47 protein-coding genes and 1 pseudogene (2 of these 48 running past the window's edge) are annotated in these 57,671 nt (G+C 74.8%); 23 read left to right on the forward strand and 25 right to left on the reverse strand.

Annotated elements, in window-relative coordinates:
* The 5 genes from MNY60_RS05230 to gloA form a co-directional block, all read left to right on the forward strand.
* Positions 1-696, forward strand: partial view of a radical SAM/SPASM domain-containing protein gene (locus MNY60_RS05230; protein WP_242360126.1) — the 3' portion only. It extends 657 nt beyond the left edge of the window; only the last 696 of its 1,353 coding nucleotides appear in the window; the start codon falls outside the window, past its left edge; its stop codon occupies positions 694-696.
* 141 nt (positions 697-837) lie between these two features.
* A complete protein-coding gene (locus tag MNY60_RS05235; RefSeq protein ID WP_242338085.1) occupies positions 838-1,023 on the forward strand; it encodes a hypothetical protein in 186 nt (61 codons plus the stop codon).
* Positions 1,024-1,230: 207 nt separating this feature from the next.
* A complete protein-coding gene (locus tag MNY60_RS05240; RefSeq protein WP_242338087.1) occupies positions 1,231-1,566 on the forward strand; it encodes a co-chaperone YbbN in 336 nt (111 codons plus the stop codon).
* Between the two features lie 16 nt (positions 1,567-1,582).
* Positions 1,583-2,503, forward strand: a complete 921-nt coding sequence (trxB, locus tag MNY60_RS05245; RefSeq protein ID WP_242338089.1) for a thioredoxin-disulfide reductase — start codon at positions 1,583-1,585, stop codon at positions 2,501-2,503.
* A gap of 121 nt (positions 2,504-2,624) precedes the next feature.
* On the forward strand, positions 2,625-3,011 hold the full coding sequence (gene gloA / locus MNY60_RS05250) for a lactoylglutathione lyase (RefSeq protein WP_242338091.1): 387 nt from the start codon (positions 2,625-2,627) through the stop codon (positions 3,009-3,011).
* Positions 3,012-3,062: 51 nt separating this feature from the next.
* Here the strand turns inward: gloA and MNY60_RS05255 are convergent, their stop codons facing one another.
* From MNY60_RS05255 to MNY60_RS05285, 7 genes are read right to left on the reverse strand one after another with little or no spacing between them, the layout of a single operon-like run.
* Entirely contained in the window at positions 3,063-5,255 is a 2,193-nt protein-coding gene (locus MNY60_RS05255; protein ID WP_242338093.1) for a response regulator, read from the reverse strand.
* Positions 5,252-6,319 (reverse strand): chemotaxis-specific protein-glutamate methyltransferase CheB, encoded by a 1,068-nt coding sequence (gene cheB, locus MNY60_RS05260; RefSeq protein ID WP_242338095.1) that lies wholly within the window; start codon positions 6,317-6,319, stop codon positions 5,252-5,254. The genes MNY60_RS05255 and cheB overlap by 4 nt, the downstream gene beginning before the upstream one ends.
* A complete protein-coding gene (locus MNY60_RS05265) occupies positions 6,316-8,373 on the reverse strand; it encodes a response regulator (RefSeq protein WP_242338126.1) in 2,058 nt (685 codons plus the stop codon). Before MNY60_RS05265 ends, cheB begins: the two co-directional genes overlap by 4 nt.
* A 5-nt stretch (positions 8,374-8,378) precedes the next feature.
* Entirely contained in the window at positions 8,379-9,848 is a 1,470-nt protein-coding gene (locus MNY60_RS05270; protein WP_242338098.1) for a methyl-accepting chemotaxis protein, read from the reverse strand.
* A gap of 1 nt (position 9,849) precedes the next feature.
* On the reverse strand, positions 9,850-10,368 hold the full coding sequence (locus MNY60_RS05275; RefSeq protein ID WP_242338100.1) for a chemotaxis protein CheW: 519 nt from the start codon (positions 10,366-10,368) through the stop codon (positions 9,850-9,852).
* Positions 10,365-11,912, reverse strand: coding sequence for a CheR family methyltransferase (locus MNY60_RS05280; RefSeq protein WP_242360127.1), 1,548 nt, complete (start codon positions 11,910-11,912; stop codon positions 10,365-10,367). Before MNY60_RS05280 ends, MNY60_RS05275 begins: the two co-directional genes overlap by 4 nt.
* Positions 11,909-12,370, reverse strand: coding sequence for a chemotaxis protein CheW (locus tag MNY60_RS05285; RefSeq protein ID WP_242337392.1), 462 nt, complete (start codon positions 12,368-12,370; stop codon positions 11,909-11,911). The genes MNY60_RS05280 and MNY60_RS05285 overlap by 4 nt, the downstream gene beginning before the upstream one ends.
* Positions 12,371-12,732: 362 nt before the next feature.
* Here MNY60_RS05285 and MNY60_RS05290 point away from each other — a divergent pair, with 362 nt between their 5' ends.
* On the forward strand, positions 12,733-14,259 hold the full coding sequence (locus MNY60_RS05290) for a hypothetical protein (RefSeq protein ID WP_242360128.1): 1,527 nt from the start codon (positions 12,733-12,735) through the stop codon (positions 14,257-14,259).
* A gap of 38 nt (positions 14,260-14,297) precedes the next feature.
* On the opposite strand, the gene MNY60_RS05295 is transcribed toward MNY60_RS05290, so the two are convergent.
* Positions 14,298-16,085 (reverse strand): glycoside hydrolase family 15 protein, encoded by a 1,788-nt coding sequence (locus tag MNY60_RS05295; RefSeq protein WP_242337388.1) that lies wholly within the window; start codon positions 16,083-16,085, stop codon positions 14,298-14,300.
* A 121-nt stretch (positions 16,086-16,206) separates the two neighbouring features.
* Between MNY60_RS05295 and MNY60_RS05300 the strand changes: the two genes are divergently transcribed.
* Positions 16,207-17,019, forward strand: a complete 813-nt coding sequence (locus tag MNY60_RS05300; RefSeq protein ID WP_242337386.1) for a cation transporter — start codon at positions 16,207-16,209, stop codon at positions 17,017-17,019.
* Between the two features lie 45 nt (positions 17,020-17,064).
* On the opposite strand, the gene MNY60_RS05305 is transcribed toward MNY60_RS05300, so the two are convergent.
* Positions 17,065-17,694, reverse strand: coding sequence for a hypothetical protein (locus tag MNY60_RS05305; RefSeq protein ID WP_242337385.1), 630 nt, complete (start codon positions 17,692-17,694; stop codon positions 17,065-17,067).
* A 316-nt stretch (positions 17,695-18,010) separates the two neighbouring features.
* Here MNY60_RS05305 and MNY60_RS05310 point away from each other — a divergent pair, with 316 nt between their 5' ends.
* The 6 genes from MNY60_RS05310 (at position 18,011) to MNY60_RS05335 (ending at position 24,065) form a co-directional block, all read left to right on the forward strand.
* Positions 18,011-18,460 carry a hypothetical protein gene (locus MNY60_RS05310; RefSeq protein WP_242337383.1) on the forward strand — a complete coding sequence of 150 codons (450 nt, stop codon included), beginning with the start codon at positions 18,011-18,013 and terminating at the stop codon, positions 18,458-18,460.
* Positions 18,457-19,053 (forward strand): hypothetical protein, encoded by a 597-nt coding sequence (locus MNY60_RS05315; protein WP_242337381.1) that lies wholly within the window; start codon positions 18,457-18,459, stop codon positions 19,051-19,053. The genes MNY60_RS05310 and MNY60_RS05315 overlap by 4 nt, the downstream gene beginning before the upstream one ends.
* 1 nt (position 19,054) lies before the next feature.
* Complete coding sequence (locus tag MNY60_RS05320; RefSeq protein WP_242337379.1) at positions 19,055-20,449, forward strand: hypothetical protein; 1,395 nt, start codon at positions 19,055-19,057, stop codon at positions 20,447-20,449.
* On the forward strand, positions 20,449-21,690 hold the full coding sequence (locus MNY60_RS24165) for a PAS domain-containing sensor histidine kinase (protein ID WP_242337376.1): 1,242 nt from the start codon (positions 20,449-20,451) through the stop codon (positions 21,688-21,690). The genes MNY60_RS05320 and MNY60_RS24165 overlap by 1 nt, the downstream gene beginning before the upstream one ends.
* A gap of 9 nt (positions 21,691-21,699) precedes the next feature.
* Positions 21,700-23,040, forward strand: coding sequence for a sigma-54 dependent transcriptional regulator (locus MNY60_RS05330; protein WP_242360129.1), 1,341 nt, complete (start codon positions 21,700-21,702; stop codon positions 23,038-23,040).
* Between the two features lie 71 nt (positions 23,041-23,111).
* Positions 23,112-24,065 carry a ketopantoate reductase family protein gene (locus MNY60_RS05335; RefSeq protein WP_242337372.1) on the forward strand — a complete coding sequence of 318 codons (954 nt, stop codon included), beginning with the start codon at positions 23,112-23,114 and terminating at the stop codon, positions 24,063-24,065.
* A gap of 20 nt (positions 24,066-24,085) precedes the next feature.
* Here the strand turns inward: MNY60_RS05335 and MNY60_RS05340 are convergent, their stop codons facing one another.
* The gene (locus MNY60_RS05340; RefSeq protein ID WP_242337371.1) at positions 24,086-25,087 is read right to left on the reverse strand and encodes a DUF3187 family protein; all 1,002 of its coding nucleotides are present in this window, start codon (positions 25,085-25,087) and stop codon (positions 24,086-24,088) included.
* A gap of 190 nt (positions 25,088-25,277) precedes the next feature.
* Between MNY60_RS05340 and MNY60_RS05345 the strand changes: the two genes are divergently transcribed.
* Complete coding sequence (locus MNY60_RS05345; protein ID WP_242360130.1) at positions 25,278-26,720, forward strand: carboxypeptidase-like regulatory domain-containing protein; 1,443 nt, start codon at positions 25,278-25,280, stop codon at positions 26,718-26,720.
* A 44-nt stretch (positions 26,721-26,764) separates the two neighbouring features.
* On the opposite strand, the gene MNY60_RS05350 is transcribed toward MNY60_RS05345, so the two are convergent.
* Together MNY60_RS05350 and nhaA are read right to left on the reverse strand one after the other, a co-directional pair.
* A complete protein-coding gene (locus MNY60_RS05350; protein ID WP_242337367.1) occupies positions 26,765-28,168 on the reverse strand; it encodes a HAMP domain-containing sensor histidine kinase in 1,404 nt (467 codons plus the stop codon).
* A 184-nt stretch (positions 28,169-28,352) separates the two neighbouring features.
* Positions 28,353-29,684: a Na+/H+ antiporter NhaA gene (nhaA, locus tag MNY60_RS05355; RefSeq protein ID WP_242360131.1), complete on the reverse strand. Its 1,332-nt coding sequence runs from the start codon at positions 29,682-29,684 to the stop codon at positions 28,353-28,355.
* A gap of 210 nt (positions 29,685-29,894) precedes the next feature.
* Between nhaA and MNY60_RS05360 the strand changes: the two genes are divergently transcribed.
* On the forward strand, positions 29,895-31,841 hold the full coding sequence (locus tag MNY60_RS05360; RefSeq protein ID WP_242360132.1) for a chloride channel protein: 1,947 nt from the start codon (positions 29,895-29,897) through the stop codon (positions 31,839-31,841).
* A gap of 7 nt (positions 31,842-31,848) precedes the next feature.
* Here the strand turns inward: MNY60_RS05360 and otsB are convergent, their stop codons facing one another.
* From otsB to MNY60_RS05375, 3 genes are all read right to left on the reverse strand, one after another.
* Positions 31,849-32,649 carry a trehalose-phosphatase gene (otsB, locus tag MNY60_RS05365; protein WP_242360133.1) on the reverse strand — a complete coding sequence of 267 codons (801 nt, stop codon included), beginning with the start codon at positions 32,647-32,649 and terminating at the stop codon, positions 31,849-31,851.
* Entirely contained in the window at positions 32,646-34,916 is a 2,271-nt protein-coding gene (locus MNY60_RS05370; RefSeq protein ID WP_242360134.1) for a trehalose-6-phosphate synthase, read from the reverse strand. Before MNY60_RS05370 ends, otsB begins: the two co-directional genes overlap by 4 nt.
* Positions 34,917-35,057: 141 nt before the next feature.
* Positions 35,058-35,480, reverse strand: coding sequence for a response regulator (locus MNY60_RS05375; RefSeq protein ID WP_242337358.1), 423 nt, complete (start codon positions 35,478-35,480; stop codon positions 35,058-35,060).
* Between the two features lie 142 nt (positions 35,481-35,622).
* On the opposite strand from MNY60_RS05375, the gene MNY60_RS05380 reads away from it, so the two are divergent.
* The 3 genes from MNY60_RS05380 to MNY60_RS05390 all read left to right on the forward strand — a co-directional run bounded on the left by MNY60_RS05380 (position 35,623) and on the right by MNY60_RS05390 (position 42,422).
* Positions 35,623-40,275 (forward strand): GNAT family N-acetyltransferase, encoded by a 4,653-nt coding sequence (locus MNY60_RS05380; RefSeq protein WP_242337356.1) that lies wholly within the window; start codon positions 35,623-35,625, stop codon positions 40,273-40,275.
* Positions 40,276-40,285: 10 nt separating this feature from the next.
* Complete coding sequence (gene lysS / locus MNY60_RS05385; RefSeq protein WP_242337354.1) at positions 40,286-41,416, forward strand: homocitrate synthase; 1,131 nt, start codon at positions 40,286-40,288, stop codon at positions 41,414-41,416.
* A 160-nt stretch (positions 41,417-41,576) separates the two neighbouring features.
* Positions 41,577-42,422, forward strand: a complete 846-nt coding sequence (locus MNY60_RS05390) for a DMT family transporter (RefSeq protein ID WP_242337353.1) — start codon at positions 41,577-41,579, stop codon at positions 42,420-42,422.
* A gap of 40 nt (positions 42,423-42,462) precedes the next feature.
* Here the strand turns inward: MNY60_RS05390 and MNY60_RS05395 are convergent, their stop codons facing one another.
* The 3 genes from MNY60_RS05395 to MNY60_RS05405 all read right to left on the reverse strand — a co-directional run bounded on the left by MNY60_RS05395 (position 42,463) and on the right by MNY60_RS05405 (position 45,272).
* Positions 42,463-43,632, reverse strand: coding sequence for a patatin-like phospholipase family protein (locus MNY60_RS05395; protein ID WP_242337351.1), 1,170 nt, complete (start codon positions 43,630-43,632; stop codon positions 42,463-42,465).
* Positions 43,633-43,731: 99 nt separating this feature from the next.
* On the reverse strand, positions 43,732-44,121 hold the full coding sequence (locus MNY60_RS05400) for an amino acid-binding protein (RefSeq protein WP_242337349.1): 390 nt from the start codon (positions 44,119-44,121) through the stop codon (positions 43,732-43,734).
* 125 nt (positions 44,122-44,246) lie between these two features.
* Positions 44,247-45,272 (reverse strand): D-cysteine desulfhydrase family protein, encoded by a 1,026-nt coding sequence (locus MNY60_RS05405; protein ID WP_242337348.1) that lies wholly within the window; start codon positions 45,270-45,272, stop codon positions 44,247-44,249.
* A gap of 307 nt (positions 45,273-45,579) precedes the next feature.
* Here MNY60_RS05405 and MNY60_RS05410 point away from each other — a divergent pair, with 307 nt between their 5' ends.
* Positions 45,580-47,166 carry a WD40 repeat domain-containing protein gene (locus tag MNY60_RS05410; protein ID WP_242337346.1) on the forward strand — a complete coding sequence of 529 codons (1,587 nt, stop codon included), beginning with the start codon at positions 45,580-45,582 and terminating at the stop codon, positions 47,164-47,166.
* 115 nt (positions 47,167-47,281) lie between these two features.
* Positions 47,282-48,460: a methyl-accepting chemotaxis protein gene (locus MNY60_RS05415; RefSeq protein ID WP_242337344.1), complete on the forward strand. Its 1,179-nt coding sequence runs from the start codon at positions 47,282-47,284 to the stop codon at positions 48,458-48,460.
* A 24-nt stretch (positions 48,461-48,484) separates the two neighbouring features.
* On the opposite strand, the pseudogene MNY60_RS05420 reads toward MNY60_RS05415, so the two are convergent.
* Positions 48,485-49,069: pseudogene (locus tag MNY60_RS05420) on the reverse strand (DsbA family protein); the annotation flags it as partial.
* Positions 49,070-49,219: 150 nt separating this feature from the next.
* Here MNY60_RS05420 and MNY60_RS05425 point away from each other — a divergent pair.
* Genes MNY60_RS05425 through MNY60_RS05435 form a run of 3 tightly spaced genes read left to right on the forward strand, consistent with a single transcriptional unit; the run spans position 49,220 to position 52,888 of the window.
* Positions 49,220-49,837 (forward strand): DTW domain-containing protein, encoded by a 618-nt coding sequence (locus MNY60_RS05425; RefSeq protein ID WP_242337339.1) that lies wholly within the window; start codon positions 49,220-49,222, stop codon positions 49,835-49,837.
* A gap of 9 nt (positions 49,838-49,846) precedes the next feature.
* Positions 49,847-51,877: a tRNA guanosine(34) transglycosylase Tgt gene (tgt, locus tag MNY60_RS05430; RefSeq protein WP_242337337.1), complete on the forward strand. Its 2,031-nt coding sequence runs from the start codon at positions 49,847-49,849 to the stop codon at positions 51,875-51,877.
* 18 nt (positions 51,878-51,895) lie between these two features.
* Positions 51,896-52,888, forward strand: a complete 993-nt coding sequence (locus tag MNY60_RS05435; protein ID WP_242337335.1) for a YheT family hydrolase — start codon at positions 51,896-51,898, stop codon at positions 52,886-52,888.
* 7 nt (positions 52,889-52,895) lie between these two features.
* Here MNY60_RS05435 and MNY60_RS05440 read toward each other — a convergent pair whose 3' ends face one another.
* The 6 genes from MNY60_RS05440 to MNY60_RS05465 form a co-directional block, all read right to left on the reverse strand.
* Positions 52,896-54,086 (reverse strand): acyltransferase, encoded by a 1,191-nt coding sequence (locus MNY60_RS05440; protein WP_255821180.1) that lies wholly within the window; start codon positions 54,084-54,086, stop codon positions 52,896-52,898.
* A 138-nt stretch (positions 54,087-54,224) separates the two neighbouring features.
* Complete coding sequence (locus tag MNY60_RS05445) at positions 54,225-54,527, reverse strand: c-type cytochrome (protein WP_242353162.1); 303 nt, start codon at positions 54,525-54,527, stop codon at positions 54,225-54,227.
* A 23-nt stretch (positions 54,528-54,550) separates the two neighbouring features.
* Positions 54,551-55,804, reverse strand: coding sequence for a sulfate reduction electron transfer complex DsrMKJOP subunit DsrP (gene dsrP / locus MNY60_RS05450; protein ID WP_242337329.1), 1,254 nt, complete (start codon positions 55,802-55,804; stop codon positions 54,551-54,553).
* 11 nt (positions 55,805-55,815) lie between these two features.
* Positions 55,816-56,739 carry a 4Fe-4S dicluster domain-containing protein gene (locus MNY60_RS05455; protein WP_242337327.1) on the reverse strand — a complete coding sequence of 308 codons (924 nt, stop codon included), beginning with the start codon at positions 56,737-56,739 and terminating at the stop codon, positions 55,816-55,818.
* A gap of 2 nt (positions 56,740-56,741) precedes the next feature.
* Positions 56,742-57,458 (reverse strand): hypothetical protein, encoded by a 717-nt coding sequence (locus tag MNY60_RS05460; protein ID WP_242337325.1) that lies wholly within the window; start codon positions 57,456-57,458, stop codon positions 56,742-56,744.
* A gap of 108 nt (positions 57,459-57,566) precedes the next feature.
* A protein-coding gene (locus MNY60_RS05465; protein WP_242337323.1) for a TIGR04013 family B12-binding domain/radical SAM domain-containing protein crosses the window boundary here: on the reverse strand, positions 57,567-57,671 show its final stretch. The gene runs 1,152 nt beyond the window's last position; 105 of the gene's 1,257 nt are visible here — the last part of the coding sequence; its start codon lies off the right edge, out of view; the stop codon is at positions 57,567-57,569.

Here is a 57,671-nt window from a genome sequence, read left to right on the forward strand (position 1 = left end):
AGCGGGCGAGGCACCTTCGACCGGATCGTGGCGGGCATCGACGCGCTCGTCCGCGCCCGGATCCCCGTGAACCTGCGCGTGGTCGCAGATCGCCAGAACCTGCCCGCGCTTCCGGAGCTCGCCGAGCTCGCGGACGCGAAGGGCTGGCTCGAGCTGCCGGCCTCGCGCTTCAAGACGCAGGTGGGCCGGAACTACGAGCTGTTCGGCTGCGCCTCGCGCCAGCGCCGCGAGGACCTCTTCGATCGCGTCGAGCTCTGGGCCCACTACCTCGAGCTCGCCGAGGCGCACCCGGTGCTCCGCCGCTTCCACCGTCCGCGGTTCCACGGCATCGGCCACCTCGCCGACACGGGCGAGCTGCCGGCGCCGAACTTCGACGCCTGCCCGGCGGCGAAGAAGGAGTGGGCCTTCGGCCCCGACGGGAGCCTGTACGGCTGCACGGCGACCGTCGGCCACCCGGCCCACATGCTCGGCCGCTACTACCCGGTCGTCTCGCGGGACGAGGCCGCGATCGCGCGCTGGCGGTCGCGCAGCACGCTCACGATCCCGGGCTGCGCGGGGTGCGCCTCCGCGCCGGTCTGCGGCGGTGGCTGCGGCGCCATCGCGTGGGATCGGGAGGGGACGCCGCTCGCGCCCGACTGCCGCCCCGTCGTCGAGCTCTACGGGCTGGGCGCGCGGTACTACGGCCTCGATACCTGACCGGGCGGGATGCGGACCGTCCCGGGTCACATCCCGGGGGGCGCCACCCCGCCTGCGACCGCATGTCGCGAACCCCGCGTGCCCTCAGCGGCTCGTACTCAACGGCGTGAGGATCCGACGCACCCGTTCCTGGAGGCGCACATGGTCCCCGCGGCAACGCAGACGGTCCTGCAGCTCTCCCCTAAGGAGCTGCGGATCATGGTCCAGTCGCTCGTGAACTGCCTCGCGACTTGCCAGACACACAAGGTGAAGCCGGACGCACCGTGTGAGGACTGCGACGCCGCTCGCGCCCTGAAGGAGAAGATCGAGTCCCACCTCGCACCCTGAAGGAGAGCGCGATGAAGCTGCTCACCACGCTCAAGAAGCCCACCTGCTGCGCGCCGGAGAAGGTCGCGCAGTGCTGCGCCAAGGCATCCCCGCTCGTCTCGGGCTGCCACGACTGAAGCACCGCGGGGTCCGCCCCGCTCCTTTTCCCACCCTCACCTCCCCCGGCCTCCGGATCCTCCGGACGGGAGAGGTCTGCCTGGAGGTCCGATGGCCGCATCCGTCGAGGAGATCAACGCCGCGCAGTACGAGGAGCGCGTGCTCGGGGCAGAGACCCCGGTCGTGCTCGACTTCTTCTCCACCGAGTGCCCGCCCTGCGAGGCGCTCGCGCCCAAGTTCGAGGCGGTCGCCGAGCAGTTCGCGGGCAGGGCGCGGTTCCTCAAGGTCTTCCGGCAGGGCAACCGCGAGCTCGCGACGCAGCTCGGGGTCACCGGCAGCCCGACCCTCGTCTTCTTCAAGGGCGGGCGCGAGGTGGGGGCGCGCATGACCGGCGAGGACATCAAGCGGTCCGCGCTGAAGTCCGCCGTCGAGGCGCTGCTCACCTGAGCGGGAGCTCCTGGCCATGAACGAGCGCTACGACGTCGTCGTCATCGGGGCTGGACCCGCCGGACTCACCGCCGCCATCTACGCGGCGCGCGCGAGGCTCAGGACGCTCGTGATCGACGAGAGCATCCCGGGCGGGCAGGTGAAGACGACCCACAAGGTGTCGAACTACCCCGGCTTCCCGGAGGACATCCACGGCTCCGAGCTCTCGCTGGCGTTCGCGAGGCAAGCCGAGCGCTTCGGCGCGAAGATCCGCCGCTCGGTCGAGATCACGGCGCACGACCTCGCGCCCTTCGTGAAGACGCTCGAGCTGGACGAGTCGGAGACGGTCGAGGCGCGCGCGGTGATCGTGACGACCGGCGCGAAGCCGCGCCCGCTCGGGGTCCCGGGAGAGGACACGTTCAAGGGCCGCGGCATCTCCTACTGCGCGACCTGCGACGGCGCCTACTTCGAGGGCAAGGACATCCACGTCATCGGCGGCGGGAACTCCGCCGTGGAGGAGGCGCTCTTCCTCACGCAGTTCGCGCGGAGCGTCACCATCGTCCACCAGTTCGAGCAGTTCCAGGCGGAGCCGGCCTCGGTGAGCGAGGCGCTCACGAACCCGAAGATCCAGGTCCTGTTCGGACACGAGCCGCGGGCGTTCCACGGCGAGACGGCGCTCGAGGCGCTCGAGGTCGAGGCGCTGCGGACCCAGGAGCGAAAGCGGCTCCCGACCGACGGCGTGTTCGTGTTCATCGGGATGGTACCGCGCACCGACCTCCTCGCGCGCTACGTCAAGCTCGCCCCGAGCGGCTACGTGAAGACGACCGACGACATGGAGACCGAGATCCCCGGCGTGTACGCCGCGGGCGACATCCGCGTGAAGCGGTTCCGGCAGATCACCACCGCGGTGGCCGACGGCACCATCGCCGCCCTGGCGGCGCAGAAGTATCTCCGCTGAGCGCCGCGGCGGGCGAGCGTGCGGCCCCTGCGAGGGCCGTACGCCGCCGTGGTCGCGTCTCCCCGGGTCCCGTGCTAATCCACGACCGCCGCGACCTCGAACCGGCGGCGAGGAGACGATCGTGCGCATCCTCCACACCATGCTCCGCGTCGGCGATCTCGAGCGCTCCATCGCGTTCTACACCGAGATCCTGGGGATGAAGCTCCTGCGCCGGCAGGACTACCCGGACGGCCGCTTCACGCTCGCGTTCGTGGGCTACGGTCCCGAGTCCGAGCACGCGGCGCTCGAGCTCACGCACAACTGGGACACGAGCTCCTACGATCTCGGCAGCGGCTACGGCCACGTCGCCCTCGAGGTGCCGGACGCCTACGCCGCGTGCGCGGAGATCAAGCGGCGCGGGGGCGTGGTCACCCGCGAGGCCGGGCCGATGAAGCACGGCACGACCGTCATCGCCTTCGTGCAGGACCCCGACGGCTACAAGGTCGAGCTCATCCAGCGCGGGACCTGAACGCCCCAGGAGACGGGTGACGAGCGTCGAGGTGGGGACGGCGCCGGTGCCTCAGCCCGCGCGCGCCGGCAGGTTCACGTAGAACGTCGTGCCCCGCCCCGCCTCGGAGGTGACCGCCACGCTCCCCCCGTGGGCGCGCACGATCTCCCTCACGATGAAGAGGCCGAGTCCCGCCCCGCCGCTCGCGGCCGTGCGGCCGCGCTCGAACGGCTCGAACATGTTGGCGAGGAGCGCGGGGTCGATGGGGGACCCCTCGTTGTGCACCGCGATGACCCTGCGGTCTCCCTCCGCGCTCCACGCGAGCGACACCGCCGCGCCCTCCTGGCTGTAGCGCACCGCGTTCGTGAGCAGGTTCGTGAGCACCTGTCCGATGCGATCCGGATCCCACTCGCCCGACCCGTCGGCGCCGGGGTGGTACGCGATCTTCCGGCCGCCGTTCGCGCTGCTCACCTCCTCGACGATGTCCCGGCAGATGGCGTCGAGATCGGTCGGCTGCGGCGCGATCGGGATCCCCCGTCCGAGCCGGGCCCTCGAGTAGTCCAGCAGGTCATTCACGAGTCGTGACATCCGCGCCGCCGCCCCGGCGGCGCGCCCGAGCACGCGCCGGTGCCGCTCGGAGAGCTGCGGGTCGCGGAGCGCGACGTCGAGGGAGACGCGCACCACCGAGATAGGCGTCCTGAGATCGTGGCCCGTGATGCCGAGGAGGTGCGCCTGCACCTCCTGCGTGCGCCGCCGCTCGGTGACGTCGCGCAGGTAGGCGGTGAGGCCGTCGCGGTGCGGGAACGCGCGGACCTCGATCCACCGCTCTCCCGGCTCGCGCGCCTCGAACGTCACCGGCACCTGGCCCTCGACCGCCCGGTCCAGCTCCGCGCGCGGCTGGCCCCGGGCGAGGAACGGGCAGCGCTCCCAGAGGACCTCGCCGGCGAGCGCGTCGCGCGGGGCCCCCACCATCTCCTCGAGCGCGTGGTTCACGTACACGAAGCGCCAGTCCCGCCCGACCGCGAAGAACGCGTCCGAGATCGTCTCCAGGATCGCCGCGCTGCGCGCGTACCCCTCGCGCGTCCGGTTCTCGTCCTCGAACTGGCTGCGGCGCAGCTGGGCGTGGACGCGCGCGCGCGCCACGAGCGGCCCGCTCGACAGCGGCACGTAGTCGTCGGCGCCGCCCGCGAGCGCGTCCACCGTGGCCTCCGGCTCCGAGCGCTCGCCGACCACGAGGAGCGGCACGTGGCGCCACCTGGCGTCGCCCCGGATGCGCAGGCACGCGGCGGCCGAGGCGTCTCCCTGCCGCGTCGCCTCCACCAGGATCGCGTCGACCCGATCCACCGCGAGGAGCGCGAGGGCCTCCTCGGACGTGGCGGCCGTCACCACGTCGTGCCCCTCGAGGCGCAGCGTCTCGGCGACGTCGCCGAGCGGGGCGGTGCTCGCCCCGAGGACGAGGATGCGCCTCGCCGTGGGCGCGCCGGCCGCGGTCTCCTCGGGGGCCGAGGTCGCGCTCCGGAGCAGCGCCTGGAGCCGCGCGAGCACGAGCTCGTTCCCGTCCTCGTCCTTGCGGACGTAGGCGTCGGCCCCGGCGTCGAGCGCGCTGAGCTCGCCCACGGAACCCGACGCGGTGAGCAGGATGCAGGGGGTCGTGCGGAGCGCCGCGTCGGCGCGGATCTCCCGGATGAACGTGGCGCCGTCCATCCCGGGCATCACGCCGTCGACGACGATGGCGCGCGGCCGCCGCTCGGCGGCGACGCGGAGCCCCTCCTCGCCGCTGCCGACGGTCACCACCTGCAGCCCCGCGCGCTCGAGCGCGTCGCGCAGCTCCTCCCGGGCCGTCACGCTGTCGTCCACGAGCAGCACCGGCCGCGCGGCGGCGCCCAGGTCGGCGCCGGCGCGGCGGCGCACGAGCTCGCGGGCGCGGGCCACGACCTGCGCCGCGTCGTACGGCTTGCCCACGTACTCGTCCGCGCCCGTCTGGAGGCCGCGCACGCGGTGCTGGACCTCCGCCTCCGTGGAGAGGAGCACGACCGGCGTCCCCGCGTGCTGCGGGGAGCCCTTGATCTCGGCGAGCAGCTCCAGGCCGTCGCCGTCGGGGAGGAGCACGTCGAGCACGGCGAGCGCGAACGGCCGGGACGCGAGGGCGCGGCGCGCGCTCGCGACGTCGGCGGCGAGGACGGGCTCGAACCCCGCGGCGGAGAAGGCCTCCTCGAGGTGCATCCTCACGGTCAGGCTGTCGTCGACGACCAGGACGGCGCTCATGGCGACCTCCTGGGCGTGCCGGCGCGCGCCGCGATCGCCGCGCCGATCTCATGGATCGGCAGGACGCGCTGCGCCGCACCGAGGAGGATGGCCTCGCGGGGCATGCCGAACACCACCGAGGTCGCCTCGTCCTGGGCGATCGTGGCCCCGCCCGCCCGCCGGATCGCGAGGAGGCCCTGCGCGCCGTCGCGCCCCATGCCGGTGAGCAGGCAGGCGAGCGCGCCCGCGCCGCCGTCGCGCGCGATCGACTCGAACAGCACGTCCACCGAGGGCTTGCAGCTGTGACGCTCGGGACCGTCGTCGAGCCTGAGGACCCCCCGCTCGACGGCGAGGTGCCGGCCCGGGGGCGCCATGAGGACCGTCGAGGGTCCGCGCTCGGCGAGGCGCTCGCCGTCGCGCGCATACCGGACGCGCAGCGGGGAGAGCCCGTCCAGCCATTCGGCGAACGCGATGCCGAAGGGCTCGTTGATGTGCACGACGAGCAGGATCGGGTGCGGGAACTCCGGCGGGAGCCGGCGGAGGATCTCCACCACCGCCGCCGGCGAGCCGGTCGAGCCGCCGATCGCGACGAGCCGCGTCGGGCCCGCCGGCTCACCCGCGAGCGGCGCCGCCGCGGCCGGCTGCGACATGGCCCCGAGCCGCGCGCGCGGGTGCGTGATCACCTTGATGCGCGAGATGAGCTTCACCGTGCCGCGGAGCCGCTCCTCCCAGACCCCGTCGGGCTCCGTCCCGAGCGGCTTGTCCAGCACGTCGATGGCGCCCGCCGCGAGGGCGTCGTAGGTGCGGAAGAGCTCTCCGCGGTTCGTCGACGCGGAGACGACGAGGATGGGCGTCGGGCAGTACGCCATGATGTACTCGGCCGCGGCGACGCCGGTCATCACGGGCATCATCATGTCGAGGGTGACGACGTCCGGCCGGAGCCGCTGGCACAGCTCGATCCCGCGCCGCCCGTCCTCGGCCTCGCCCACGACCTGGAGCTCCGGGTCCGACGACAGCACCTCGACGAGGCGCTTGCGGACGGTGAGCGAGTCCTCCACGACGAGCACGCGTATCGGCACGGTCACCCCAGGAGCTCCTCGATGGTCGCGAGCAGGCGCGCCTGATCGAACTCGCTCTTCACCACGTACGCGCTCGCCCCCGCGGCGAGGCCGCGCGCCCGGTCCTCCGGCGCCCCCCGGGACGTCACGAGGATCGCCGGGGTGGACGAGAGCCGGGGGTCCGCGCGCGTCACGCGCACGAACTCGAACCCGTCCATGCCGGGCATCTCGACGTCGACGAGGAAGAGCCCGAACCTCCGGGTGCGCGCCTTCTCGAGCGCCTCCTCGGCGGAGACGGCGAGGTCCACCTCGTGCCCCGCGGACTCGAGGATGCTCTGCTCGAGCATGCGCGTCGTGAGCGAGTCGTCGACGACCAGGATCGGCGCCCGCGGCGCGCGCGCCTCCTCCACCTGGGTGGAGCGGCCCCGCGCCGCCGCGACGAGCCCTGCCGGATCGAGGACGAGGCGCGGGTTCCCCTCGCCGTCGAGCGCCGCGCCCGCCACGGCCGGATCGAGCCGCAGGTACGCCGGCAGCGGGCGCACCACGACCTCCGCGGTGCCCACCAGGCGATCGGTCCCCAGGACGATGCGTCCCCCCGCCGCCTCGACGACCACCGCGGACCAGGCGCGGCGGGAGCCGGACGGCCGAGGGCGGCCGAGCACGCTCGCGAGCGGAACGAACGGCAGGAGCGCGCCGCCGAGGGCGACGGCCGCCCCCTCGGCCGTGTGCGCCACGCGGTCGCTCTCGAGGAACGTCGCGCTCCGGACGGCGTCGAGCGGCACCGCCGCCACCGCCCCCGAGGCCTCCACCTGCAGCGCGGTGAGGGCCGTGAGCGACTCGGGCACGACCACCTCCACCTGCGTCCCGCGCCCGCGCTCGGTGCGGATCGCGACCTCCGCGTGAAGGCGCGCGGCGACGTCGCGCACGACGTCCAGCCCCACCCCGCGCCCGGCGACGTCCGTGACGGTGGCGCTCGTCGAGAGGCCGCCTCGCAGGAGGAGCGCGGTGAGCGCCGCGTCGTCGAGCGCGGCAGAGTCGGCGGCGGAGACGAGCCCCTTGCGCGCGGCGGCGGCCCGGACCGCCTCGAGATCGACCCCGCGCCCGTCGTCCACGCAGCGGAACGCGACCCGCGTCCCGCGCCGCTCTACCTCGATCCGGACCCGGCCCGGCGCGGCCTTCCCGCGCGCGGCGCGCTCGGCCGCCGGCTCGATCCCGTGCGCCACGGCGTTGCGCACCGCGTGCAGGAGCGCCTCGCGCATCGCCGTGAGGACGTTCGCCTCCACGCGCACGCCGCCGCCCGCGAGCTCGAAGGTCACCGTGCGCTCGAGCGCGCGCGCGGCGTCCCGGGTCGCGCGCTCGAGCGGCCCCGCGATGGCCCTGGCCGGCAGGAGCCGGAGCCTGTCGGCGGCGTGCCGGACCTCTCCGAGCTCGCGCTCGGCCTGATCCGCCCGGACGTCGAGCGCGCGGTGCGCCCCATCGAGCGTCCGCGCGAGCTCGTCGACGAGCGGCCGCAGGCGCGCGGGCGGCGGGCCGCCTTCGCCGCGCCGCACCGAGAGCTGATCGGCCAGGGCCCGCGCGATCTCCTTCGCGTGATCGAGCGTCCCGAGCTGCCGCCGGAGGGTCGCGAGGTGGACGCCCGCCTCGAGCGTGGTCTCGACGACGGCGTCCACCTCGTGGAGATCGACGCGCACGGTGCGGATCGGCCCGTCCGGGCGCGCGGAGGGCGCCGCGTCCCCCGGCGCGGGCGCGGTGGGCGGCGGCGACGGCTGATCGAGCGCGGTGACCGCGGCGGACATCTCGTCCACGAGGCGCAGGAGCTCGTCCGTCCGCTCGCGAGGCACGGGCGGGTCGCCCGCGTCGCGGTGCGCGGCGAGCGCGTCCTCGGCCGCGTGCGCGCGGTCGCCGATCCCCTGGATCTGCACCACCCGCGCCGCGCCCTTGAGCGTGTGCGCGAGCCTGAGCAGCCGCGCGACCACCGCGCGGTCCTCCGGCGACCGCTCGAGCTCGAGGAGCCCGCGCGAGAGCCCGTCGAGCAGCTCGCGCGCCTCGATCCGGAAGTACTTGTAGCGATCGCGGGCCATCGCGCTCACGCGGCGTCGCGCTTCTGCACGAGCCGGGCGAGGTCGCGGGACATCGCCGCGAGCTCGGAGGCGGTCTGCAGGGACTGCCCGGAGCTCGCCTCCGCCTCGCGCGTCGCCTGCGCGACGTTCGCGATCGCCTCGTTCACCTGCTCGACCGCGGTCGCCTGCTGCTTCGTGGAGAGCTCGATCTCGCGGGCGGAGTCGGTGGTCGAGCCGACGAGGCGCGCGATCTGGGAGAACGCGGCGGCCAGCTCCGCGAACTGGCGCGCGCCCGCCTCGGCTGCCTTGGAGCCGCTCTCCGTGGCCATCACCGTCGTGTTCACCGCGGCCCGGACCTCGTCCACGAGCACGCGGATGTCCTTCGTCGAGCCGGCGACGCGGTCGGCGAGCTTGCGGATCTCCTCGGCGACCACCTGGAACCGCTTCCCCGCCTCGCCCGCGCCCGCCGCCTCGATGGTGGCGTTGATGGCGAGGATGTTGGTCTGCTCGGCGAGCTCGTTGATGATCTCGACGACGCCGCCGATGTGCTGCGACTTGCGGCCGAGGTCGAGCATGTGATCGACGATGAGCTCCACCTGGCGGCGGATGCCCCCCACCGCCTCCTGGCTGCGCTGGACCGCGTGATCCCCGGTCCGGGCGGCGGAGGCGGTGTCGGACGCGATGGACGCGACGCGCTGGGAGCTCTCCGAGATCTGCCGCGAGGTCGCGAGCAGCTCGTTGATGGTGGTCGTGATCTCGGCCATCGCGCTCGCCTGCTGCTTCGCGCCGGTCGCCTGCTGGCCCGCGGCCGCCTTGAGCTCGGCGGAGGACGTCTCCACGTGGCGGACCGCCCCGGCGATCTGGCGCGAGAGCGTGCGCCCGAGCAGGATCGCGAGCGCGGCCGCGAGGGCGACGCCGGCGACCGAGAGGACCACCACCACCCGGCTCGCGTCGGCCGCCGCCTCGGTGGACTGGCGCCGCCGCGCCTCGAGCAGCTCGCGCTGCCGGGCGATGTAGGTCTCGACCGCGGCGTTGAGCCGCTCGCGCAGGGGCCTCACGTCCCGCTCGAGCCGCGCCGCCGAGACCTCGAGCTTCTCCCGGGGAGCGTCCGCGAGGATCGCGTCCACCGCGGCCCCGTGCTCCCCCTCGACGCGGGCGACCTCGTCGAGCAGCCGGCGGAGCGCGTCGTCGTGCTCCTGCGCGAGCAGCTCGTCGAGGACGCGGCGCATCTCCCCCCGCGCCGTCCGCATCGCCTCGAGGTAGCGCGCGTCGTTCGTCATGACGTACGCCCGCGCCTCCGCCGCCTTCCTGAAGCTCATCGCGTTCAGGCGCTCGGCGCTCACGAGCCGCCGCGCCGCGAGCTCGATGACCGCGTCCTTGCTCGCCACCGTCTCGCGGAGGGAGAGGACGGCGACGCCCGCGATCGCGAGCGCGACCACGACGACGAGGGCGAACCCCAGCGCGAGCTTCTGCGAGAACGTGAGCCTTCGCTCCATGTCACTCTCCAGGTCGGTGTTCCGTGATGGCGCGCAGGACCGATGGGAGGCTCACCACCGGACGCCCCGCGCCGCCCAGCTCCGCGATCTCCGGGAGGTGGCCCAGCCCCTCCCCCGCCGCCCGCTGCAGCGCCGACGGCGGCACGAGCACGTGCCCCTCGATCGCCTCGAACGCCAGCGCGACCCGCTCCTCGCGGCCAGCGAGCAGCATCCACCGCGGCGCCTCGCCGGCGTCGGGGAGCCCGAGCAACCGGGCGAGGCTGAACACGGGCAGGACCGCCCCGCGGTGGCCGCAGACGCCGAGCACCTCGGGCCGCCGGCTCGGGACCGGCACGACGACCCTCGCCGGGAGGAGCCCGGCGCTCTCGAGCACGCGGACCGCGAGCTCGGCGCCGCCCGCGCGGAGCGCGAGCAGCGGGACCAGATCGCGCCGTGCCCCCTGGGAGGGCGCCGCGAACGCGGCGTCGAAGGCCGCCCGCAGCGCGGCGACCGTTCCCTCGAGGGTCGTCTCGTCGCTCACGCCGTCCCCCCGGATGCGCCGAGCTCGGCGCGGCACACCTCCAGCAGCCCTTCGCGCGTGAACCCGCCGCCGAGCAGGAGGATGCGCGACCCGTCCTCGCCGGCGAGCAGCACGCGGGCGCGCGCGAGCTCCCGACGCGCGAGCTCGAGATCGCCGGCGCGCTTCGCGAGGAGGCCGAGGTGGAGGCGCGGCATCGCGAACGTCGGGTCCAGGTAGAGCGCGTAGCGATCGTGGTCCGCGGCGGCGAGCGGGTCGCCCGCGTGCTCGCGGCAGAGCGCGCGGAGGTAGTGGGCCTCGGCGTTGAGCTCGTCGCGCTCGAGGATGCGCGCGCAGACGTGCTCCGCGCCCGCCAGGTCGCCGCTGCTCGTCAGGAGGACCGCGCGGAGGAGCAGCGCGTCGACGTCCTCCTCGCCGGCGGCCGGCCGCGGGCCCAGCGCGGCGAGGGCGTCGGCGAACCGCTCTCGCCGCAGGAGCTCGAGCGCGAGCGCGACGCGCGCGCCGTCGGCGGACGGGGCCGCGTCGGCCTGGGCCGGCGGGGCGTCCTGCCCGGCAGGTGCGTCCCGCGGCGCGGGCGCGCGCGCCGCCGCGGCGAACCGGGCGACGCGCTCCGAGGCGTCCTGGATGGCCTGCACCCACGCCGTCCGCGCGTCGGGCGGGGGCGTCGGCGCCGGGAGCTCCTCCTGCGTCAGGGCGGGCGCGAGCCCGCGCTCGTCGGCGCCCCGGGACTGGTAGTAGAAGGTCCCGTGCGACTGCCGCAGGTGGTAGTCGGTCGAGACGCCGCGCAGCGTCTCGGCGTGGCCGAGGAAGAGATAGCCGCCGGGCACGAGCGCGCCGGCGATCCGCGCGACCACGCGCCGGAACACCTCGGGCGAGAAGTACATGACGACGTTCCGGCAGAAGACGACGTCCCAGCTCCCGGGCGCCCACAGCTCGGGATCCTCGTCGACGAGGTTCCGCTCCTCGAACGTGACGAGGGCCCGCACGTCGTCGACCACTCGGAAGTCGCGGCCCTCCGGGCGGAAGAAGCGGGCGCGCAGCGCGGGCGACGTCTGCCGCAGCGACCAGGCCGAGTAGCGCGCCTCGCGCGCCCGGGCGATCGCGGCCGGGTTGACGTCGATCCCGTGCACGCGCACGTCCCAGGACGCGAGCTGCGGCGTAGCGCGGACGAGCATCGCGAGCGTGTACGGCTCCTCGCCCGAGGCGCACCCGGCGGACAGGAGCCGGAGCCGGCGGTCGACGCCGCGCCGGCTCACCCGGTCCGGCAGCACCGCGCCCGTGAACGCCTCCATGTCGTTGGTGTTCCGGAAGAAGTAGGTCTCGCCGACCGTGAGCCGCTCGGCCAGGGCCCGGACCTCGTCGCCGCTCGCGTCCGTCGAGAGCCGCGCGACGTACGCGTCGATGGACCGGACCCCGGTCGCCTCGGCCCGCTCGCCCGCGACCTGCGCGAGGAGGTCCAGCTTGTCGTCGTCGAACCGCAGCCCGAGCCGGGCGCCCAGCGCGCGGCGGAAGCGCTCCACCTGATCCGGGCGGGCCGGGCCGATCACGCGACGTCCTCCTGCCCGGTGATGGCGCGCCACGCGCCGTCCGGCACGATCCGCGCCGCGCGCAGGAGGACGAGCAGCTCGCCGTCGAGCGCGCCGAGCGCCTCGATGGCGCCGCCGTCCGCGGCGCCGAGGAGCGGCGTCGCCGTCCGGTCCCCGCCGGCGATCGACGCGACGCCCGTGACGGAGTCCACCGCGAGCGCGGCGGGACGAGCGCCGCAGCGGACGAGGACGAAGCGGGTCGCCGGCGCGGGGGCGACGCCGAGGAACGCGCCGAGCTCCACCACGGGGACGGCCGCGCCGCGCACCACGGCGCCCCCGAGCACGAACGGCGGGAGCCCCGCGCACGGCGTCGTGGGGAGCGGACGCAGGGTCTCGATCACCTGGGAGAGCGGGATCGCGCACGCACGCCCGCCGGCGCGGACGAGCAGGACGGATTCGCGCTTTCCTTCCGGGTCCACGACGCCTCCAGACGGGGCATTCACCGTAGGCGACCGGAGGGCCGGGCCGCAAGCATCCGAGCGCCGCTCGGTCGATCCGCCGGTCAGCCGGCGGGAGCCTGGTCGGTCGCGTCGGGACCTCGTCGAGGACTCGCGGGGGCGGAGTTCCGCCCACCGTTCTGCGCCTCGCCGGCAGCAAGCCCCCGGGACGGGAATCCCCCTGCGTGCCTCGGCCGTGGGGCCGTCCCGTGGCGGCAGTTGCTCGCGCGCGGCGCGACGCTCAGCGTCCCGACGTGAAGCCGCTCGTGTGACGGCAGGGCGAGCGGCGCGTCGTCGAAAGGGGAAGCGGAGTGAGCGGACGTCTCGGCAGGAAGTGGGTCTTCGTGGCAGCCACCCTCCTCGCGGCGTGTGGCGGCGGTGGCGGCGACGGCGCGAAGCAGCCGCAGGAGCAGCCTCCGCCGGTGGTGCCTCCGCCGGTGCAGCCGCCGGTGGATCCTCCCGTCGTCGTGCCGCCGCCCGACGCTCAGCCGGCGGTGACGCTCGCGGCGCCGGCCACCGTCGGCAGCTGGTCGTTCTACGCCGCCGAGGGAGACAAGGTCGGGGTCTACGACGCGTCGCCCGACGAGGCCGGCAACGTGTACGTGGCGGCGGGCGCGGCGGTGTTCGCGAAGGCGCGCTCCGACGCCGAGTTCAAGGCCTTCGACGCGAAGTCCGCGGGGCTCACCACGAACTGCGACGAGGCGCAGACGCTGCTGTGCCCCGTCATCTCGGTCGCCGGCGCCGCGCCGGGCCGCGCGGTGCTCGGCTTCATGGGGATGGGCACCGACGGCGACCTCGACCCGGAGTGGTGGATGTCGTCGGGCGGAGCGGACGTGGTCGACTTCGACGCGGCGGCGGGCACGCTCGCGCGCGCGCGGCACGTGTTCATCGCGGCGCCCCCGGAGCGCGTGAACGAGACGGGCGCCTACGACTTCTGGAACCTCGGCCGCAAGAAGGTCCGCCAGGTGCACCGCATCGCGGTCGAGCACGACACCGCGCGCGGCTCACACTACGGGGACGTCTGGTTCGCCGGCTCGCACGGCTCGTTCTCGGTCCTCATCGCGAACGCCGCGGAGCGCGGCTGGCACGTGGACGCCACGAAGTACCCCGGCTTCGAGGCCGCGCAGGACGTGTGGGAGCACGATCACCCGGATCTCCGCGGCGTCATCTACGAGAACGGCGTCCCCCGGAAGCCGGGCGGGGAGATGATCACCGGCACCGCCACCGCCCTCGCCATCGACCCGACGACGGGGGATCCGTGGGCCGCGAACGGCATCCGGCTCGCGGTGAAGAAGGGCGCGGGGGCGCGCGCCGACGGCTGGAACGCGCCGATGTTCCCGCCGAAGGACGGCGACTGGTCGGCCTGGACCGGGTTCTACGACGTCTGGCCGGACCCGATCTTCACGTCCGCCACCGAGTTCTGGGCGAACAACCCCGCCTACCAGGACGCGGTGAGCTCGATCTCCTTCTGCCCGGACGGGACGCTCTGGATCGCCTCCGAGATCCACGGGCTCGCGCGCCGCGCGCCGGGCGAGCCGCTCCTGGACGACGTGTTCGAGCACGTCGCCATCCCGCCGGAGTACTGCTGGGACGAGGCCGGCACGTCCGTGTGCGCGGTGTACTCGGTCGCCTGCGACCCGAAGGACGGCTCTGTCTGGGCCGGCCTCGGCTACGGCGTCATCGGCCGCTACAAGGACGGCGCCTGGACGTTCCCGGTCCCGAAGACCGCCCCGCTCTTCGCGCAGCAGAACCCGGTCGGCTCGATCCAGATCGACGCCTACGCGGGCGTGGACGGCCGGATCGTCTACTTCAGCCACATGGCGACCTGGAAGGGCGCGAACGGCGGCCTCACCGTCTACCGGGGACCGTAGCGCGCCTCACGCGGGACCGCGAGCCCGGCGCGCACCGCTCAGCGCGACCGCCGGCTCGCGGGCCCGCACCCGCGGGCCAGCACCTCGGCGCTGCCGACGAGCGCCATGTGGCTGAACGCCTGCGGGTAGTTCCCGACGAGCCGCCGCGCGCCCGGGTCGTACTGCTCGCTGAGCAGCCCCACGTCGTTCGCGAGGCTGCTCACGCGCTCGAACAGGCGCACCGCCTCGTCCCGCCGCCCGGCGAGCGCGAGCGCGTCCACCATCCAGAACGAGCAGGCGAGGAAGATCCCCTCCCCCGGCGGCAGCCCGTCGGGCGTGGTCGCGGTGTCGTAGCGGCGCACGAGGCCGTCGTCCACGAGCTCGCGCCCGATCGCGTCGATGGTCCCGAGCACGCGCGGGTCCCGCGGGGGCAGGAACCCGACCACCGGGATGACGAGCAGGCTCGCGTCGAGGTCCTTCGCGCCGTAGCGCTGCACGAACGCGCCACGCTCGACGTCGTAGCCGCGCCGGCAGACCTCCTCGTGGATCTGCTTGCGCAGCGCCCGCCAGCGCTCGACCGGGGCCTCGAGCCCGAACCGGCGCACCGCCCGGATGGCGCGGTCGAACGCGACCCACGCCATCACCTTCGAGTGCGTGAACATCTGGCGCCCGGCGCGCACCTCCCAGATCCCCTCGTCCGGCTCGTCCCAGCGCCCCTCGAGCGCCTCGAGCAGCGCCCGCTGCATGCGCCACCCCTCGGGCCGCGGCGAGAGGCCGGCCTCCTCCGCCTGGAACAGGCTGTCCATCACCTCGCCGTAGACGTCGAGCTGGAGCTGGCGGTGCGCGGCGTTGCCGACCCGCACCGGTCGCGAGCCCTCGTACCCCGCGAGCCACGGCACCTCCCGCTCGTCGAGCCGCCGCTCCCCGGCGAGGCCGTACATGATCTGCAGCTTCTCCGGATCGCCCGCGACGGCGCGGAGGAGCCAGTCCCGCCACGCCGCCGCCTCCTCGCGATAGCCCGCGTCGACGAGCGCGGTGAGCGCGAGGGTGGCGTCGCGGATCCAGCAGTAGCGGTAGTCCCAGTTGCGCACGCCGCCGAGCCGCTCGGGCAGCGAGGTCGTGGCCGCCGCCACGAGGCCTCCCGTGGGCGCGTACGTGAGCGCCTTGAGCGTGACCAGGGACCGGATGACCTCGTCGCGCCACGGGCCCTCGTGCGTGCAGCGCGCGACCCAGCCCGCCCAGAACCGCTCGGTGTTCTCCAGCTGGACGAGCGGGTCGATCGGGCGCGGCGGCGCGCGGTGCGAGGGGAACCAGGTGAGCGCGAAGGGCACCCGCTGCCCCGCCTCGACCTCGAAGGTGCGCCGCGCGCAAGCGTCCTCGAGCTCGCACGCGAGCGGCGAGCGGAGCAGCACCGCGTCCGGTCCCGCCAGCGCCTCGACCCCGCCGTCGAGCCGGCGCAGCCAGGGGCGGCGCGCGCCGTACTCCATCCTGAGCCGCAGCTCGAAGTCGATCGCGACGCGCCCCTCGACGCCCTCGACGACGCGCACGAGGTCGGGCACGTCCGCGCGCGGCGGCATGCAGTCGACGAGGCGGACACGCCCGCCGTCCACCTCGAAGTCCGTCTCGAGCACGAGCGTGCCGGGGTGGTAGCGCCGCGTCACGCGGCGCGGCGCGAGGCTCGGCGCGATGCGCCAGCGCCCGTCGTCCGGACCACCGAGCAGCGCGGCGAAGCACGCATCCGAGTCGAACCGCGGCCAGCACAGCCAGTCCACCGAACCGTCGCGGCCGACGAGGGCGGCGCTCTGCATGTCCCCGACGAGCGCGTAGTCCTCGATCCGAAGCGCCATGCCCGGGTGCTAATCCAGGCGCCTGGCGGTCGCCTCTCCCGTCGCGGCGGCGAGCGGGTTCCCCCGCGGGCTGGCGGTGCGAAGGTGGCCATCACGGCGCGGACGCGGTAACGAACGGCCGATGGGCTCCCCTCACCCCGTGACGCTGCGCCGCACCCTGTTCTCGGTCCCGAAGATGGACTGTCCGTCCGAGGAGCGGCTCATCCGGATGGCGCTCGACGGTGCCGAGATCGGAGGGCTCCGCTTCGACCTCGCCGCGCGGGAGGTCGCCGTCGTGCACGGGGGCGACGCCTCCGCGCTCCTCGCCCGCCTCGTGCCGCTCGGGCTCGGCGCAGTGGTCCTTCGGAGCGAGGCGGCGGCAGCGAGCGCCGGCGCGGTGGACACGGACGCTCGGGAGGCGGGGACGCTCCGCGCGGTCCTCGCGATCAACGCCGCGATGTTCGCGGTGGAGCTCGTGTCCGGCTGGCTCGCGCAGTCGATGGGGCTCGTCGCAGACTCGCTCGACATGCTCGCCGACGCGGCGGTGTACGCGCTGGCGCTCTACGCCGTCGGGAAGCCCGCGGCGCTCAAGGTCCGGGCCGCGCACGTCTCCGGCTGGCTGCAGGCCGCGCTCGCGCTGGGGGCGCTCGGGGACGTCGTGCGGCGGCTCGCGGCGGGCAGCGCGCCCGAGGCCCCCGCCATGATGGGGATCTCGCTCCTCGCGCTCGCCGCCAACGTCTCCTCGCTCCTCCTCGTGTCGCGCCACCGCGACGGGGGCGCGCACATGAAGGCGAGCGTCATCTTCTCGACGAACGACGTGCTCGCGAACCTGGGCGTCATCCTCGCGGGCGCCCTCGTCGCGATCACCGGCTCCCGGCTGCCCGACCTCGCGGTCGGCGCTGCGGTCGCCGCCATGGTGCTCGTGGGCGGGATCCGGATCCTGCGGCTACGTTGAGAGGACGCCGGCCGCGCGGGGCGGCCGGCGTCCTCCGCCCGTCGCTCAGGGTGCCGCGGCGGGCTGCACGCCGGCGGTGCCGTCGCACGCGTACGGACATGCGGTGCCGTCGGCGCAGGCGCCCATCGCGTACGTCCCGTCGGGGTTCGCCAGGCAGGCGCCCGGCCCCGTGCCCTCGCCCAGCATCGCCTGGCAGCGCACGCGCTGCTGCTCGAGCCAGCCGCTCATCTGACAGAGGTGCTGCTGCATCTCCGCGTGGTTCGCGAGGGCGTCCCCGGCGCACGCTACCGCCTGGTGGCGGGCGAGCTCCGTCGTCATCGCCGCGACGCCGCAGGAGAGATCGGCGCCGCCGCTCTGCATGCCCATCCCGCCGGTCATGCCCATTCCGCTCGTCCCACCCATGTGCTGGCCGTCGCCCGCGAGCGCGCCGCTCATCTGGCGCATGCGCTCCAGCGCCGGGCCGGCGGCCGCGCCGTACCGCGCCTGCGCCGCCTGGCAGGCGTCGGTGGTGCTCGCCGTGGACGCCTCGGACTGGTAGGTCTGGACCGCCGTCGCGAGGTCCCCCCGCGCCGCCTGGTACGCCTGGACCTGCGTGTCCACTCCGCCGCTCTCCGCGCCGCCGCACGCGCTCGCCAGCGCGGCGACGATCCCGAACATCCAGCTCTTCGTCCTCACGTCTCTACCTCTTGCGAGCGAGGTACTCCGCGGAGAGGCGCTCGCCTCCGGCTCCGGGCCGCGGCGTGCTCCGGCGCGCCGCGACCCCTCTCCATCGCAGTCGGCGTGCCACCGCTGCCGCAGCCCCGAAACGGCTGCATTTCAGGCGGATGTGAGCGCGGCCGGGGCACGCGGCACCGTACCATCCGGTACGCTCGACCGTACTGCACGGGACACCGGCGGGGCGAATCCCCGGCGTCCGCGCCGGGTTGCGAGCGGCACGAAGCGTGCTTTTCGCATCGTTGCCGCCGCGGGCGGCTCCCAGGAGAATGAGTCCATGCGCCAAGCCCCCCTCGCCGCCCTCGCCCTCGCCGCCGCGCTCGGCCCTCTCGCCGCCTCCGCCGACGACGAGACGATGCGCGCCGCCCACGAGGCGGTCCGGGAGGCCCTGCTCGAGCGCGCGTCGCTTCCGGAGCGCCCGCCCTCGCTCCCCGACGGCGACCTGATGGCACCGGGTGCCCGCGCCGAGCGGGAGCGCCGCGAGGAGGCCTCGCGGGCCGCCCACGACCGCGCCGCCCGTCACGGCGAGCAGCAGCGCGCGCGCCACGTCGGTCGCGACCGCGACCACGGGGCCGACGCGGGCCACCGGAGCGGGATGCACCCGGGGGACTCGGCGGGTGACTGCCGCGACGCGGCCGGGGCGGTGCGCACGCGCGAGATGCACGGCGGGATGGAAGGCGGTCACATGGGCGGTGGCATGGACGGCGGCCACATGGGCGGGAGATGAGCGGAGTCGTCGTGCTGCAGGCCGCCGCCCTCGCAGTCCTGGTCGCCGCGAACGCGCCGGCGGGCGGCGCCGAGTCGCATCTCCTCGCCGGAGCGGCGCACTTCCGGGCCGAGCGCTACGACGCGGCGCTCGTCGAGTTCCGCGTCGCCGAGAAGCTCGGGGAGCCGGAGGCAGCCGGGTACGCGGGCGCGGCGCTCGTGAAGCTCGACCGCTTCGAGGAGGCGGTCGAGACGTTCGAGACCGCCGGCGACGGCGGCCTTCCGCTCCACGATTACTACCGCGCCCTGGCCTGCTACGGCGCCCGGCTCTACACCTGCGCCGACCGGCTCCTCGCGGGCCTCGGCGACCGCTCCGGCCCGCGCATCGCCGAGCAGGCGCGCGCCATCCGCGCCGAGCTCGCCCCCGCCCTCGCGGCGGCCCCCTCGGAGACGACCCTCGCCTGGTACCGCGCCCGCTGCCAGGCCCGCCGCGCGGAAGGCCGCGCTGCGCTCGCCGCGGCCTACTGCCGGGAGGCGGACGCGCTCGCGACGCGAGCCGGCACGACGCGAGCCGCGGACCCGGACGGCGACGTCACGCCGCGGAACGGAGGCTGAGGTGCTCGCTCCCCTCCTCTCGCTCGCGCTCGCCGCCATGGATCCCTGCGCGCCGGTCGAGCCGCTCCCGCCCGATCCGGCCGCCGCGCAGGCTTACCGCGCCGTCGGCGACTCCGAGCTCGCCGCGGGGGCGCGGGACAGCGCCGCGGCGGCGTACCGCGAGGCGCTCGCGCGCGATCCCGTCGACGCGGCCTCGCGCGCCGCGCTCGCGCGGCTCTGCGCCGCCCGCGGCGAGGACCCGTTCCAGGAGGGCCTCCGCAAGCTCGACGCGGAGGATCTCGCGGGCGCGGCGCGCGCGTTCGAGGCGGCGTTCGCCGCGGATGGCAGCGCCCCGGCCGCGCTCCTCGGCGGCATCGCCCGCTACGAGCTGGGCGACGACGCATCCGCCGAGCGGCTCCTGCGCGCGGCCGAGCGGGAGCCCGCGCACCGCGAGGAGGCGCGCTTCTACCTGGGGCTCGTCGCGCTGCGCGCCGGCGACGGGACGCGGGCCGCGTCGCTCCTCGAGGGCGCGGCGGCGAACCCGGCGCTCGCGAGCCCCGCCCTGGATCTCGCCCGCCTCGCCCGGAGAGATGGCCGGCTCGTCCTGTCGTTCCTCGCCGAGTCCGGCTGGGACTCGAACGTCAACCTGGGCCCGGGCGGCCCCGAAGGCGTCGCGCCCAGGTCCGACGGCACGGCGTCGCTCTCCGCCTCGGCCCTGTGGCGCCCGCGAGGCGCCCGCGGTCCGTACCTGCGCGCCGGCGGGCTCTGGCACGAGCTCGCCCGGCTCGACGCGTACGATCTGGGCGGGGTCGAGGCGGCCGCCGGCTGGCAGCTCCGCGCCGGAAACCGTGGCGCGGCCGCGGAGTACGAGTACGCGCACCGGGCCCTCGGCGGAGAGGACTACCTGGGCGCCCATCGGCTCCTCGCCTCGGGCTGGCTGCGCCGCGGCCGGGCGGCCGTGACCGGAAGCTACGCCGTGCGCTTCGAGTCTTACGCCGGCAACTGGTCGCCGTTCTCCGGAGTCCTGCAGCGGGCCGAGGCGCGCGCCTCGCTCGACGCGACCTCGCGGCTCCGGCTCGGCGTCGCGTACGCCGGCGCGCGGGACGCCGCGGACGAGCCCGTCCTCTCCTTCTGGGAGCACGGCCCGCGCGCCGAGGCGCGCGTCCTCCTCGGGCGCGCCCGGCTGGGGGTCGATCTCGGGCTCACCTTCCGGTCCTACGACGCGTTCGACGCCGCGCTCGGCGCCCGGCGCCGCGACACCTACCTCGACGGCGCGACGTTCCTTGAGGTGGATCTCGCCGACCGCTGGATCGCGCGGGCGGGCGTCGTCGGCCGGCACGCGCTGTCCAACGTCGACGCCCTCTCCTACGACCAGGTCGCGCCCTCGGTGGCGATCGGTTACACGCTGGGACGGTAGTGTCCCTCGCGCGCATTCCCCTCGCCGCGGCCGCCGTCGGCCTCGCCGTCGCGCTCACCGCGACGCTGTCCCTGCATCGCTCCGCGACTGGCGCGCTCGATCGGGTCCTCGAGGAGCGGCTCCGCGGCGCGGGCACCGCCGCGGCCGAGCTCCTCGCCGACGTCCCCCCGACCTCCCAGCGCCTGCGCGCCATCATGACGGCGAACGCGCTCGAGGGAGCGTACGTGCTCTCGCCGGAGCTCGTCGTGCTCGCCGACGCGACCGGGCCCGCGGGTGCGCGGGCGGACCTCTTGCGCGTGGACGCGGGTCGCGTCGCGCGCGCGCTCCGCGGCGAGGCCTCGATCGCGTTCGGGTACGCCGTCGGCGACCTGCCCGTCGCGACCGGCTACTTCCCGATCCGGGGACCGGACGCCCCCCGCGCGGTGCTGGCCCTCGAGGCGGGCGAGTCGTTCGCGCAGGCGCGGGCGGGGGTCCGGCGTGCGCTCCTCGTGGCGGTCGTCGTCTCGGTGCTCGGGGCGCTGAGCCTGGCCGCGCTCGGGATCCACTGGGCGCGCGGCGAGGCGCAGCGCCGCGTCGGCGCAGAGCGGGCCGCGCGCGGCGACGCCCTCGCGCGGATGGGGGCCATGGTCGCCCACGAGATCCGCAACCCGCTCGGCGTGATCCGCGGTGCGGTCGAGCTCGTCCGCGAGCGGACCGCGGGCGCGCTCGGCCCGCGCGACCGGGAGGCGCTGGAGGACGTGCTCGGCGAGGTCGAGCGGCTCCGGCGGCTCACCGACGACTTCCTCGACCTCGCGCGCGAGCCGTCGATCTCGCCCGCGGAGCTGGACGCGGCCGCGGTGGCGGACGAGGCCGCCCGCGGGCTCGCGCGCTCCCACCCGCGGGTGGAGGTCCGGCTCGCGGTCCCGCCGCTCCCCGTGCGCGCCGATCCCGCGCGCCTGCGGCAGGTGCTCTCGAACCTCCTCCAGAACGCCGCCGAGGCCGGCGCCAGGCGAATCGAGATCCGGGGGTCGGCCGTGGACGGCGCGGTGGTCCTCGAGGTGCGGGACGACGGGCGCGGGATCGATCCCGCGCTGCGCGCGCGGCTGTTCGAGCCGTTCGCGACGGGGCGCAAGGACGGCGCGGGGCTGGGGCTCGCCATCGCGCGCAGGATCGTGGAGCGGCACGGCGGCGAGCTGCGGCTCGTCGCGGGGCCCGGGCCGGGCGCTGCGTTCGAGGTGCGCCTGCCCCGGAGCACTGGATAGGAGCCTCTCATGGCGCGGATCCTGGTCGTGGACGACGAGCCGAAGCTCGGGAAGCTCGTCGCCGAGATGCTGGAGCTCGACGGACACGAGCTCGAGCGCGCCACCTCCGGGCGCGACGCGCTCGTCCGGCTCGCGGCCTCGCGCTTCGACCTCGTGGTCACGGACCTGCGCATGCCAGACGTGGACGGGCTCGCCGTGCTGCGCGCCGCGCGGGCCCTCCCGCAGCCGCCCGACGTGATCGTCATGACCGCCTACGCCTCCGCCGAGTCGGCGGTCGAGGCGATGAAGGCGGGCGCCGTCGACTACGTGACGAAGCCGTTCTCCATGGACGAGCTCCGGCTCCGCGTCCGCCGCCTCGTCTCGCAGCGCGGCGCCGAGGCGCGGGAGGCCCGGCTCGTCGCCCGGCTCACGCCCGAGCTCGTCGCGGAGAGCCCCGCCATGCGCGCGGCGCTGCAGGCGGCCCGCCAGGTCGCGGCGACGGACGCGACCGTGCTGCTCCTCGGCGAGAGCGGCACGGGCAAGTCGCAGCTCGCGCGGTTCATCCACTACCAGGGGCGCCGGGCCGCCGGCCCGCTCGTCGAGGTGCACTGCGCGGCGCTGCCGGAGACGCTCCTCGAGGGCGAGCTCTTCGGCCACGAGAAGGGGGCCTTCACCGGCGCGACCCAGCGCAAGGCCGGCCACCTCGCCGCCGCGGACCGCGGCACCCTGTTCCTGGACGAGATCGGCGAGATCACCCAGCCCACGCAGGTGAAGCTCCTGCGCTTCCTGCAGGATCGCCGCTTCGTGCCGCTCGGCGCGACCGAGGAGCGGACGGTGGACGTGCGGGTCGTGTCCGCGACGAACCGCGACCTCGCGGGCGCCGTCGCGGAGGGCGCCTTCCGCGAGGACCTGTTCTACCGCCTGAACGTGTTCGCCATCGCGGTGCCGCCGCTGCGGGACCGGCGCGAGGACGTGCTCCCCCTCGCGGAGCGCTTCCTGGCCGCCCGCGGCCTGCCGCCCGAGAAGCTCGGCCCGAGCGCGCGCGAGCGGCTCGTCCAGCACCGCTGGCCGGGGAACGTGCGCGAGCTCGAGAACGTCCTCGAGCGGGCGCTCATCCTCGCCGGCGAGGACGAGCTCCGGGCGGAGCACGTCGCCCCGGGGACCGCGCAGCGCGCGCGCCGCGTGGGCGACCTGCTCGTCGAGGGCTTCAGCCTCGACGCGCTCGAGCGCGAGCTCCTCCACGCCGCGCTCGAGCGCGCGGGCGGGAACAAGACGCACGCCGCCCGGATGCTGGGCGTCACCCGGCGCCGCCTCTACTCGCTCCTCGCGAGCCACGAGGGCGAGGGCGGCCCGGAGTCCGACGTGCCGTGAGCGGCTGCCGGTGTCGGCGCCCGCTGCACGGCGAACGTGCGGGCGTGCGGCGGCTTTGCTAAACAGCCCGGATGCGCATCGTGGTCGTCGGAGCAGGGGGCGTGGGCGGGCTGCTCGGGGGGCTGCTCGCCCGCTCGGGCGTCGAGGTCGCCGTCGTCGCGCGCGGCGCGCACCTCGAGGCGATCCGGCGGGACGGGCTCGCGGTCGATTCGTCGCTCGGCGCGTTCACCGTGCGCGTCGCCGCGGACGCAGCGCCCGGTGCGCTCGGACCGGCCGACGCGGTGCTGGTGGCGGTGAAGGCGTGGCAGATCACGGAGGTCGCCCCCTCCCTCGCGCCGCTCGTCGCGCAGGGCGGCGTCGCCGTCCCGCTGCAGAACGGCGTGGAGGCGGCCGACCGGCTTGCGGAGGCGCTCGGCCCCGAGCACGTCGCGGGCGGGACCATCAACGTCCTCTCCTGGATCGCCGGCGCGGGGCGCGTGCAGCACGTCGGGCCACCCCCGCGCCTCGCCATGGGCGAGCGAGGCGCCCTCGCCGCGGCGCCCTCCCCGCGCCTCGAGGCCGTCGCCGCGGTCCTGAGGGCCGCGGGCGCGGAGGCGGCGGTCACCCCGGAGATCGAGACCGCCATCTGGGAGAAGTTCCTCTTCGTCGAGCCGCTCGGGGCGATCGGCGCCGTGACGCGCGCCCCCGTGGGCGTCCTCCGCGCCGTCCCCGAGACCCGCGCCCTCCTCGCCGCGGCGCAGGAGGAGATCGCCGCGCTCGCCCGCGCGCGGGGCGTGGCCCTCCCGCCGGACGCCGCCGCCCGGGCGCTCAAGCGCGTGGACGGGGTCCAGCCCGACGGGACGATCTCCATGCAGCGCGACGTCGGCGCGGCCCGTCCGTCGGAGCTCGAAGATCAGCCCGGGGCGGTGGTGCGCCTCGCCCGCGCCGCGGGCGTACCGGCGCCGGTCCACGAGGCGCTGCTCGCGGCGCTGCTCCCGCAGGAGCTCGCGGCGCGCGGGCGGATCGAGCCGTTCACGCGGACCTGACGGCGACGCCGCGGCGGGCTTCACGGCCGCGACCGGAGCCCGACGAGGAGCGTGAGGTCGGCCCCACGGTACGGGCTGAAGACGTTCTCCGCGATCCCCGCCTGCAGCTCGACGCGGCGGGCGAGCGCGAACGTCGCTCCCCCGAGCACGTAAGCCGTCGCGCGGTCGACCTGGCCGAGGCCGGAGCCGGCGAGCGGCGAGAGATGGCCGCTCGCCTGGACCTGGAGCGCCACGCGTTCCCCGAGGCCCAGCGTCCAGCCCAGGTTCGCCGCGCCGTAGGGTCGCGTCGTCACGTTCACCTCCGGAAGGCGAGCGGTGGGAACCCCGAGGTCGAGCTGGAGTCGCACCGCGCTCGCGGTCCAGCGGAAGCCCGCGAGCACGCTGGCGCCGAGATCGAGCTCCTCGCTCCCGTAGGGCAGCCTTCCCGTGGGGAGCTTGAGCGCGCCGCGCACGGAGAGCGCTCCGCGTCCCAGGTTCGCGACGCTCACCTTGAGCCCGGCCCAGACGTCTCCCACGCCGGCGCCCGGGCCGTCCCGCGAGACCTCGCCGCCCCCACGGCGCGCGAGCTCGAAGCGGGCGACGTTCCGGGGACGGCCTCTTCGCTGCGGGTTCGACGCGTGGAACAGGCGCTCCGCGAGCTCGATGGCCCGGTCGAGAAAGCCGCCGGAGTCCACCACGAAGGGCACCGCGAGCTGCGCCTCGACCCCGCGCGCGATCCCTCGGCGCAGGAACAGCGTGGGCTGCGCCGCCTCGACGTGGACGTCGAGGGTGAACCGCTCGTTCTCCGCGACGAGGAGGCTGTTGGCGTATAGCAGGCGCAGCTCGAGCGCGAGCCGCCGGGCCGCGAGCGTCTCCGGCGCCTCGAAGGGGAGCTGGAGGAACAGCCGCGCCAGCGGCGCCGGCTCCTGCCACGCGAGGGGCGGCGGAGCCACGGCGGCTGCGCCCGCGGGGGCGTCCACCGCGCCGGCGCGGACGGCCCCGCAGATCGGCGCGAGCGCCATGATCGCGGCGAGCGCTCTCACACCGGTACGTCTTCCCTCCCGATCAGCGGAGCGCCAGCGCCGGCGAGCGTCGCGCCCGCGGGGATCGCTCGCGCACATGGCGGCACATCGCCGCTCATCGCCGCATGGCCGGCAGCCGGCCGTGCGCGCGACGGGCCGCCCGTGTCGTTGTAAGAAGGGACGCATGAAGCCCGAATCCTGGAGGAACTCCGTGCTCCGCAGACCTCAGCGCCTCACCCCGCTCGCCCTCGCCGCGGCGCTCGCCGCGACGCTCGCCTGCGGCGGCTCCGACAAGAAGTCCTCGTGTGACGTGGCCAAGCAGACCGGCTGCGCCTCCGGCCAGGTGTGCGAGGTGCTCGAGGGCGGGACGAGCCTCTGCACGCAGCCGCTCGTCATCCGCGGCAACGTGTTCGACCTCGGCACCGCCGCGGGCATCGAGAGCGCCCGCGTGGTCGCGCTCGACGCGAACCGCTCGCCCATCAGCACCGTCGCGATCACCGACGCCGCGGGCGACTTCAGCATCCAGGTCGCGAACGCCCGGTCGAAGGACGGCAAGCCGGTCGCGCGCGACGTCTTCCTCCGCGCCGACGCGGCGGGATACGCGACGTTCCCGTCGGGCATCCGCGAGGCGCTGCCCGTCAACACCGCCGCGGCCGCTCTCGTGGACGGGCGCTACGAGCTCGCCGACCCGCAGACCACCGACGTGGGCCTGCTCGAGCTCCCCTCCGCCGGCACCGGGACGATCTCCGGCACGGCCGCGGTCCCGGCGAACCAGCCGGGCGTGCTCGTGGTCGCGGAGCCCGCCGCGGGCGGACCCGGGTCGAGCGCGCTCGCCGACCGCAACGGCGACTACGCGATCTTCAACCTCGCCCCCGGCGACTACACGGTCCAGGCGTACGCGCGCGGCGCGGTCCACGCTCCCCGGACCGCGACGGTGGCCGCGGATGCGGTGACCGACGTGGATCTCTCCCTCGTCTCCGGGGCGGCGGGTGCGAAGGTCACCGGGCAGGTCAGCCTCGTGAACCGCGGCGCCGGCACGGGCACGTCCGTGGTCCTCGTCGTCGAGTCCACCTTCGACCCTGCCCTCCTCCGCGGCGAGACGCCCCCTGGCCTGCGCGCTCCCGGGCCGAGCACGGCGCCGAACCTCGACGGCGCCTTCGAGATCGCGGGCGTCCCGCCCGGCCGCTACGTCGCGCTCGCGGCGTTCGAGAACGACTTCCTCGTGCGCGACCCGGACGTCTGCCAGGGTGGGACCGAGCTCGTGCACTTCGACGTGACCGGCGCGCAGCCGGTGTCGCTCGAGACCTTCAAGATCACGGGCTCGCTCGACGTCATCTCTCCCGGCGCGGACGGCCCGGAGCTCCTCACCACGGCCAGCCCGATCATCTTCTCCTGGGTGGACGACAGCTCGGAGACGGCCTACGAGATCACCGTGGTGGACGCCTTCGGCAACGAGGTGCTCCCCCCCACGCGGATCCCCGGCGTGAGCGGAGGGACGCCGACGTTCACGTATCCCGGCACGCTCGCTCCCGGCTACTACCAGTTCAAGGTGAAGTCGGTGAAGGGCCTCTGCACCCCGCCCGGCGCCTCGAGCCCGGTCACCCAGTACATCTCGCAGACCGAGGACCTGAAGGGCGTCTTCATCGTGCCCTGACGGTCCTCCTCGGCGATCGATCCCCGGCCGCGTCCGCCGTCGCCTCAGGGCGCCGCGGGCGCGGCCGACTCGTTCTCGGAGGCGAGCCGCGGCGCGTCGTGCGCGAGGGGCAGCCGGACGGTGAAGATCGTGCCCGTCCCCTCCAGGCTCGCGACGGCGACGGAGCCGGCGTGCGCCTCGACGAGCCGCCGGACCACGTAGAGCCCGAGCCCCGTGCCCGCCACCGCCGACCGCAGGCTGCCGGTCCGCCGGAACGGCTCGAAGATCGTCGCCCGGTCGCGCTCCGAGATCCCGATCCCCTGGTCCGCCACCTGGATCACGGCCTCGCCGGACGCCACGCGCAGGGTGGCCCGCACCTCGCCCCCGGCGGGCGAGTACTTGATCGCGTTCGAGAGCAGGTTCGCGAGCACCTGCTCGATCCGGAGCGGATCGCAGTAGACGGGCACGGGGTGATCGGGGACCTCGGACACGAGCCGGTGGCCCGGCGAGGTGCCCTCGAAGAGCTCGAGCGCGGCGCGCACGAGCTCACGCAGGTCCACCCGCTCCACGCGCATCTCGACCTCGCCCGCCTCGATGCGCGCCGTGTCGAGGAGGTCGTTCAGCATCCGCTCGAGCTTCGTCGCCTGCCGGCGCACCACCTCGAACGCGCGCCGCATGCGCACCTCCGGCGGCAACGGACCGCCGGGCGGCACCGCCGCCGCGGTGAGCTTCAGGGCGGAGATGGGGTTGCGCAGGTCGTGCGCGACGCTCGCGAGGAACGCCGCCTGTCCCTGACGCTGCCGCGCGAGCGCGTCCGCCATCCGGTTGAAGTCGCGCGCCATCCGAGCGACCTCCTCCGGTCCCACCTCGCGCGCCCGCACCAGCGGGTCTCCCCCGCCGAAGCGCGCGAGCGCGTCGGAGAGCTCCAGCACCGGCCGGAGCGCCCGCGTCTTCAGCCACCACCCCAGCACCCCCGACGCGAGCACCAGGGTGAGCGCGAGGGAGATCCCGGCGACGTTCGCGATCCGCTGCCAGCGGGCGGCGCTCGCGCGCGCCGCCCGGGCGTGCGCGATGTTCACGTCGACGAGCGCCCCCACCGCGGCGTAGGCCCGCTCCAGCCGCTCCTCGATGCCAGGCGCGCCCATCCGGCTCGCGAGGAGGTACTCCCCGACCGCGTCGACCGCCTCGTGCGCCGCGGCGTGCTCCTCCTGGGTCGCGAGCAGCCGGTCGGCGTCGACGAGGTGCGAGGCGAGCCGCCGCTCGTGATCCATGCGCACGAGCGCATCGCGCGAGCGCGCGTGCACGAGCAGATCGATCGCCGCCTCCTCGGCCTCGCGCACGCTCTCGGCAGACGCGAGGATCGCGCCGTTCGCGCCCTGCAGCGCCGCCGTGATGACGCCGAAGGCGCCGGCCGCAAGGACCCCGAGGCTGGCGAAACCGGCCAGTACGGCGATGAGGCTCGCCTGCAAGCTCGTCTTCGTACGAAGGCTCCTCGTGCAGGGATAGGGATCGACCTTCCACAGCGTGAAGCGCGCTCGTCCGTTCTGGTGGGGGGTCGGACTCTCGGCCGCATCCGCGCGCGGGGCTCGGTGCAGGGCGGGGTCCCTCCTCCCGCTGCGGCGGTGGCGCGCGGCCCCACAGGACCGCCGCCCGTCACGCGGGCCTCACCTCCGCGGTGGCGCGGAGCACCAGCGCGCCGGCCACGCCGGAGGCGAGCGAGCCTGCGAGGACCCCGAGCTTCGCCTGGGCGAGCAGGGCCGGATCGGACGCGTAGGCGAGGTCCGCGATGAAGATCGAGACGGTGAAGCCGATGCCTGCGACGATCGCGACGCCGAGGAGCTTGGCGTAGGAGGCGCCGCCGGGCATCGGCGCGAGGCCGAGCCGCACCGCGCCCGCCGCGAAGGCGAAGATCCCGACCTGCTTGCCGACGAACAGCGCGGCGGCCGTCCCGACGGCGACGTCGCCGAGCGGCTCGATGCCTCCCCCGCCGCCGAGCGCCACGCCCGAGTTCGCGAGCGCGAAGAGCGGCATCACGCCGAACGCCACCCATGGGTGGAGCGCGTGCTCGAACCGCGCGAGGGGCGCCTCCAGGTCCTCGATCGAGTCCTCGATCCGCAGCAGCGCCTCGGAGTCGAGCTCCTCGTCGCCCGAGGTCCCGAGGAGCCCGCGGACGTGCTCCCCGAGCCCGGCGAGCACCTCGCGCGGACCGCGGCGAGGCCTCGCGGGGATGGCGAGACCCAGCACGACCCCCGCGATGGTCGCGTGGATCCCGGCGTGGTGGAGCGCCCACCAGAGGAGCACGCCTCCTGCCGCCCAGGGCGCCCAGCTCCGCACGAACGCGCGCGACATCGCCCACAGGCCGGCGGCCACCGCCGCAGCCAGGAGGAGCCAGCGCGCGTCGAGCCCGTGCCCGTAGAACAGCGCGATGACGAGGATGCCCCCGATGTCGTCGAAGATCGCGAGCGCCGTCAGGAAGACGACGAGCCCGTGCGGCACCCGGCGGCCGAGGAGCGCCAGCACGCCGATGCTGAAGGCGATGTCCGTCGCCATCGGGATGCCCCAGCCGCGCGCGCCGGGCCCGCCCGCGTTGAACGCGAGGAACACGGCGGCGGGGACGAGCATCCCGCCCACGGCCGCGACGGCCGGGAGCGCCGCCTGGGCCGGCCGGCGCAGCTCGCCGACCGCGAGCTCGCGCTTGATCTCCATGCCCACCACGAAGAAGAAGACCGTCATGAGCCCGTCGTTCACGAGCTCCAGCAGCGTGAACCGCGCGACGGCGCCGCCCACGCCCAGCGCGAGCTCGGTCTCGAGCACGCCCTGGTAGAGCTCGGCGCCTCCGAAATTCACCCACGCGAGCGCGCCGAGGGCCGCGGCGAGGAGCACGATCCCGCTCGCGGCCTCCAGGCGGAAGAAGGCCAGGAACGGCCGCACGACCGCGCCGAAGAGCGGCGCGAGCGGGGTGCGCGCAGGGACTCGATCGTTCATCCAGGCTCCGGCTCCGCGCGGGCGGGGCGAGAGACGAGCATGCACGCCCGCCCGCTCCCCGTCGACGTGAATCGGCCTCGCGTCCGTTGCGGCACCAACGGTCGCGCCGCGGGGCGTCGGCGAGCCCGAACAAGATGATCATCGAGGCCGGCCGCGGCCCGGCCGGGACGCGGCTTTACGTGCGGGCATCGCGGAGTATCCTCTCGCGCCATGTCCGACCCCCCGTCGCGTCCCCCACCCTGGCGTGCGCTGGCGCGCGCGCTGTCCCGCTGGGTGGACGCCGCGGGCTCGACCGGGCGGGCGCTCCAGGGCGGCCTGTCGCTGCTCGTCCCGGAGGCGCCGCTCGAGCTGCGCATCGCGGGGCGCGTGCTCCTCCACGCCGCCGTGGTCGGCCTGCTCGCGGGGGTGGTCGGCGCCGCCTTCTTCGCCGCGCTCGAGCTCGGCCAGCGCGTCCTCCTGCACGGCCTCGCCGGCTTCGAGCCGGCGCGCGCTCGAGGGGAGGTGGTCGTCGCAGCCGCGAAGACCGCGGCGTTCCGGCCCTGGCTCCTCGCGCTCCTGCCCGCCGCGGGCGGCCTCGTGAGCGGGCTCCTCACGAGCGCGTTCGCCCCGGAGGCGGCCGGCGGCGGCGGCGACGCGACGATCGAGGGGTACCACCGCGGCGGCCTGTTCCGCTGGCGGGTCGTGCCGGTGAAGTTCGCCGCGGCCTTCGCCGCGCTGTCGTCCGGCGGGTCCGGCGGGCGCGAGGGCCCGACGATGCAGATCGGCGCGGCCATCGGCTCGGTCGCGGCGCGGCTCCTCCCCACCAGCCGCCGGGAGCGGCGCGTCCTCTTCGTGGCCGGCATCGCCGCGGGCATCGCGGCCGTGTTCCGCACCCCGCTCGGCGCCGCCCTGCTCGCGACGGAGATGCTGTACCGGGACGACTTCGAGGCCGACGCGCTGGTGCCGTCGATCCTCGCGAGCGTCATCTCCTACTCGGTCGTGATCGCCGCGTTCGGCGAGACGACCCTCCTCGGCCTGTCGCTGCGGTTTCCGTTCTCGCCACGCCAGCTTCCGCTCTTCGCGGTCCTCGCGGTCTTCGTCTCGCTCGCCGCGGTGGGCTTCGTGCGCATGCTCCGGGCGGTGCAGGCCCTCTCGCGCAGGACGCCCGGCCCCCGCTGGCTGCGCCCCGCCCTGGGCGGTCTCGGGGCCGGCGTGCTCGGCGCCGCGATCGCCGTCGCGCTGGGAGCCTGGCTCGGCCCGGAGGCCCGGGGCTTCGGCGTGATGGGCGGCGGGTACGGGACCGCGCAGGTCGCGATGGACGGCGCGCCGTGGTTCCCCGCCGGGTGGCAGCTCGTGGCGCTCCTGCTCGCCATGGCGGCGGCCAAGGCGATCGCGTCCGCCCTCACCATCGGGTTCGGCGCGGCGGTCGGTGACTTCGCCCCCTCCCTCGTCGTGGGCGCGCTGGTCGGCGCCGCGTTCGGGTACGCCGCCCGGGCGGCGTTCGGCGATCCCGGGATCGAGCCGGCGGCGTTCGCGCTCGTCGGGATGGGCGCGTTCTACGGGGGCGTGGCGCACGTGCCGCTCTCCGCGCTCGTGCTCGTCGCGGAGCTCGCCGGGAGCTACGACCTGCTCGTCCCGATGATGCTGACGGTCGGGATCTCGTACGTGGCGCTCAGGCGCTGGTCGCTCTACCCCGCCCAGCCGCGGAGCCGCGCCACGGCGACCGGCGGCGCGAGCGACGTGCTGCGACAGGCGCTGGCGCGGCCCGCGGCCGAGCTGCTCGTGCTGCCCGACCTGCCGGACTTCCCCGAGGAGGCCCCGCTCTCCGCCGTGGCGGCGGCGAGCGCCGGCACGAGCCAGCGGGTCGCGCTCGTCCGCGGGGCCGACGGTCGCCCGCGGGGCCTCGTCGATCTCGCCCTCCTCGGCGCGCTCGATCCCGCGGAGCTCGGCTGGACGCGCGCGGCCGACGCGATGGTGCCCTTCGCCGCGCTCTCGCCCTCGGCGTCGTGGCGCGACGCCATCGCGGCGCTGCACCGGCACGGCCTGCCGCAGCTCCCCGTCGTCCAGGCGGGCGCCGTGCTCGGCTGGGTGGGGGAGCGCGAGCTCGCGCGCGCAGCCCTCGAGCTCGAGCTCGGAGCGACGCCCCCGCTCGCGCCCGCCTCGGGCGAGCCCGGCTAGGGCGGAGCTACCGCTCTGGCTGGACCGCGCGCGCGAGCGACTCAGCCCGCGACTCCCGCCCGTCGAGGCGGCTGCGCTCCTCCACGAGGAGGCGGAGGAGATCGTCGATCGCATCCTGGCTGGCGAGCCGGTACGCGGCGGCGCTCGCCTCGCTCGCGCCGATCACCACGCCGACGACTCCGGGCGCCCGGAACGCGTCCTCGTCGGTGGCGTCGTCGCCGACGTACAGGGCGGTCCGGCAGCCGCTCCGCTCGAGGAGCTCCGCGATGGCGTCCCCCTTCGTCGGCGCGTCCGCCGGGACCGCGTTCACGACCGCGTGGCCGCCGAAGACGCGCGCCCCCGGGAGCGTGGCGGCCGCCTCGCGGATGGCGAGCTCGGCGGCGGCCGGCTCCGCCGCGCGCCGGTAGTGGATCGCGATCGAGAGCCCCTTGTCCTCGATCTCGACGCCCGGGAGGTCGCCGAGGCGCGCCGTGAGCGCCGCGCGCCAGCCGAGCACCGTCCCGCGCGGCGACCGGTCCACCGGCCCGAACCCCGCCTCCGCGCCGTGGTTCCCGACCCACGCCACGAGGGGCACGCCCTCGAGCCGGGGGGCGAGATCCGCGCGGGAGCGCCCCGAGACCACGACGCACGGGTAGAGCAGCGCCGCGACGCGCAGGAGCGCGCGCGTGTCGGGCCGCATCAGGGCGCGGCCGGGCTCGTCCACGATGGGGGCGAGCGTGCCGTCGAAGTCGAACGCGAGGAGCGCCCGGTCGTGCGCGATCGCGGCGATGGCCTGCCGCGAGGGCGCGGCGAGCAGGTCGGGGATCATGGCTTCACCTCGTGGACGCTGCGCAGGCCCAGGTTGAGCCGGGTGGAGAGGCGGTCCCGCTGGCGGAGGCGCGCCGCGTCCACGAGCATGCGCCCCGCCCATCGGTACACGTTGAAGTCGGCCACGAACGCGCGCATCGCGCGCATGCGGGCCGCCTGCTCGTCGGGAGGCATGGCGATGGCCGTCGCGAGCGCCGCGCTCGCCTCCTCGATGTCGTACGGGTTCACGAGGAGCGCCTCGGTGAGCTCGCGCGCCGCGCCGGTGAAGCGCGAGAGCACGAGCACGCCGCGCTCGTCGTCCCGGGCCGCCACGAACTCCTTGGCGACGAGGTTCATGCCGTCGTGCAGCGAGGAGACGTAGCAGACGTCGGCGGCGCGGAGGTACCGGAAGATGGTGGGCGGCTCGTGGTGCGCGCGCAGGAGCGCGATCGGCCGCCACGCACCCTCCGCGAAGCGGGCGTTCACGCGGCTGGCGATCGCGTCGACCCGCTCGGAGAGCTCGCGGTACTTGTCGATGAGCGTGCGGCTCGGCGCGGAGAGCTGGACGAACGTGAAGCGGCCGCGCAGGTGCGGGAAGCGCTCGAGGAGCCGCTCCACCGCGAGCAGCCGCTCCTCGATGCCCTTCGTGTAGTCGAGCCGATCCACCCCGACGCCGAGCTTCGCGTCGGGCGGGAGCCCCAGCTCCGCGAGCACCTGCCGCCGGCACTCCGAGGGCGGCGGCGCCTCCGCGGCCCAGCGGTTCGGCCAGTCGATCGAGATCGGGTAGGCGCGCACGAGCGACTCGCGGCCGCCGAGCACGACCGACTGCCGCTCGCGGTCGAGGCGCGCCTCGAGGAAGCGGTCCACCCCGTCGAAGAAGTTGTTGCAGTGGAGCTGGGTGTGGAAGCCGACGACGCTCGAGCCGAGCATGCCGTCGAGCAGCTCGTTCGCCCACGGGCAGATCCCGAAGCGCTCGGCGTTCGGCCAGGGGACGTGCCAGAAGCTGATGATGGTGGCGCGCGGCAGCCGCTCGCGGATCATCCGGGGCGCGAGGGCGAAGTGGTAGTCCTGCACGAGGACGATCGGGTCGGGCCCGTCCACCTCCTCGCAGACGGCCTCGGCGAAGCGGCGGTTCACGCGCTGGTACTCGCGCCAGTCCTGCGCGCGGAACACCGGTCGCGTATGCGCCACGTGGCAGAGCGGCCAGAGGCCCTCGTTCGCGAAGCCGTAATAGTAGCCGCGCTCCTCCTCCGGCGTGAGCCACACCCGGCGGATCGCGTAGGACTCCTCGCCCGGCGGGACGCGCACCCGGTCGTGGCCGTCCACCGCGGCGCGGTCGGCGGTGCCGCTCCCGTGCGCGACCCACACGCCCGAGCAGGCGCGCATCACCGGCTCGAGCGCGGTCACGAGGCCGCTCGCCGGGTGCAGCACGCGCATGCTCCCGTCCGCCGCGCGGTCGTGGATGTAGGGCTCGCGGTTCGCCAGCGTGACGATCCCCTCGCCGTGGAGCGTCTCCGTCAGCGTCCGGTGGAGCCGCTCGGCCGACCAGCGCCCGCCGGTGCCGTGGCCCTGCTCCGCGGCGAGGTCCGACACGAGCTGGCGGACGTCGGACAGCAGCGGCTGGAACTCCTTGCGCGGGGAGCGGACGCCGGCGCCCGGGACGGAGCGCCCGAGGGTGAGGACCCGGCGCAGCTCCTCGTTCCACGTCCGCCACGACAGGCGCCGCACGAACACGGTGAGGATCGAGGCGAGGATCGCGACGATCGCGAACGCGCCGGCGGTGTAGCGGCGCAGCGCGGCCTCGCGGCGCGCGACGAAGCTGAGGTCGTGGACGAGCGCGACGTGGGCGAGGACCGCCCCGTCGTCGTCGAGGAGCGGCTGGACGGTGAAGTGGACGAGCCCGCCCTCCGCGTCCTCGACCCGGTCGAGCTCGAGCCGCTCCCCCTCGGCCGGGACCCCGAACCGCTCGCCGAGCGCGTCGCACTCGTACGCACTCGGGCCGACCCCCGTGCGCGCCACGGTCCGCATCCCGCGCCCGCACACCGACGCCGCCATGATGCGGTCGTCGCGGGCGATCTCGGAGAGCACCGCCCCCACCCGCCGCCGATCGCCCGACGCGAGGTGCGTGGCGAGCGCCTCGCGGGCGCCTGCCACCACGAGGTGCGCGCGCAGGCCGACGTCCTTCTCGTACCAGGCCCGGGCCGTCCCGTTCAGGAGCGCAGCGGCCGCCCAGGCGAGCCCCGCCAGGACGACCACCAGCGGGAGGAGGACCCGAACGAAGGCTCGCACCCGGGCATAGTGCGATCGACTCGTTTGTGTTGCAACCGGCCCCGCGGGCCCACGCGCGGACGGCTCCGCGTGGCGCACCCCGCCGGTGGCGCGCCCGCCACGCAGACGGGTCGCGTCCGCGGCTCTCCAGGGTGGCAGGGATCAGTTCCGGGCGGCCTGCCCGGCGGCCATGCGCTGGGCGCGGCCCGGCTCGACGGCCTGCGGCGGGCAGAACGCCCGCACGACCGACACCAGGCGCTCGAGGTCGAACGGTTTCTCGAGATGACCGTCCGCGCCGGGCGGGCGCTCCTTCACCGCCGCGCTCATCGTCACGACCGCGAGCGAGCGGAGCCGCGCGTCGGCGCGGATGCGCCCGAGCAGCGCCACCCCGTCGAGCCGCGGGAGGAAGAGGTCGAGCAGCACCAGCGTGGGCCGGAGCCCCGCGTCGTGCAGGATCTCCCAGCCGTCCTCGCCGTCGACGGCCACCTCGACCCGCGCTCCGAGGAGCTCGAGCAGGTCCGCGAGCGCCTCGCGGATTCCGGGATCGTCCTCGACGAGGAGGACCGATGTGCGGCTCAGCGGCATCTCGCCCGAAATCTCCGCTCTCACCCCGGTTTCGGCTACCCCACCCGTCACCCCACGGTCGCACGACGCCGAACGGTCGCACCGGCGCCGCCCCCCTGCCTCCTGCATCGACAGGGGCCGGGGAGCATGGTTTTCTCCCGCCATGTTCCAGGTGAGGCAAGACTCGCCGTATCCGGCCCTCCTCGCAGCCTGGAGCGCGCCCGGCGCGCCCGAGCCCCAGCTGCTCGACTCGACCCGCGAGGCGCTCGCGTCGGTCCGCCCGGACGACCTCCCGGCCGTCCGCCCGCTCGCCGAGCGCCTGGTGGCCCGGCTCGGGGACCCCGCCACGGCGCGGGCCGCGCGCCGCTCGCTCCACGCGCTCCTCGACGGCGTGCGCCGCCGCTTCTTCACGGGCTCGCTCGCGCCCGAGGCGATCGAGCCGTGGCTCGAGGTCGTCCTGCCGGTGCTCACGGCGACGGACTACACGCTCGGCGAGCTCCTCCGCGCTCGCGAGGAGTCGGATCCGAAGACGGTCGCGTTCCGCGTGATCGGCGACGATCCGGCCGAGCTGACCGTCGCCGAGGTGGCGCGCCGGACGCGCGCGATCGCGCGCGGGATCCTCGCGCTCGTGGACGACGAGCCGGGCGCGAAGGTCGCCATCCTCTCCGAGAACTCGCTCGAGGCGGCGCTCTGCGACCTCGCCTGCCTCACGAACGGCATCGTCGACCTGCCGCTGCCCGCGAACGCCGTCGCCGAGCAGATCGTCTACATGCTGAAGCACTCGGGCGCGCGCGTGCTGCTCGCGTCCGACGAGGAGCAGGTCGCGAAGGTCCTGCCGTCCCTGCCGGCCCTGCCCGAGCTCCGGGAGATCGTGGTCTTCTCCCGGACCGCGGCCGAGCGGAACGGGCTGCTCACGCTCGAGCAGATGGTCGGTCAGGGGGCGGAGTTCGACGACGGAGAGCGCGCCGCGCGCGCCGCCCGCGTGCGCGCCCGCGACGTGGCGACGGTGATGTACACCTCCGGCACCACCGGGAAGCCGAAGGGCATCCTCTTCACGCACGAGAACATCGTCTCGAAGCGCTTCTGCCGGGCCTTCGCGCTGCGCGAGGTGAACGAGGGCGACGTCTTCCTCTGCTACCTGCCGCTCTACCACACGTTCGGGCGGTGGCTGGAGATGACGGGCACGCTGTTCTGGGGCGCGACGTACGTGTTCGCGCGCTCCACGGCGCAGGCGACGCTGCTCGAGGACTTCCGGCGGGTGAAGCCCACGGTCTTCATCTCGGTGCCCAAGAAGTGGATGGAGCTCCAGGACGCGGCGGTCTGGGAGGCGGCGTCGGACGATCCCGACGACATCGCCGCCCACCTGCGCGGGATCACCGGGGGCCGCCTGCGCTACGGGCTCTCCGCGGCGGGCTACCTCGATCCCGGCGTGTTCCGCGCCTTCCACCGGGCCGGCACGGAGCTCTGCTCCGGCTACGGCATGACGGAGGCGACGGGCGGGATCACCATGACGCCGCCCGGCGAGTACGCCGACGACTCCATCGGCCTGCCGCTCCCCGGGATCGAGTGCCGCCGCGCCGACGACGGCGAGCTCCTCGTCCGCGGCCCGTACGTGTCGCCCGGCTACTACGATCCCGGCCCCGAGGATCACGGCGCCGACGCGGAGGGCTGGTTCCACACCGGCGACCTCGTCTCCATCGACCCGGCCGGCCACTACCGGATCACCGGCCGCAAGAAGGAGATCTACAAGAACCGCCAGGGGCAGACGATCGCGCCGCAGCGGGTGGAGAACCTGTTCCGGGACTTCGAGGCGGTCGCCCAGGCGTTCCTGGTCGGCGATCACCGGGAGTACAACACGCTCCTCGTGTGGCCGAACCACGCCTCGTCGGCGGTCCAGGATCGCTCGCCCGAGGAGCTGCGCGAGCTCCTGTCGTCGCTCGTCGCGAGCGCGAACCGCTTCCTCGCGCCGTTCGAGCGCGTCGTGACGTTCCAGGTCCTCCCCCGTGCGCTCGACCTCGAGCATGGCGAGCTCACGCACAAGCACACCTTCAAGCGCGAGGTCGTCGAGAAGTCCTGGAAGGACCTCATCGACAAGATGTACGAGCAGAAGCACCTCGCGCTCGCGCTCGACGGCAGCTTCCTGCGCATCCCGAACTGGGTCCTGCGCGAGATCGGCGTGCTGCAGCACGAGGTCTCCCTCGACGGCGACCTGCTGCGCGCGCGGGACCGCGCGCTGCGCGTCGGCCCCGCGCCCGAGGCGCCCGGCGCCACGCTCATCGGCGATCTCGCCTACACCTCCGAGGGCACCGTCATCGACCTCGGCGCGCTCCTCGCCCGCCCCGCCCTGTGGCTCGGCAACGAGGCGCTGCGGCGCTTCCTGGGGGACGAGGCCTTCGTGTCGCTCGTGTCCCGGCGCCGCAAGGGGACCTCCGATCTCCGCCTCGACGCGCGCGTGTGGCCGGCCCCCGAGCCGGAGCGGCTGAAGCCCATGCTCGACGTGGTGGACCGGGCAGAGGTGAGCTTCTGGTCGATCCACGTGGCCGGCGAGCTGCTCCGCGCGGAGCGCCCCGAGGCCCGCCGCGCCATCAGCCACCTGCACATCGGGCTCGCCGTCTCGGAGAGCGAGCACGCCGGGCTCTGCCGCGCGCTCCTCCGGCGCGCCGCGGACGCGCCGGACGAGGACGTCCGCCGGCGCGCGTTCCGCGTGCTCCTCCCGAACGAGGAGCCCGCGGAGACGCTCGGCACGCTCCGCCTCTTCCTCGACCGGATGGGCGCGCTGGCGCTCCGCGACGAGGACCTCGCCGACCTCGGCGAGCGCGGCCTCACCGACGCCCAGGTCCAGGCGCTCCTCGCGCACCTCTCCTCGGACAAGGTGCGCTTCGAGCTCGCGGATCCCTCCGACCGGCGCCAGCTCGTCGGGACGATGCGGCTCCTCACCGCGACGGCGATCGCCCACCCGCAGTACTTCGCCAAGGTCCGCATCCCCCTCGCGCGCCTCACCCTCCACGAGGACGCGGAGATCTCGGCGCGCGCGGGCGAGGAGCTCGATCGCCTGCGGCGCGGCTTCTCGAACTGGGTCGGCCCGAACCTCCGGCTCGCCATCGATCCGCAGACGGGCTCCGAGTACGGCTGGAAGGACGTGCTCGTCTTCGACGAGGGCGTCCCGGCGGAGGGGCGGACCCACCTCCTGCAGGCGCTCGCGGACGCGACCATCGTCCGCGCGTCCGTGTTCGTCCTCGGCAAGGGGGTGCTCATCTCCCTCGCGGACATCCCGCCCGGCGGCGCGGCCGTGTCGCTCCTCGGCCGCCAGCACGGGAAGAGCGTCTACCGGCTCTCGATCCACACCCGCGCGAAGGAGATCTTCGACGTCGCCATCAACGTCGCGGAGGACATGAACTTCTACGAGCTGAAGCAGGAGGTCTCGTGGCTCCTCGCCGCGGGCGCCCCGCCGCCGCTCGTCGAGCAGTTCGCCGGCTACTTCGCGGAGTGGGGCATCTTCACCGAGGAGTTCATCCCCGGCGCCGACGTGGAGCGCCAGGCCGCGCGGCTCCTGCGCCAGGGCGAGGCGGCGCGCCTCAAGCTGCTCTGGCCGTTCCTCGTGTGGACCGCGCTCGAGCTGCACGTGCGGTTCTGGGGCCGGACCGGCCGGCGGCTCGCCCTGCGCGAGCCCTCCCCCGCCGCGTTCATCGTGCCCTCGCACGACTACCAGACCGGCGCGCGGCTCGTGTCCATCTCGGATCGCTCGGCGTGCAGGACGTTCGACGAGCTCATCGAGCGGTTCGAGCGCTCGTTCATCCAGCGCATCGAGGCGCAGCGGCCGGACCTCCAGGGCCAGATCGACGACCGGGTCCTGCTCTCCGCGGTGGTCGAGGCGCTCGGCTACGAGCGCGGGGTCGCGCTCCTCGAGGACGCGGCGCAGAAGTCACGGCGCGCCGTCGCCATCGAGACCTTCCTCGAGCGGCTCCGCGAGAACGGCTTCACCCCGCAGCGCGTCTTCTTCGCGGCGCGCCGCTACCGGCGCTGGCTCGCCGCGACGCCGGGGGCGACGGTGGAGGCGAAGGGCAAGATGCTCGGCGAGCTGTGGGGCACCTACCGCCTCTCCGAGGTCGAGGCCTCCTGGCCGGACACCCGCCTGCGCTTCTTCCGCAAGACGGTGTTCGAGGACGCCCGGCCGGAGCTCTGCGCGGCGCTCGATCGCCTGATGCACCGCGCCCGCGGGCTGCCCGCCGACGGGCTCGACCTCGAGGAGCAGGTGGCCGCGGTGCGCTCCGCCGTGCGCCCGACGGCCGAGGAGGATTACTTCCTCGCCCGGATGACCTACCGCTACCTCGCACCCACCGACGAAGTGGCGCTCATCTCGATGCCGTCCGGCGGCCACTACGTCACCGAGGTGGTCGTCGCGCTCACCGACGAGGAGGGCAACCGCTTCGCGGTCCGCGGGCCGATCTCGCCGCGCGAGGTGGCCCGCCTCCTCCACATGTTCCACGAGGCGAACCTGCAGGTGACGTTCACCACCGAGCACGAGTTCCTCGTGGCCCTCGACGCGAAGGACACGCCCATCGCCGGCCTCTTCTACCGGCAGGTGAGCGCGGACCGGATCCACATGGAGAAGATCGTCGTCGCGCGACGGCACCGCGGCAAGGGCGTGTCGGACGGCCTCATGCGCGAGTTCGTCCGGCGGCTCCGCGCGCGGGGCGTGAAGCGGCTCGAGACGGGCTACTTCCAGCCCGAGTACCTCCGCCGCTACGGCTTCCGCACCGACCCGACCTCCGGCGGGCTCGTGTGCGACCTCGACCACGAGGGGATCCGCTTCTAGGGCGACCACCATGGCCAAGACCACCTGGAAGCTCATCGACACGACCCTCCGCGAGGGCGAGCAGTTCGCGAAGGCCGCGTTCCGCACCGAGGACAAGCTCGAGATCGCGCGCGCCCTCGACACCTTCGGCGTGGAGTACATCGAGGTCACGACCCCGGCCGCCTCGCCCCAGTCGCAGCGCGACCTCGCGCAGATCGTGAAGCTCGGCCTCGCCGCCAAGATCATCACCCACACGCGCTGCATCCTCGACGACGTGATGGCGGCGATGGACACCGGCGTCCGGGGCGTGGGCCTGTTCTTCGCGACGAGCCGCATCCTGCGCGAGGCCTCGCACGCGAAGTCGCTCCAGCAGATCATCGACGCGATGGGCCCGCCCATCGAGGCGGCGCTCTCCGCCGGGCTGGAGGTCCGCTTCTCCGCGGAGGACGCCTTCCGCTCGGACGTCCAGGACCTCCTGGCGGTGTACCGCGCCGCCGAGAAGCTCGGCGTCCACCGGGTCGGCATCGCGGACACGGTGGGCATCGCCACGCCGCGCCAGGTCTACGCGCTCGTGCGCGAGGTCCGGAGCACGGTGAGGTGCGACATCGGCTACCACGGCCACAACGACACCGGCTGCGCGATCGCCAACTCCTACGAGGCGATCTCGGCCGGGGCGACGCACGTGGACGTGTCCGTGCTCGGCATCGGCGAGCGGAACGGCATCACGCCGCTCGGCGGCCTCGTCGCGCGCATGTTCTCGCTCGAGCCGCAGGTCGTCGCCGAGCGCTACCGGGTCGGCCAGCTCCGGGAGCTGGAGCGGCTCGTGGCCCGGGTCACGGGGATCGAGATCCCCTTCAACAACTTCGTCACCGGCGAGACCGCCTACTCGCACAAGGCGGGCATGCACCTCAAGGCCCAGATGACGAACCCGGGCGCCTACGAGATCATCCCGCCGGAGGCGTTCGGCCTCACCCGCCGCCTCATCGTGGGGAGCCGCCTCACCGGCCGCCACGCCATCGCCTACCGCGCCCGCGAGATGGGCATCACCTTCGGCGAGTCCGAGCTGAAGGCGATCACGCGTCGGATCAAGGAGCTCGCCGACGCGGGCGAGCTCTCCGAGGCGCAGATCGACGAGGTGCTCCGCGACTGGGTGACCGCTTGAGCGACAGGTGATTCGCAAGCGCCCCGGCGGGCTCGCTACGCTCGCCTGGTCGCGAATCGCGATCGGCCCGTGCCCGGCGCGCCCCGCGCGCGCCCGGCACGCAGCCACGACGGCGTAACCTGCGCGCGCCGGCCGGCGCGTGCGCTACACTGCGCGCCCCGTGCTCACGAGCCGCCTCCTCATCCTCGCCGCCGCGGTGCTCTGGTCCACGGCCGGCGCCGCCATCAAGACGAGCGGCCTCGACGGCTGGCAGCTCTCCGGCGGTCGCTCGCTCGTCGCCGGCCTCTTCCTCCTCGCCGCCGTGCGCGAGGCGCGGCGGCGACCCACCCTGCGCGTCCTCCTCGTCTCCGTCGCCTACGCCTTCACGGTGGTGCTGTTCGTCGTCGCGACGAAGCTCACCACCGCCGCGAACGCGATCTTCATCCAGGACGCGGCGCCGCTCTTCGTGCTCTTCCTGTCACCGCTGCTCCTGCGCGAGCTCCCCACCCGAGGCGAGCTCCTCGCGGTGCCGATCTACGCGCTCGGCCTCGGGATGTTCTTCCTCGACGAGCTCTCGGGCGGGCAGCTCGCGGGGAACCTCATCGCCGTCGGCTCGGGGATCGCGTTCGCCTTCTCGATCGTCGGGCTGCGGCTCCTCAGGGACGAGGGGCCCGCGGCCCTCGTCTACGGGAACTTCCTCGCCGCGCTCGTGGCGCTGCCGGTGGGGCTCGGCGGCCCCGCGCCGACGCCGCTCGACCTCGGCCTCGTCCTCTACCTCGGCATCTTCCAGCTCGGCCTCGCGTACCTCTGCTTCTCGCGCGGCCTCCTGCACACGCCCGCGGTCGAGGCGTCGCTGCTCATGCTGCTCGAGCCGGTGCTGAACCCGATCTGGACCTTCCTCGCCGCCGGCGAGCGCCCCGGCCCGTGGGCGATCGCGGGCGGCGCGGTGGTGCTCGCGGCGACCGCCTGGCGGACCGTCGCCCCCGTCGTGGCGGCGCGCGCCGCGGCCTGGGGATCGAGAGGCTGAGCGGAGCGGCGTGCCGGACGCGCCGCCCGCGAGCGATCCTCTACCCCCGCGCCCGCTCCCGCTGCGGGGCCCCGAGGAAGAACTCCTGCAGCTCGTCCCGGCGCGTCATCGTGTCGACGTACCCGAGGTCCATCACGCGCTTCAGGTAGATCGGCTCGAACGCGAGATACGAGAGCAGGTCCTCGCCCGCGTGACCGGTCGCGCCGATCCCCTTCAGCAGATACCGCAGCATCGCCGGGAACCGATCGTACTCGTCGGCCGCGAGCTTGCCGAGGTCCTGCGACGGGCGGAGGACGAGGGCCGGCACCGGCCTGAGGTCGACGTCCTGGTGGTTCAGCTTCTCGCGCGGGATGAGCGCGAGGGTCTTGTTGATCCGCTGCAGGCGCTCGAGGTCGGAGTCGAGCGAGTCGAGGAACACCGCGTTCAGCAGCACGCCGGCGATCTCGGAGAGCGGGAGCTGCTCGTCCCTGTCCTTCGCCTGGCGCTTCAAGGTCTCCCCGGGCGGCCGCAGGTACCGCACGCTGATGGCGAGGATCCGCTCGGCCCCGAGGTGGATGGCCGGGCTCATCGGGTGGCTCATCCGCACGCAGCCGTCCCCGTAGTACGTGCCCTCGACGCGGATGGGCGGGAAGAACACCGGGATCGCCGCCGAGGCCATCACGTGGTCCAGGGTGAGGCGGGCGCGGATCCCGAGCCGCGTCGAGCGGAGCCACGGCTTGATGTCCGCCGCGCCCTCGAAGAACGTGACGCCGGCGCCGGTGTGGTAGTTCGTCGCGGAGACCGCGAAGGCGCGCAGCCGCCCGGTGCGGAGGTGCCGGCGCATCCGGCCCATCGGCACCTGGCTCTCGAGCAGCCGGCGGAGCGGGGCGGGATCGAGCAGGTAGTTGATGCCGGACTTGCCGATGAGGCCGCCCGCGGACAGATCGCGGAGCCAGCGGCTCCCGATGCTCGCGAGCCGCAGGGTGCCCGTCCGGTAGACACGGTCGGGCGTGAGGGACTCCCAGGTCGCGCGCAGGCGGTGGGTCGCACGGGCGAAGTCCTCGGCGCCCGTGGAGATGACGAAGGAGTTGATGGCCCCCGCGCTGATCCCCGCGATGATGTCGAACGGGAGCGGGCCCGGGCCGAGCACGTCGGAGAGGGCGCGAAGCGCCCCGACCTGATACGCGGCGCGGGCGCCTCCGCCCGTCAGCACGAGGCCCGTGTGGCCCACGGACCAAAGGTAGCGCCGCCTACGCAGCGCGGCATCCTGTCTGCGTGGGATGCCGCGTCACGTCGGCCCGGTGCGGCGTCCCGATCCGGGCCTGGGATGTCAGCGGAGGGCCTTCAGCGCCGCTTTCACGTCGGGGACGGCGAGGTAGAGGTTCATGCTCCGGGCGCTGCCGGCGGCCCCGACGTAGGCGTACTGCACGTTGATTCCCGCCGCGCCCAGGCGGTCCGCCACCTTCCCGACCGAGTCGGGCCGGTCGGGGACCGTGACCTCGACAACCTCGTCCTCCGTGCTCTCCCAGCCGTGCGCCGTGAGGATCCGCCTCGCGGCCGCCGGCCTGTCGACCACGAGGCGGACGAAGCCGCGTCCGTCCATCGAGGCCGCCATGAACGCCCGGATCGTGACGCCCTTCTCGCCGAGAGCGTCGGCGAGCTTGCCGAGGGTTCCGGGCCGGTCCTCCACCCACGCCGAGATCTGCTTCGCCCTGGGCATGCGCGCCTCCTGGCCGCCGCGAGCTTGCGCGGTGAACGGAGCACACATAATCCGGCGCGCCCGGACGTCCAGCGTCCGAGCGTGCAGCCCCCGTCGGCCCGCCGCTCGCTCGCGGCGTGCGCCGCTCACCCGGTGGTACCGAGCCGCTCCGCGAACGGGAACAGGCCGAAGGCCCCGCCGGTGTGCAGGAACACGACGCGTGACGCCGGGAGCCCACCGGGCTCGGAGGCGCGGCGCGCGACGCCGAGCATGGCCTTGGCGGTGTAGACCGGGTCGAGGAGGACGCCGTCCACCCGCGCAGCGCGGCGGATGACCTGAAGCCCCTCGTCGGTCGCCTGCGCGTATCCCGGCCCGATGAAGCCGTCGTCCACGGCGATCTCGTCCTCGGGGACGCCCGGCAGCTCCGGCCAGCGCCGCCGGGCGTCGGCGCAGAGCCCGGCGATGGCGGCGCGGAAGTAGGCGGCGTCGTTGCAGACCGCGAACCCGAGCGGCCGCGCCTCGCGCCAGCCCGCGACGCGGACGCCGAGCTCCAGCCCCGCGCCCGTTCCGCCCGAGCCCGCCGCGTAGGCGATCGTCACGGGCCCCGTGCGCCAGGCCTCGGGGAGCTGCGCGCGGAGCTCCGCCACGGCGGCCACGTAGCCGAGGCTGCCGAGCGCGCTCGAGCCGCCCTCGGGGATGACATAGGGTCGCCGGCCGGCGGCGCGGAGCTCGGCGGCCACCGCCTCCATCACCTCCGCGCGCCGCCGGTACTCGTCGTGCGAGACCCAGCGGAGCTCGGCTCCGGCCAGCCGGTCGAGGAGCGCGTTCGCCTCGAGCGCCGGCGGCCGCGACGGATCGGGGACGCGGAGCAGGAGCACCGCGGCGAGCCCGCGCCTCGCAGCGGCGAACGCCGTCGCCCGGCAGTGGTTCGACTGGACGCCGCCGCAGGTCACGAGCGTGTCGGCCCGGGCCGCCTCGGCCTCCGCGATCAGGAACTCGAGCTTCCGCGCCTTGTTGCCCGAGAGCTCGAGCCCCGTGAGGTCGTCGCGCTTGTAGAGGAGGTCGAGGCCGAGCTCCGCGCCGAGGCGCGGCGAGCGCTCGAGCGGCGTCGGGAGGCGCGCCAGGACCACGCGCGGCGCGAGGTGCACGGTGGGTGGGGTCGGCGGGGTCATGGCGGGCGAGCCTAGCACCGCGTCCCGATCCGCGGTCACGCCTGGCCCGGGGACGCGCCCGCCCGGCCGCCTGCACCGCGAGCGCCATGCAGGGGGGCGCGCGCGCGAGCGATCCGGCGTCCGCCCGTGGACGCGCCGACCCGTCCACGACCTTGCCGCCCCGGCCCAAAGCCGTTCCACGCGCGCGCAACGGCGTTGCCGCGCGCGCACGCCAGTCTGGCCGGTTCGGCGTGGCCCGCGGCTCGCAACTCGCTCGAGCGGCACTCGTGCGCCCTCCGGTCAGCCGGCGCGGGCGCGGGGAGAACGGATGACGAGACGGGGGTGGGTGGGGCTCGGCGCGGTCCTCTGCGTCCTGGCCGTGGCGTGCGGCGGCTCGGGCTCGAGCGACAAGGCGCCGTCGGGCGGGACCGGCGACGACGGCGGCGGGGGCGGCGGGACCACGCCGACGCCCCCGCCCGTGACCCCACCTCCGCCGGAGCAGCCGCCCGGCTTCCAGTTCGGGACGCAGGGTCCGTGGCCCGTCGCGAACGCGATCTACGGCGCGAAGGACGGGATCGAGGAGACGCCCGTGGTCGCGATGACCACCGACGAGGCGCAGAACCGCTGGGTGGCCACGCCGCGCGCGCTCTACCTGCTGCGCCCGGGCGAGACGACCTTCCGCCGCTTCGACGAGGTGGACGGCCTGCACCTCGGCGCGATCACCGGACGGACGCCGGGCCCGGTCGGCTGGGCGAAGTACTGCGACAAGGCGCCGATCCCCGACGACCGCCCGTGCAACGGCGACCTCGTGTGGGGCGGCGCGGCGTCGGAGGGGATCAAGGCCATCGTGGGCGGCGGCAAGAACGAGGTATTCATCGGCTACGACGGCGACCAGACGCGCGGCGCGGACGGCGAGCCGATCCCGTGCCTGGACGCGGACGATCCCGTCGGCTGGAAGGGCTTCGACTACTGCGACCCGCTCCGCCACAGCGGGAAGGTGGACTGGGTGCGCCTCGCGGAGGACGGCACGCTGCAGGTGGTGCGGTTCGACCTCCTGTCGAACCGCTACGGCGCGAAGTACTGGCACGACCGGACGATCAGCCGGCTCGCGTACGATCACTTCGTCCACCCGGGCACGCTCTACACCGGCGCGAACCACGGCGTGTCGATCCTCTTCCCGGCGAAGTACCGGGAGCCGGCGCCCGGCGAGTGGTTCGACATCGCGTACTCCGAGTACATGGGCGACCACCAGCACGCGCGCGTCTGCTACCACGAGGTCTGCGGCCCCGACGGCGAGAGCGCGAGCATGCGCGTCGGCGAGTGGCTCGGGCTCGCCATCGACGCGGAGGGGCGCCTCTGGCACGCCGGCAAGTGGACGGCGGGCCGGATCACCTGGGTCGACGACGCGTACGAGTGGCACCATCGCTACGGCGCCGCCTTCGACGCCGCGTTCGGCGACCCGTGGATGGACGGGGCGCGGACGAGCCCGCCGGTGTTCGACGTGACGGAGTCGGGCGACCCGGTGTACCTGACGGCCGTGTCGGCGTGCCCCGACGGGCGGGTCTGGTTCTCGAGCCGTGGGCCGACCACCGGCAACGCGGCGGCCCGCAAGGACGCGGTCGCGGTGTGGGACGGGAAGCGCTTCGCCTATCTCACCGCGTCCCAGGTCGGCCTCGGCGAGGCCGGGGTCCGGGATCTGGCGTGCCTCCCGGACGGACGGCTCGCGATCGCGGGCTACACGACCGGCCTCTCCGTCTACGACCCGGCCACCGGGACCTCCAGGCCCATCCGCGCCGCCTCGGGGCTCATCCCCAGCGACCGCGTGAGCGCGCTCGAGGTGGACCGCATGGTCGTACCGCCCGCGCTCCACGTGGCGACGGCGTCGGGCGCCGCGGTGCTCCGGACGCTCCCGTAGCCGCGCCGGCCGGTGCGTGCGGGCGGCACCTACCCGCCCGCACCGGTCGCCGAGTGGCCCACCCGCGGGAATCCGCGGTAGAACGGCGCAAACGCTCTCGAGCGGAGGCTCGTCCGTGCGCCTTTCCATGCGGCTCAAGATCGCGGGGCTGGTCGGCGTCGCGACGGGGGTCACCGCGATCCTCGACACCGTCGTCTTCCACGTCCTGCACGAGGAAGCCTCCGCGGCCGTCCTCGCGCGCGGGCTCGGCCTGGCCATCGCCATCTCCCTCACCGCCGCGGCGATCTCCTACCAGGTCGCGCGGCGCCTGACCCGGCCGCTCGAGCGGCTGCGCGACACGGCGGCGGCCATCGCGGCCGGCGACCTGGCCAGGCAGATCGACGTCGACGCGACCGCCGAGACCGCGGACCTCGCCGCGAGCTTCGGCGCGATGATCGAGGGGCTCCAGGCCACCATCGCCGAGCTGCGCGAGGCGGCGCTGACCCTGGACGGCCGCTCGAGCGACATCCTCGGCTCCGTCACCCGCCAGGCGGCCATGGCCGCGCAGCAGGCGGCCGCCATCAACGAGACCTCGACCACCGCGTCCGAGATCGCCCAGACCTCCAAGCAGGCGACGCAGCACGCCGACTCGGTCATCGAGATGACGCGTCGCTCCGACGATCTCTCGCAGGAGGGGCTCCAGACCGTCGAGGAGGCGGTGAAGGCGAGCGCGAGCCTCGGCGAGCAGGTCAACCGGATCGCCTCCAGCATGAGCGGGCTGAGCGAGCGCACGCTGCAGGTCGGCGAGATCATCTCCTCGGTGAAGGACCTCGCGGAGCAGTCGAACCTGCTGGCGCTGAACGCGTCCATCGAGGCGTCGAAGGCGGGCGAGCACGGGCGCGGGTTCGCGGTCGTCGCCATGGAGATGCGCAACCTCGCCGAGCAGTCGCGCCAGGCCGCCGTGCAGATCCGCGCGATCCTCCAGGAGATCCAGCGGAGCGCCCGCGACGCGGCCTCGGCGACCGACGAGGGCGCGAAGCGCGCGTCCGCGGCCATGGGGCTCGCGCGGAGCGCCGGCGAGGCCATCGAGGGGCTCGCGATGGTGATCCGCGAGTCGGCCGTCGCCGCCCGGCAGATCGCCAACAACACCCGGCAGCAGACCATCGGGGTGGACCAGATGGTCGCCGCGATCTCCGAGCTCTCGCAGGCGATCAACGAGAGCGCCGAGGGCACGCGGACGATCGAGCAGGGCACCGCCGCGCTGTCCGAGATCTCGAAGCAGCTCGCCTCGGCGGTGCAGCGCTACAGGGTCTAGGCTCCCCGAACCGCGGGCGCCCGCTCACCGCTCCGCGCGGCGCCGCGCGCCCGCGCGCCGCGCGGCCTCCGCCAGCACCTCGTACGGCTGGCAGCCCACGATCCGCGCCACCGGCCGCGCACCGGGCCCGGCGGAGAAGTCGAACGTCGGGACGCCGCCGACCCCGGCCTCCCGGGCGGCGCGCCGCGCCGCGTCCACGCACGCGAGCGCCCCCGGCTCGTCCGCCGCCGCGAGCGCGGCGGCCGGATCGAGCCCCACCGCGCGCGCGACGTCCGCGAGCTCCTCGTCGCGGTCGAGGTCCCGGCCCTCGCGCCAGTACGCGTCGAAGGCGGCGGCCCGGAAGGCCTCGAGCTTCCCGGCCTCGCGCGCGTACTGCGCCGCGGCGAGAGCGCGGCGGGTGCTCACGAGCCGGTCGGGCGCGCGCAGGTCGCGGAGGCCGAAGCCCGCGGCGAAGCTCTTCACGTACTCCAGCACGGCGGCGGGGTCCGCCAGATGGGCCACGAGCGGGAGGCCGCCACGCGGCGTGCCCGGGTGCAGCTCGTAGCCGACCCAGTCCACCTCGATGTCGTACTCCGCCTGCAGCCTGACCAGGCTGCTCCGCTCCGCGACGAAGCAGAACGGTCAGACGAAGTCGGAGAACAGCCGCACGATGGCGCCCATGGTACAGGGCTCTAACGAGGGCGGCCGCTCCGCTCCACTCCCGGCGCGGGTACGGGCGGCGCGGCGCGCGGCCCCGCGCCGTGATAGATCCGGCAGCCCGTGCCACGCCCTCTCCAGCGCTGTCCGCGCTGCCGCTTCCCGCCCGAGTTCTGCCTCTGCCCCGCCATCCCGAGGCTCGCGGCGCCGTTCCGCCTCGTCGTGGTCCGGCACGCCAGCGAGCGCGAGCGGATGTCCAACACGGCGCGCTGGGCGGCCCTCGCGCTCGACGGAGCGGAGATCCTGGAGCACGCCCTCCCCGGCGTCCCGCTCGACGAGACGCTGCTCCGCGCCCCGGGCGCGGTCGCGCTCTTCCCCTCGCCGCGCCCGGAGGACGCGGCCGCGCCGGCCACGCCGCCGCCGATCCTGGTCGTCCCGGACGGCACCTGGACACAGGCTCGCCGGATGATGCAGCGCCTCCCCGCGCTCCAGCGGCTCCCGCGCCTGTCGCTCCCGGGGCCGCCTGCCGGGCTGCGACTCCGGCGGCCGCCGTGGCCGGACGGGATGTCGACGCTCGAGGCGATCGCCGGCGCGCTCGCGGCGTTCGGCGCGGGCGACGCGTCGGCGCGGCTCCTCGCGCTGCACGACGCGGGCGTCGAGCGCGTGCTCCGGCTCAAGGGGACGTGGGACGCCGACTCCGCCGCCGCGATCGCGCGTCGCCGCGCGACCGAGGTCTCCTAGAGGATCCCGATGCCCTTCGCCTACCAGCCCGGCCCGAGGGACGCCGCGACCCGCGCGCGCCGCGGCGCGTTCACGACGCCCCACGGCCGCGTCGAGACGCCGGCGTTCATGTCCGTCGGCACGCGCGCGAGCGTGACCGGCATGACGCCCGAGGAGCTCCACGCGCTCGGCGCCGAGATCATCCTCGGGAACACCTACCACCTGCTGCTCCGCCCCGGACCGGAGCTCGTCCGCGACATGGGCGGGCTCCACCGCTTCATGCGCTGGTCCGGGCCCATCCTCACCGACTCCGGCGGGTTCCAGATCTTCTCGCTCTCGCACGACCGCGTGATCTCCGAGGAGGGCGCCCGCTTCCGCAGCTACGTGGACTGCAGCGCGCAGCTCCTCTCGCCGGAGCGCTCGATCGAGGTCCAGACCGCCCTCGGCTCGGACGTGATGATGGTGCTCGACGTGTGCCTCCCGTCGACCGCGGAGCCCTCCGCGATCCGCGAGGCCATGGGCCGGACCCACCGCTGGGCGCTCCGCAGCCTCGCCGCCCGGACCAACCCGGAGCAGGCGCTCTTCGCCATCGTGCAGGGCGGGCTCGTCCCGGAGCTCCGCGCCGAGTCGGCGCGCTTCCTCACGCAGCACGCCTTCGACGGGTTCGCCATCGGGGGCCTCGCGGTGGGCGACACGCGCGCCGAGCGCTTCGACGTCGTGGGCCGGACCGCCGAGCTCCTCCCCGACGAGCGCCCGCGCTACCTCATGGGCGTCGGCACCCCGCCGGACATCCTCGAGGCCATCGGTCACGGCGTCGACATGTTCGACTGCGTGCTGCCGACCACGATGGCCTGGCAGGGCACCGCGTTCACCTCCACCGGGCGCGTGCGCCTCACCCGCGGGGAGCACCGCACGAGCCAGGCGCCGCTCGACGCCGCGTGCGGGTGCTCGACCTGCGGGGGCTACACGCGCGGCTACCTGCACCACCTCGTGAAGTGCCGGGAGCCGCTCGGGCCGCGGCTCCTCTCCGTCCACAACCTGCACCACTACCTCGACCTCATGCGCGAGGCGCGCGCCGCCATCGAGGCCGGGAGCTACGCCGCGTTCGCGAAGGCGAAGCTCGACGAGCTCGACCGGCACGAGCACGACGCCTCGCGGCGTCCTCCGGGGAGGAAGACGACCGTGAGCCCGACCCAGGCCGGAGACACGACGGGGGCCGCGGCCGCGGTCGAGGGCGCGACCGGGACCGCCGCCCCGCGCTTCGAGATCGTCACCACCTCCCTCGGCGCGGCCGCGGTCCGCGATGCCCGCGCGGGCGAGGTCATGCACCCCGTCATCGGTCCGGACGTGGAGTCCGAGCGGCTGTACGTGGCCCAGTCCCGGCTGCGCGAGCGGCTCGCCGCGCCCGGCCCCCGGCTCGTGCTGCTGGACGTGGGCCTCGGCGCGGCCTCCAACGCGCTCGCCGCGCTGCGCGCCGCCGAGACGCTCGCCGCCCCGGGCCGCGGCCTCGAGATCGTGAGCTTCGAGCAGGACCTCGGCGCGCTCGCGCTCGCGACCTCCGAGGACGGCGCCGCGCGGCTCGGGCTCGACCCGGACTCGCTCTCCGCCGCCCGCGCGCTCCTCTCGAGCGGCCGCCACGAGTCGCCGCGCGTCGTCTGGCGACTCGTCCAGGGCGACCTGCTCGCGACGCTCCCGCGCGAGGAGGTGCGCGCCGACGTCGTCTTCTGGGATCCCTTCTCGCCGAAGGCGAACCCGTCGCTCTGGACCTGGGCGGCCTTCACGGCCGCGCGCGCCCGCTGCGGCGACGCGGCCACGCTCTACACGTACAGCACCGCCACCGCGACCCGCGCCGCGCTCCTGCTCGCAGGCTTCCACGTGGGCCAGGGCGATCCCAGCGGCCCGAAGGAGCAGACCACCGCCGCCGCCACGGATCCGGCGCTCCTCGCGCGTCCGCTCGACGCGCGCTGGCTCGCGCGGCTCGAGCGCTCCAGCGCGCCGTTCCCCGACGACGCCCCGCCGGACGCCCTCGAGCGGATCCGCGCGCATCCGCAGTTCAGGTGAGGGCAGGCGCGATCACCCATGTCCCCGCCCCCCTCGCCCTACGCCCCGGCCCGCTGGCTGCGCGGCGGCCACGCGATGACGATCTTCGCGAGCCTCGCCCGCGTGTACCCGCGCCCGCGGGCCCGCCGCGAGCGGTGGGAGCTGCCGGACGGCGACTTCGTGGACGTCGATCGCTACGCCGCGAGCGGCGACGCGGCCCGGCCGGTGCTCGTCGTGTGCCACGGCCTCGAGGGCTCGTCCCGCGCGCCGTACGTCCGCGGCCTCGTCGCCGTCGCGCTCGCGCGCGGGCTCGACGCGCTGGCCTTGAACTTCCGCGGCTGCTCCGGGGAGCAGAACCGACTTCCGCGCTTCTACCACTCGGGCGACACGGGAGATCTGCACGAGGTCGTGGCCCGGCTCGCCGCGGAGCGGCCCGGGCGGCCCATCGTGCTCGCCGGGTTCTCGCTCGGCGGCAACGTCGTCGTGAAGTACGTCGGCGAGCGCGGCGACGGTCTCTTCCCGGAGGTCCGCGCCGCCGCCGGCATCTCGGTCCCCTTCGACCTCCTCCGCTCGGCGCGGGCGCTCGACGCCGCGGGGTTCTGGAACCGCGTCTACCGCGAGCGGTTCCTGCGCCGCCTGCGCGAGAAGGCGCTCGCGAAGGCGCGGCGGTTCCCGGAGGCGATCGACGCGGCGCGCGTGCGGGCGGCGGCCACGTTCGCCGAGTACGACGCGGCCCTCACCGCTCCGCTGCACGGGTTCGCGTCCGCGGAGGACTACTGGACGCGCTGCTCGTCCGCGCGCTTCCTCGCCGGGGTCCGCCGGCCGCTGCTCGCCATCGCGGCGATGGACGACCCCATCGTCCCGGGCGACGCGCTCCCCCTCGCGGAGGCCCGCGCGAACCCGCTCGTCACGCTCGAGGCCACGCCGGCCGGCGGACACGTCGCGTTCGTGTCGGGCTCGCCGTTCTGGCCGGACTTCTGGGCGGAGCGGCGCGCGATCGAGTTCCTCGCGGCGGCCGCGCTCGGCGCGTGAGGCGCGGCTACTCGCCGCCCTCGGCCTCGGTCCGGCCGCCGCTCTCGAGGCGGAGGCGGACGCGCTCCCAGCCGGTCGCGGCCGCCGCGACGAGGCCGCTCCGGACGCGCTGGAAGGCGACGTTCACCGCGAAGCTCCCGAGGAGCACCGCCGTGGCGACGAGGAGCGCGCTCCCGAGCCCGAGCTGGGGCCCGATCCGGTTCGTGAGGCCCGTGAAGGTCGACCAGCCGTAGACCACCGGGACGTGGATCGCGTAGACCCCGAGCGACGCGCGGCCGACCGGCGCGAGCCGCGCCGCCCACGCCGCCGGCACCGTGGAGAGGGCCGCGAGCACGAGCAACACGGCGCCGCTCCGGAACGTGAACAGGAGCGGGTGCCCCATCGGCATCTCGCCCACCCCGGTCCCGATGGTGCCCGCGACGAGCACCGCCCCCACGAGCGCCATCCCGGCGGCGCTGCGACCACCGCCGGTGCCGGCGAGGAGCCCGACGAGCGCGCCCACGAAGAAGTAGGCCGCCCAGGGGAACAGCGGGAAGGGCGAGGTCCCTCCCGCCGCCTGCCGGAGCGCGAGCGCCGGCAGCGACCGCGGCAGCTCGGCGACGCCCGGCACGACCGGCGCCGGCGCGAGCATGCCGAGCGCGATGCAGAGGAGGCCGAGCGCGCCGATCGCCCACGCGTGCTCGCGACGCGACCACGGCAGCGCGAGGACGAGCGAGGCGGCGAGGAGCGCGAGGGCGATCGTGTGGAGCGCGTCGAACGACAGGAAGTGCGCCCACACGTCGAGCTCGCCCGCCGCGAGCCGCTCGACGCCCCAGCCCGGCCACCGGAGCGCGTAGCCGATGCCGAGCAGGAGGAGGACGCGGCCGATCCGGCCGCGCGGGATGTCGAGGCCACGCGCGCGCCCGCGCGAGATCGCGACGGTGACGGCCCAGCCCGAGACCATGAGGAACAGGGGCGCCGTGAACCCGCGCGCCTTCCAGTACAGCTCCACGCCCGCGGTGGCCCGCACGGCGGGCGCGAGCAGCGCGTCGAGGGTGTGGCCGAACACCATCGCCAGCACCCCGAGGGCACGGGCGGCGTCCAGCGCGGCGATCCGGCCCCGGGGCGGTTGCGGCGCGCTCGCCGCGGGTACGGCACGCAGCGGTGGCGCGACGGCGGAGGGACGGCGCGACTCTGTCGGCTGATGGGTCGCCTGCAACGGAGCGGCTCGCGGAAACGGGCGGGCGCCGGGCCACTCGGCTCCGGCGCCTCGCGCGCGAAACCTATAACACGGACCCGTCCGCCGCGCTCCCCGTCCGGGCCGCCCGCAGGACGGCCCGGACGGTCGGTTCCTTCCCTACTTCAGCCCGCCCTTCACGTACTTCGCGACGGCCTGGATCTCGGCCTCCGTCATCTTGCCCTTGAACGCCGTCATCTTGCCCTTGCCGTTCTCGATCGTCTTCGCGATGTCGGCCTCGCTGGCCGTCAGCGTGGTGAGGTCCTTCGCGCCGAGCTTCTGGGCCATCGGGGTGTTGCCCTTGCCGTCCTTGCCGTGACAGGCGGCGCAGCGCTTGGCGAAGATCTCGGCGGGGGCGACGCCCTCGGCGCGAGCGACGGCGGCGGCGGCGAGGACGACGAGGGCGACGGCGATGCGCTTCATGTGCTTCCTCCCTTGTGCGTGGTTCAGTGCGCCGGGAACCCGGCGCCGCTCGGACCCGGCGCGGCCACCCGCTCCGGCGCCCGGAAGGTTCCGACGAGGATGGGCGCCGCGATCTTCACGAGCGCCGTGAAGACGAGGAACCCGACCCCGAACACGCCCGCCGCGATGGCCCATTCCGTCGCGGTCGGGGTGTACTCGTAAATTTCGCCCAGCGTGTCGGGCGTGAACCCCGGGATGATGAGGCCCATCCCCTTCTCGATGTAGACGCCCGCCCAGATGAGCAGGCAGCCGAGGTTCAGCGTGACGTAGTTCCTCCGGGTGCGCGGGATGAGGAACAGCACGAACGCGGCGACGCTGCAGGTGAGCGACAGCCACGCGTACGGCACCAGGGCCCGGTGACCGTCGAGGCCGCCCCAGAAGTACTGCGTGTACCGGAGGTGCTCGGTCGCCGAGTAGTACTCCTTGAACAGCTCGGCGCCGAGCAGGAACAGGTTCAGGAACATCGCGTAGCTCATGAGCTCCGCGATCTTCCAGATCGCCTCGTCCTTGATCGGGAACCGGTTCGTGCGGCGCAGGATCTGGAACAGGATGATCATGACCGCGGGGCCGGAGCAGAAGGCGGACGCGATGAAGCGCGGCGCGAGGATGGAGGCGTTCCAGTACGGGCGCGCGGCCATGCCGTTGTAGAGGAACGCGGTCACGGTGTGCGTCGAGATGGACACCGGGATCGAGAGCAAGACGAGCGGCAGGAAGATCCGCCTGTCGTAGTGCTCGCCGCGGTACGTCTTGAAGAGCAGGTAGAGGACGAGCGCGACGTTCAGGAGCAGGTACGTGTTGAGGACGAGCGCGTCCCAGGCGAGGAGCGAGCGCGGCCAGTTCGGCGTGCCGAGGAGCGGCATGACGTGGAGGAACCGGTCCGGCCGGCCCATGTCCACGAGGATGAACAGGAGGCACATGGTGAGCGCGCTGATGGCGAGCAGCTCGCCGAGCACCACCACCTCCTTGATCGGCTTCCACTGGTAGACGTAGGCCGGGACGACGAGCAGCACCGCCGCGGCCGCGACGCCCACGAGGAAGGTGAAGTTGCCGATGTAGAACGCCCACGAGACCTGATCGCGCATGTTCGTCGCGATGAGCCCCGTGCGCACCTGGTGGACGTAGGCGATCGCGCCGACCGCCACGAGCGCGAGGAGCGCCGCCACCCAGGCCTTGTACGCGCGCCCGCCGGTGACCAGGAGGCGCGCGCTCCCCTTCACGAACTCCGCCGCTCCGCTCATCGCCCGCCTCGCTAGGTCGCGTAGAAGTAGTAGAACTGCGGGTGCGTCGCGAGCTCCTCCTTGAAGACGAACACCCGCTTCGTCTCCATGACCCGGCGGATCTCGCTCTCCGGATCGAGGAGGTTGCCGAACTTGCGCGCGCCCACGGGGCAGACCTCGACGCAGGCCGGGTAGCGCCCCTCGCGCGTGCGCTGGATGCAGAAGGTGCACTTCTCGACCACGCCCTTCGGACGCGGGCGGTTGCCGAGGTAGTGCTGGTGCGGGTTCAGCTCGTCCGCGGGCAGGGTCGGCGTCGCCCAGTTGAAGTGGCGCGCGCCGTACGGGCAGGCGGACATGCAGCAGCGGCACCCGATGCACCAGTCGTAGTCGATGACGACGATGCCGTCCTTCTCCTTCCACGTCGCCTGCGTCGGGCACGCCTTCACGCAGGGCGGGTTCCGGCACTGCTGGCACTGGACGGGCATGTAGAACTTGCCCGGCCGCGGCACCGCGTCCGCCTCGTAGTAGTGGTTCGCGTGGGCGAGATCGACGCCGTGCTCCTTGTCCATCTCCATCACCCGGATCCACTGGATCTGCGGGCTCTGCCGCGACGGGTTGTTCTCCGCCACGCACGCGTAGACGCAGCGGCGGCAGCCGACGCAGCGCGAGAGGTCGAGGCCGTAGCCGAACTCGACGCCGGGCCGCGGGCCGGTGGCGGACACCGTGGTCTTCTTCCCGAAACGCTCGAGGTTCTTCCGCTCCACCTTCGCGAGCACGTGGCGGAGCTCGTCCGGCGAGAGCTCCTTGAAGTGGCCGCGCAGGAAGTCCTCCATCTCCACGCCGCAGGAGGAGAGCGCCGCGACGGCGGCGCCGGCGGCGGCGGTGCGCATGAAGGCGCGGCGCGACGGGTCGGCGGGCGCGTCCGCCACGACGGGCAGGCTCTTCCGCTCGGACATGGCTACCTCCCGCCCGCGGCGGTGGTGGAGGCCTTCGGCGCCACGGGGCGGCGCATCTCCTCGGGACGGAGCGGCCGCGGCTCGGGGCGCAGCATCTCCAGCGTGGGCGCGGTGGTCTTCTTCCCGTCCACCTCGATCTCCTTCACGCCCTTGAAGCCCGGCGTGTGCGGGTTGTGGCAATTCACGCAGAGGAAATAGGTCTTCTGGCCGTCCCACTGGCCGACGCGCTTGCCGTGCACGCCCGCGCGCCAGTCGCGGTACTTGTCGCCGTGGCACTGGCCGCAGAGCCGGTACGACTCCGTGAACGGCACCGTCTCGCCGCTCGCGAGCTTCAGCACGTCCCGGTTCTGCGCGTCGTGGCAGTCGAGGCACCAGCGCGCGTTGGAATCGTGGTCGAACACCTTCTGGATGTCCTCGTGGAACGTGAGCTCGCGGCGGGTGCGATCGCCCGGATCGACGTGGCACCCGCTGCACGGGAAGATCCCCTCGGAGAACGGAGGCGGCTCCGCCTGGATCAGCGGAGGCGTCCTCGGCCCCTCCGCCGTCTCCCGCGCCTTCGCGCCGTTCGCCGGCTCGGGGCTGGGCTCGCTCTTCGTACTCTTCGTCGGTCCCGCCGGGCTCGCGGCAGGGTTACCGCCCGCGGCGTGCGCGGGCGGCGGTGACGCGAGCGCGGCGGCGACGATCGCCAGGATCGTCAGGGCATGGGTGTCGAGGCGCATGGAGTCTCCCGCTCTCGGGGGAACGTACTCCGCGACTTGATCTGTCGTTTGATCTAGGTCAATTCGATGCTCGCTCGCTTGGGGCGTGAGCGCCCACTGACGCCGCGTCTACGCACCCTTGCGCGGCAACCGGAGCGCCCGCTCCTCCTGCCGCCGCCATTGACCGTGCGCCGCCCCGGAGGCCGCGAGCCGCTCGAGGATGGCCCCGCTCGC

The organism is Anaeromyxobacter sp. SG17, from assembly GCF_022690695.1.
GTDB classification, from domain to species: domain Bacteria; phylum Myxococcota; class Myxococcia; order Myxococcales; family Anaeromyxobacteraceae; genus Anaeromyxobacter; species Anaeromyxobacter soli.

Bases quoted from the DNA above. Each gene is read 5' to 3' on its own strand.
- MNY60_RS05455 (WP_242337327.1), bottom strand. From the start codon at position 56,739: ATGTCCGAGCGGAAGAGCCTGCCCGTCGTGGCGGACGCGCCCGCCGAC.
- MNY60_RS05435 (WP_242337335.1), top strand. From the start codon at position 51,896: ATGTCCCCGCCCCCCTCGCCCTACGCCCCGGCCCGCTGGCTGCGCGGC.
- MNY60_RS05300 (WP_242337386.1), top strand. From the start codon at position 16,207: ATGGGCTCCCCTCACCCCGTGACGCTGCGCCGCACCCTGTTCTCGGTC.
- MNY60_RS05460 (WP_242337325.1), bottom strand. From the start codon at position 57,458: ATGCGCCTCGACACCCATGCCCTGACGATCCTGGCGATCGTCGCCGCC.
- MNY60_RS05375 (WP_242337358.1), bottom strand. From the start codon at position 35,480: ATGCCGCTGAGCCGCACATCGGTCCTCCTCGTCGAGGACGATCCCGGA.
- otsB (WP_242360133.1), bottom strand. From the start codon at position 32,649: ATGATCCCCGACCTGCTCGCCGCGCCCTCGCGGCAGGCCATCGCCGCG.
- MNY60_RS05240 (WP_242338087.1), top strand. From the start codon at position 1,231: ATGGCCGCATCCGTCGAGGAGATCAACGCCGCGCAGTACGAGGAGCGC.
- MNY60_RS05445 (WP_242353162.1), bottom strand. From the start codon at position 54,527: ATGAAGCGCATCGCCGTCGCCCTCGTCGTCCTCGCCGCCGCCGCCGTC.
- MNY60_RS05255 (WP_242338093.1), bottom strand. From the start codon at position 5,255: ATGAGCGCCGTCCTGGTCGTCGACGACAGCCTGACCGTGAGGATGCAC.
- MNY60_RS05235 (WP_242338085.1), top strand. From the start codon at position 838: ATGGTCCCCGCGGCAACGCAGACGGTCCTGCAGCTCTCCCCTAAGGAG.
- MNY60_RS05360 (WP_242360132.1), top strand. From the start codon at position 29,895: ATGTCCGACCCCCCGTCGCGTCCCCCACCCTGGCGTGCGCTGGCGCGC.
- MNY60_RS05265 (WP_242338126.1), bottom strand. From the start codon at position 8,373: ATGGCCCGCGATCGCTACAAGTACTTCCGGATCGAGGCGCGCGAGCTG.
- nhaA (WP_242360131.1), bottom strand. From the start codon at position 29,684: ATGAACGATCGAGTCCCTGCGCGCACCCCGCTCGCGCCGCTCTTCGGC.
- MNY60_RS05310 (WP_242337383.1), top strand. From the start codon at position 18,011: ATGCGCCAAGCCCCCCTCGCCGCCCTCGCCCTCGCCGCCGCGCTCGGC.
- MNY60_RS05330 (WP_242360129.1), top strand. From the start codon at position 21,700: ATGGCGCGGATCCTGGTCGTGGACGACGAGCCGAAGCTCGGGAAGCTC.
- MNY60_RS05380 (WP_242337356.1), top strand. From the start codon at position 35,623: ATGTTCCAGGTGAGGCAAGACTCGCCGTATCCGGCCCTCCTCGCAGCC.
- MNY60_RS05400 (WP_242337349.1), bottom strand. From the start codon at position 44,121: ATGCCCAGGGCGAAGCAGATCTCGGCGTGGGTGGAGGACCGGCCCGGA.
- trxB (WP_242338089.1), top strand. From the start codon at position 1,583: ATGAACGAGCGCTACGACGTCGTCGTCATCGGGGCTGGACCCGCCGGA.
- MNY60_RS05405 (WP_242337348.1), bottom strand. From the start codon at position 45,272: ATGACCCCGCCGACCCCACCCACCGTGCACCTCGCGCCGCGCGTGGTC.
- dsrP (WP_242337329.1), bottom strand. From the start codon at position 55,804: ATGAGCGGAGCGGCGGAGTTCGTGAAGGGGAGCGCGCGCCTCCTGGTC.
- lysS (WP_242337354.1), top strand. From the start codon at position 40,286: ATGGCCAAGACCACCTGGAAGCTCATCGACACGACCCTCCGCGAGGGC.
- MNY60_RS05270 (WP_242338098.1), bottom strand. From the start codon at position 9,848: ATGGAGCGAAGGCTCACGTTCTCGCAGAAGCTCGCGCTGGGGTTCGCC.
- MNY60_RS05335 (WP_242337372.1), top strand. From the start codon at position 23,112: ATGCGCATCGTGGTCGTCGGAGCAGGGGGCGTGGGCGGGCTGCTCGGG.
- MNY60_RS05315 (WP_242337381.1), top strand. From the start codon at position 18,457: ATGAGCGGAGTCGTCGTGCTGCAGGCCGCCGCCCTCGCAGTCCTGGTC.
- MNY60_RS05410 (WP_242337346.1), top strand. From the start codon at position 45,580: ATGACGAGACGGGGGTGGGTGGGGCTCGGCGCGGTCCTCTGCGTCCTG.
- MNY60_RS05295 (WP_242337388.1), bottom strand. From the start codon at position 16,085: ATGGCGCTTCGGATCGAGGACTACGCGCTCGTCGGGGACATGCAGAGC.
- tgt (WP_242337337.1), top strand. From the start codon at position 49,847: ATGCCCTTCGCCTACCAGCCCGGCCCGAGGGACGCCGCGACCCGCGCG.